Consider the following 57,671-nt stretch of genomic DNA (forward strand, 5'->3'; position numbering starts at 1 on the left):
TCTTTTGACAATTTGTTTTCAGCGGCTTCTTCATTTGACGTAGATATCAAAGAAACGGATACAGAGTATACTTTAGAAGCTGATATGCCTGGTTTGACTAAAGAAGATATTCAATTAGACTATCAAGATAACGTACTGTCTATCGGGTCTCATAGAGAAGAAGGCAAAGACGAAACGGATAAAGAAGGCAACTACATCCGAAGAGAGCGTTCTGTTCGCTCTTATAAACGGCAATTTATTTTAAGGAATGTAGATGAGTCAAACATTACTGCTAAATTTGATAACGGAGTTTTAACAGTTCAATTGCCTAAAAAAGAAATGAAACAAGAACCTGGTAAAAAAATCGAAATCCAATAAACTTCTAAACAAAAAAAACGACCTCTCTTAAACGTGAGGTCGTTTTTTTTCATCGTCGTCTGCAATAGTTGGTTTATCAATAGTATCTAAATCTTCCGTATGTTCAGTATCAATAAGCGGTTCGATGATTTTTTTGTTTTGACGTTCTTTTTTATGAAAATGCAGCACTTCTAATAAAGGAACTAAAATAGCCGCGATAAACCCTCCTGAGAATCCGTTATTATACAAATTCATTCCGGCGTGCAAATAGGTGACATTTGCAGACATTGCCATATGCAGGCCACCGGCTATTAATCCAGCAAGGGTTCCATAATGTCCACTTACAGGTGCTAAAGTAGTACCGAATAATGCGGTCAATAAGAAAGTCGTTGAGTACAGTTCGATAGGAGTAAAGAAACCAACGAAAAGAATACCTGCAAAGATAGGTAAAACATTTTTGATGTGTTTTCCAAAAGCCCCAAAACCGACTACTGTGAAAATTCCGCCAATAACGGGACCATTTAACTCTCCACCTACCGCTAGTGAGAAGCTTGTAGAGATAAGACCTAAGAGACCCATATTGATTAAAGATAATCCAAAACCGTATTTTTCTAAAAAATCAGGACCGCCAACCCCATCTTCATCTAAGAAAGTGCCGAAGTCTTTAAAGTTCATTCCATTAAAGTAATATCCCACGATAAACATAAACGAAAATAAACTATATAAAAAGATAGAAAAAGGAACGTTATTGCCCCTAGAAAGCAAATTAACTACATCCACACTAAAACCATAAGCTCTTAAAACAGCAATAAAAGCCATACCGATAATACCAGCTGTAAAACCAATATTATACAAGCTGAAGCCTTTGTGGAAACTAGCAAAGTGCCGCGACAAAGGAGGAAGAATAAATCCGACAAAAACACCTGCAAGAAAACCTAACAAAACTCCTATGAAAAAGGGGAGTCCGATATTAAAAGAAATTTCACTTACTAGAGGAGCAAGAGCAGTACCAAACAAAGCAGAAAGCAAATAATTTTTAAAAGGTGTGTGTGTTACTTTAGCGTATAGCATAACACCGAGGATGATCGGAATAGAATTATAGAGGTTTTTTCCGAATAGTGAAAATCCTGCAACAGTAAAAATAGCTGCCAGCAAAGGACCTGAGAGAGGTACTCGATTGGTTCGAATAATAAACAGGCTTTTTAAAACCATCAGCGAAGCATTGACTAGAGCAGCTCCAACATTCGCCAGCATAAAGTAATCGGTCACTAAATTTGCTGGAGAGATCAGTAGTTTAATACTCCCGTTCCAGATTTCCATAGGGGTATTAAACGTAAATGCAAATAAAAATAGCGAAAGCGAAAAGAACAAGGCAAACAGATATTTTGTTCGTTCAGTAACGATGCGCTTTTCATTTGTTCTATGGAACATCAAGGTCTTCATTTTAACTCAACACACTTTCTTAGAAGATTTTCTAAATAGAACAGGATTTCATCTGCAACATTCACAAAAAGTAAAGCAGGTACTTGCTTTTTTTAAAAGAATAACACGTCAAGTTTTTGACGGCAACAAGAAATTTAAGCCCATAGACAAAAATAAACTGAAAGTAATATGAAAACTTGTTGTATTGAGGTGATAGCGGTTTTAAAAAAGTGAACAAAATAGCAAAATACGTATAGAACAAATTGTATCTCTAAAAAAAGAGTAAACAAAATAGCCGAAAAGTACAAAGAATAAATCCTGAAAAAACAAAAAACACTATCTCATCCAAACTCTGGAGTTGAGATAGTGTTTCAAATAAACTTTATTGGTTTTGACTAGTCAGTAATTTCTTAGCAAGCTGTTTTCTTTCCCCAAGAGTTGTTTTTCTCTTGAATGAGTAGTAAGAATAAATTAAAGGAACCAATGCGCCTAACCAAGCTATTGGATTTGCAATGGTCACGCCTACGTAACCCAGAGATTCTACTAATAGTAAAGCAACCAAGACGCGAGCAAGTAATTCCATTATACCGGCTGCTGTTGGTGCAGTACTTTTTCCTAATCCTTGAAGAGTATATCTGTAAATGAACAACATAGCTAATAAGAAATAGAATGTTGCATTAGTATAGAAGTAAGTTTGTACTAAATCAATGATCGCAGGATCTGTTTCTCCAATATACATTTCAGCAATTGGGCGTCCTACAGTAACAAGGACGATTGCCATCACTACACTATAAGAAAGAACAATTTTTAATACTTTAGAAACACCTTCCCAAATACGGTCGAATTTACCAGCACCATAGTTTTGAGCTGTGTAAGTTGCCATAGTAACACCGAATGAAACTAAAGGCATAGTTGCGATTCCGTTGATCTTTTCAGCAGCTGTAGTAGCAGCCACTGCCGTAGCACCTAGGCTGTTCAAAGTGATTTGGATAGCAATTGCACCGATAGAAATAATCGAAACTTGGAATCCCATTGGCAGACCAAGGTTTAAATGTTCCATAATTTCTTTTTTGTCTACTTTCCAATCTTCTTTACGAATACGTAAAATAGGAACTTTTTTCCAAATGTAAACCAAGCACAGTAAACTAGCAATAATTTGAGAAATAATCGTTGCATAGCCGGCTCCTTCTACGCCAGTCCCCAAACCTAAAATGAATACATAATCTAATGCAACATTTAAAACAGACGCGATGGCTAAAAATAATAAAGGAGAGCGACTGTCGCCGATAGCACGTAAAATATTCGATAAAAGATTGAATAGAACGGTTGCGCCGATTCCAGCGAAAATAATCACCAAGTAAGCTTGAGCATCGTCTATTAAAGCAGCAGGAGTTTTCATAAATTCTAATATTTGTCTAGTAAATAGCGTCGCTGCAATCGTTAATACGATACTAATGACTGCACTGATGATTACGCTGGCAGCTAAATTTTTGCGAATGGCTTTGATATCTTGACGGCCGAAACGTTGCGCAGTGATAACAGAAAGACCTACTGTCAAACCTGTAGCCAAACCAATGATTAATGAACTGATGCTTCCTGTAGACCCAACTGCTGCAAATGCATCTACTCCAATCGTTCTGCTGACGATAAACGTATCTGCCATACTATAAAACTGTTGAAAAATATTTCCTAATAACATTGGCAAAGTAAAGAATAAAATTAATTTTGTCGGATTCCCTTTTGTCATATCTTGTCCCATAAAAAATATTGCCTCCTAAAATTTTCGTTGTCGTTTAATGAAACTATTTTTTTACAATATAAGTGCGTGGTTTTCTTAACACTTTTGCTAGTATAGTTTCATTTTCAGAAAATACAACCCATATTCCGCTTTTTTATTTTGACAAATTTGTTGACAAAAGATGGCTAAAAAGTGAATGCCGTTTTCATTGATTTAATAGGAAAGATAACTGGTGTAGCAGCTTTTTTGATTTCACAAAGTGTTCATTTTCATAAACCATCACTTTTAAAAAAGGTGCTTCAGGACGTTTTAAGCTTATTGTATTCAATCGAAAGATAGTTTACTGTTAAAGAGAAATTTATATAGAAGGAAGAAAAAAATGAGGATAGACAAATTATTAGCTGAAACGGGTTTTGGTTCACGAAGAACCGTAAAGCGGCTGATCAAAAGCAAACAAGTATCAGTCAACGGCGAAATTATACTAGAGGATCGAATAAATGTTGATCCTGAGATCCAAGAAGTTAGAGTTTCAGGAAAGAGAGTGTATTACCAGCCGCATGCCTACTATATGATGAATAAACCGGCCGGAGTAGTCAGTGCAGTAGAAGACAAGGAAAATAAAACAGTGATCGATCTGATTAAATCTTTTGATAAAGCAGTTGGATTGTATCCTGTTGGGCGATTAGATAAAGATACAGAAGGTCTATTGCTGTTAACGAATAATGGGAATTTAGGATACCAATTGCTTCTGCCGCATAAGCATGTCACAAAGACCTATGAAGTTCGGGTGAATGAGAGAGTCACTATCGAAGATCAAAAAGCGTTTGAAAAAGGAATCGTATTTCATGGCGGAATCACATGCAAACCTGCAAAGTTGACGATAGTGGAAGCAAATGATTTAGAAAGCAGAGTCATTGTTGAAATCAAAGAAGGAAAGTTTCATCAAGTAAAGAAAATGTTTTTAGCCTGCGGGAAAAAAGTTACTTATTTAAAACGGCTGACCATGGGACCTTTAAGTATAGATGAAAATTTACCTGTCGGATCTTATCGATCATTAACAAGAGAAGAGTTGGAAAAACTGACACCGTATTTTTAACGAATAGAAATCGAAATCAAAAGGCATACTGTTGGATTCAACAGTATGCCTTTTGATGATGTCTTCAAGATTTATAAATGATTTTAAGAAACAACGTTTTCTTGATCAGTATCTTCTATAGTAGAGACAAGTTGTTGCTCAGTAACTAAATAGCTTATGTTAAAGTTGTTTTTCCAGAGGACATAGTTAAAACTAAGGCTGTCTAGAAAACTGAACGTAGTGATTTCCTCCCACCATCTCTCCATTAATTGAGAAACTTCTGGAGAATGGTTTTTTCGAAATAAAACAGATGTATCTGATATGCCGCAACTTGAAGGATAATACTGATTTTGATAAGACTGCATTTGTAAGGTGATAGTTTCGATACGGTCTGTTTGGTGTTTTATAGCAGACACAGCCATATCGTAAGCAGAATACGCTTCAGTATGCTTCAAGGCATAAAGATTGAATGTATCCTTAAACAGCTCTTTTTCAATCCATTGATGCAAACTGTTTAAGACTGAATCAGTTGGATTTTCGATCCATATAGTATAGTCATACTCTGGCAACAAAAGATGAGGTAACAGCTTTACGTGAGTTATTTTTCTGTCAGCATCTAATCCGGTGTTAGGAAACGACCTCATTTGCCAAATGGAGGACTGGATTGCAGGATCTTCTGCAAAACATATGTAGTCGCATTGGGCAGCAAGAATAGAAGGCTGCTCATTAAAAATGGTCTGTTCAGTTGTAGCAGTGTAAATTGCAACCTTATTTTTCATTGCCATCCCTTCTTTCTGTATTAAATATATCATCTTTAATATACGGATAATAACATAACGGTCTTACTTTAAATAAAGAAATTGCTTACAATTCGATCAAGCTTTTCTTTTGCTAACTTTCTTTTTTCCCGCTACTCTTAAAATAGTAAAAAGAAAGAGAAAGGGGATTTTATTAGTGGAAAAACTTTCAGGAAAGTCAGCATTTATAACAGGCGGAACTTCAGGGATAGGAGAATTTACCGCTAAGGCATTTGCAACTAATGGAGCAAAAGTAGCTGTAGCTGGTCGTGATGAAGAAGATGGCAAACGCATCGTAGAAGAAATTCGACAAGCTGGAGGAGAAGCCATTTTTGTTCGACTAGATATTACAGATAGAGAATCGATCAGCAAGAGTGTACAACAAACAAAGGATTCTTTCGGAACCATTGACATCTTGTTTAATGGAGCTGGGATCCATGATTCTTACGATACAGTGTTGGATACAGACGAAGAAAGTTACGACTTGTTAATGGACATTAATGTTAAAGGTCCCTTTTTAATGACCAAAGAAGTTTTGCCGATGATGTTGGAAAAAGGAAAAGGAACCATCATCAATGTGGGCTCTCAAGCTACTTTTGTAGCAGGACCTGGCGGATCAGCTTATGTGACTTCTAAACATGCGCTCGAAGGATTCACGAAACAGTTGGCTTATGATTTCGGGAAAAAAGGAATCAAAGCGAACTTGATTGCACCAGGATTCATCGAAACCCCAATGACGGAAGGGATAGAAGATGAACGATTAAAAGACATTCCGGCACAACGAGCAGGAAAACCAGAAGAAGTAGCAGCCGTAGCTGTTTTTTTAGCTTCTGATGAATCGGATTACATCCAAGGGACTTCTATAAAAGTAGACGGAGGATGGACAGTCGGCCGATGACACTGTTCAAAAATTGTGTATTGATATAAAGGATAAAATTAGACAAAAGGAAACAGGTTTTGTACCTGTTTCCTTTTGTCTAGTTTGACTATTTATTTAACGGCTATAAAAGCGAATGTATCCATGGATTGGATAGAGCCCCTTTGATGATAGGTTTTTAAGGTGTTCAATTCTGAAGCAAGCAATGTTTTGAATTTTCCCGGTACAGAGTGAAGAGAATCAATGATTTCAGGTGCGTCAGAAATGGTCATATCTACTTCCCATCCGCCGTCTTGCAAGTGTTTGGAAGGAATAACAGCTTCTTCTGTTATTTTCCAACCAGCTTTCTCAGCGAGCATCAGACTGTCTTCAGGAGTGATCAATGTACGAATATTCGCTTCAGTTGTCTGACGAAAACTTTCATATTGGGCTTGCAGCAAAGCGGCTAAGAAGTGCGGGAGTTGATGACTTTCAGTCACACGTGTATCCCACTCCGCAAATACAAGGCGTTTTCCCCATTTATTCAGCTTGGTAAACATCTCTAGTAAAGTTTCCTGAGAGTTTACATACCAACTAGAATGTGACAATACGATCGTGTCAAACGAATTTTCTGGAAAATCTACTTCGGAAGCTAAAATATCCGTATCGAAACTAACAGTGATTTGCTTGCCGATTGGTGATTGTTGCAGTTTAGCTATCGCTTCGCCTAATGTCTCAGGTGCGCCGTAATCAGGACTGGCGATATCAACAGCGTGTACACTGCCAGTATTTCCTGTCAAGTAAGCTAATATAGCCGTTGTATCTCCTTGACCGCAGCCGATTTCCAATATGTTTTCTCCAGCGTGAATTCCCCAAAATTCCGCTAAATGAAGCCTGTGCTGTGTCTGGACAGCCTGTATTTCTGACAACTTTCCTGTTGGAGAAATGTAAGTGGCTAATTCTTCAATGGAGACTTTCTTCTTCAATGCTTATCCCTCTTTCTTTTGCAGCTTAGAATTTAGTTCATTATATCATTTTTTAAGCAAGATAAATACATAAAAAAAGACATTATATGTTAATCTAGTAAACAGAAGAAAGGTAAGTGAAAAGATTGAAGAAAAGTTTGGCAAAAATGAAATTATTTTTACAGTTGACAGCAGCGGTAAGTTTTTTAGGGGCATGCAGTGTAGAGAGTCATTCTCCTGAAACCATTGAAAGTCCAGCTGCTTATGAAGCCTCCCTTAATCAAGCGGAGGATAAAAAAATGACCGAGTCTGAGGAATTAGCGGTTCATTATATAGATGTTGGGCAAGCAAATGCGACGTTGTTTGAATTTGCAAGTGATGACGAAGAATATGCAATTCTTTATGATACGGGGGATTGGACAAGTACAGATGTAGTCGATTACTTAACAGACAAAGAGATACAAGAATTAGACCTCGTGATCGCGAGTCACCCAGATGCTGATCATATCGGGCAGTTGGATAAAGTATTGGAGCAGTTTGAGGTAGGGGAAGTATGGATGTCCGGAAATACGACTTCTTCAGATGTTTTTATTCGTTCACTTGAAGCTATTCAAAAATTTGAAGTAGGCTATTATGAACCAAGAGCGGGTGAGCAGTTCGATATTGGACCATTGAGTATGGAAATCCTTCATCCTAGTGTATTGACGAGTGATACAAATGCAGATTCTATATCGATGTTCGTTTCTTATGGGGAAGTGGACTTTTTATTTACGGGCGATGCAGGGAAAAAGCAAGAAATGGAAATGGTGAATTCGGGTATGAATTTAGATGCCGAAATTTTGGCTCTAGGCCATCATGGATCGGATACCTCCAGTGCACCGGCCTTTATTGATGCAGTCAGTCCTGAAGTAGCCATCTACAGTGCTGGAGCCGGTAATTCTTACGGACATCCTCAAACCAGTGTCGTGTCACTGATTCAAGAAAAAGGAATCGCATTATACGGAACAGATCAAAATGGTACGATCATCGTCAGAACAGATGGGGAAAGTTACCACATTGAGACGGTGAGGGATGAAAGTAAAATACAAAAAGACACTGAGAATTCATTGGCAGGGAAGATTGATCTCAATACAGCTTCTTATGAAGAACTGCTTGAAATTGCCCATATTGGACCAGAACGTGCAGAAGACATTATCTCATTGCGACCATTAGAAAAAATAGAGGATCTACAGAAAGTTAATGGGATTGGACCTTCTAGATTAGAAGACATCATCACTGAAGGCAAAGCTTATGTAGGAGGAAATTAAATGAAAGCTATTTTGGATCGTATAGAAGAGGGGAAAGCAGTTTTACTGATTCAAGATGTAGAGAAAGAATGGATCATCGACAAGAATCATTTGCCTCACGGGAGTAATGTAGGTGATTGGTTGACGATACAAATCACAGAAGGACGCATAAGTGATATGACGATTGATCAAGCATTGACACAAGAGAAGAAAAAGACAGCAGAAGATTTATTAACATCCATTCGCAAGCAGCCTAAAGGGAGCAAGTTTAAAAGAAAATAAAAATTGCTGTACGATAGAAGAGTTTAGCAATCTAAAATCAAATTAGATTAAATATATTGACGATAGGAATTTGAATGCAGGAAAGAAAATTCTCATTGAAATGACGTCAAACACATAGGTTGAGTTTTACTTTTGTGGTATCATTAAAAACAAAGAAAAAGTAATTTTTGGGGGCAAACAGAGTGAATAATATATATCCAGATGATAGTTTGGCATTGCATACAGACATGTATCAACTTAATATGATGAAATCATATTGGGAATTAGGTGATGCAGATAAGAATGCTGTGTTTGAAGTATACTTCCGTGAGCATCCTTTCGGAATTGGATACGCAGTTTTTGCTGGGTTGGAACGCGTTGTAAACTACGTTAAAAATCTATCTTTTACAGAATCTGATCTCGATTATTTAAGAGAGACTCAAGACTATCCGGAAGAGTTTTTAACGTACTTAAAAAACTTTAAGTTTACTGGGACGATTCGTTCAGCTATAGAAGGAGACTTAGTCTTCGCTAACGAACCTATTATGCAGATAGAAGGATCGCTTGCTGAATGTCAATTATTGGAGACAACGATTTTGAATGTCGTCAATTATCAAACATTGATTGCAACAAAAGCCTCCGAAATGAAAACAGTAGTGGGGAATGACCCATTGTTGGAATTCGGGACTCGCAGAGCTCAAGAAATGGATGCAGCCATTTGGGGAACACGAGCAGCTTTCATTGGCGGAGCAGATGCTACAAGTAATGTGCGTGCTTCTAAGATTTTTGGTATTCCAGCTAGTGGAACACATGCACATGCAATGGTTCAAGCCTATGATAGCGAGTATGAAGCTTTCATGGCTTATGCCAAAACACATAAAGATTGTGTCTTTTTAGTAGATACATTTGATACGTTAAAAACCGGCGTACCGAATGCGATTCGTGTTGCTGATGAAATGGGCGATAAAATCAACTTTTTAGGTGTTCGATTAGATAGTGGAGATATGGCCTATATTTCTAAACAAGTTCGAGCGCAATTGGATGAAGCAGGATACCCGGATGCTAAAATCTATGCTTCAAACAACTTGGATTCAAAAACGATTTTAAACTTAAAAATGCAAGGGGCCAAAATTGATGTTTGGGGTGTCGGTACTCGACTAATCACCGCCTTTGATCAGCCTGCTCTCGGAGCCGTTTATAAGCTAGTGTCTATAGAAGACAAAAACGGAAACATGAGAAACACTATCAAGTTAACGAGCAATGCTGCTAAAATGTCCACTCCAGGGAAAAAACAGGTGTGGCGTATCACCAGCAATGAAAAAGGGAAATCTGAGGGCGACTATGTAGCGTTATGGGATGAACGACCTGATTTGGAAGATGAATTGTTCATGTTCCATCCAATCCATACGTACATCAACAAAACGGTTGAAAACTTCACAGCAGTGCCTCTGTTAAAGGATATTTTTGCGGACGGAGAATTGGTGTATGAGTTGCCTCATTTGGAAAAAATCAAAGCACATGCCAAAGAGAGTTTGACAGCGTTATGGGATGAGTACAAGCGAATCTTAAACCCAGAAGCTTATCCTGTTGATTTGTCTCAAAAAGCTTACGACAACAAATTAGCGATTATTAAAGAGACCAGAAAGAAAATGAAAGCTTTAGAGAATAAGTAATTATTTATTTCAGACCTATCAGATTACCAACAAACACGTTTAGAAAGGGTGCAAGTCATGTCAGAATTAAGAGACGAAATCATATCAGAAATGAAAGTTCAACCTTCTATTGATCCTAAAGAGGAAGTTCGCAAACGAGTGGAATTTTTAAAGTCTTATCTAACAAAATATCCTTTTATCAAGACGTTCGTACTAGGAATCAGCGGAGGCCAAGACTCTACATTGGCTGGGAAAATCAGTCAACTAGCTATCACTGAAATGAGAGAAGAGACAAACGATGCAAGCTATCAATTTATTGCAGTACGCTTGCCATATGGAACACAAGCCGACGAACAAGATGCGCTGGATGCCATTGAATTTATGGAAGCCGACAAAACCGTTCGTTTTAATATCCAGCCTGCTACTGATGCAGTAGTAGAAGCACTAACAGATGAAGACATTCAAATCAGTGATTTTAACATCGGCAACGTCAAAGCTCGTCAACGAATGATCGCTCAGTATGCCATAGCTGGAAATTACAGCGGTGTTGTCGTAGGAACGGATCAATCTGCTGAGTCGGTGACAGGTTTCTATACAAAATATGGTGATGGCGGAACAGATATCAATCCATTATTCGGATTGAATAAGCGTCAAGGTAGAGCGATGCTGAAAGAATTAGGTTGTCCTGAGCATTTATACACGAAAGTCCCGACAGCTGATTTAGAAAATGACCGCCCGTCTCTTCCTGATGAAGCGGCATTAGGCGTTACTTATGAAGCTATAGATGATTACCTAGAAGGTAAAGAGGTTAAAGAAGAAGACGCAAAAACAATCGAAAGCTGGTTTGTGAAGACGCGTCATAAACGCCACATGCCGATAGATATATTTGATGATTTTTGGAAATAATAGAAAATAATGAAAAATAAGTTTCATAAGGGATCATACGATTCTTTTATGAAACTTATTTTTTACGATTAGTTGGTAAAAAGAGAGTTTCTAGCAGTTGCAATTTCGGTCTATACCATTTATAATAAAGAAGAAATTTTCAAATAAGGGAGACAAGAAAATGACCAATCAAGTACTTGTCAACGCAACTGTTTATACTGGCGAAACCAGGATTGATAACGGTTACGTTCGTTTTGATCAACAGATTTTAGAAGTTGGAAAGATGGAAGAGTTCGTAAAAGACTCACAAGAAGAAGTAATCGATATCGCTGGGAAAATAGTTGTTCCTGGTTTTATTGATGTACACAGTCATGGCGGTTATGGCATTGATAACATGGACGCAGATCCAGAGAGCATCAATGAAATGATCTCTAAGATGTATCAAGAAGGAATTACTTCTTATTTTCCTACAACAATGACTCAGTCATTTGAAAATATTGAAAAAGCTTTAAAAGGCATTGCTGAAGCTGCGGAAAAGAACCCGGTTATTCAAGGGATTCACGTAGAAGGGCCTTTTATATCGGCAGTATTCAAAGGGGCTCAACCAGAAGAATACATCAAAATTCCAGATGCAGAGACTATGAAAAAATGGGACGAGATCAGTGGAGGACGTGTTCGTTTAGTGACATATGCTCCTGAGACCAGCGATGCCAGCGAATTCGAAAAAACGTGCCAAGAGCATGATATTGTATTATCGGCTGGACATACAAATGCGACACGTGAACAAATGAAACAATCAAAAGCAAAACACATCACACATCTATATAATGCTCAAAGAGGTTTGCATCACCGTGAACCAGGTGTTACAGGTCATGCATTTTTAGATGAAGATACGTATGTAGAAGTCATTGCAGATGGATTTCACATTCATCCTGAAATGATCAAAATGGCTTATAAAATGAAAGGGCCGGACCGTATCGAAATCATTACAGATGCTATGAGAGCAAAAGGAATGCCAGACGGTGAAAGTGAGCTGGGCGGACAAAAAGTTATCGTAAAAGATAAACAAGCTCGATTAGAATCCGGTAGTTTAGCTGGAAGTGTATTGGAATTCCAAGATGCATTTAGAAATGTAATCGAGTTTACCGGATGCAGTATAGAAGATGCAGTAAAAATGAGTTCTGTTAATCAAGCTAGAGAATTTGGTTTGACACGAAAAGGCAGTATCAGCAGCGGAAAAGATGCTGACTTAGTGGTTTTAGATCCTGACTTTAACGTGGAAAAAACATTTAGTTATGGAAAAGAAGTATATAAAAAATAAAAATGGGGTTAATGATATGAACGTTTTTGTAATGAAAAATAAAAGAGAAGCTAGCCAAAAAGCATTTGAATTGATGAAACAAGAAATGGAAAATGGGGCTGACGTTTTTGGGTTGGCAACTGGAAGTACTCCAGAAGATTTGTATGAAATTATGACAGCAAGCGATACGGATTTTTCAGGTATCACATCTGTAAATTTGGACGAATATGTTGGTCTATCACCTGAAGATCCTCAAAGCTACCATTATTTTATGGAAAAGCACTTATTCTCTAAAAAACCATTCAAAGAGACTTATGTGCCGAATGGATTAGCAGAAGAGACAGAAGAAAGTGCACGTTACAACAAAATCATTGCAGATAATCCGATCGATTTACAAATTTTAGGAATCGGAACGAATGGACATATCGGATTCAATGAACCAGGAGCATCATTCGATTCTGAAACACGTAAAGTTGCATTAGTAGAGTCGACTATTGAATCAAATAAAGTTTATTTCGAGCATGAAGAAGATGTGCCAAGATACGCTTATTCTATGGGAATCAAATCTATTATGGCATCTAAAAAAATTATATTGATGGCATTTGGCGAACATAAAGCAGAAGCCATCAAAAATATGATCGAGGGACCAATTACTGAAGACGTACCAGCCAGTATTTTACAACGTCACCCGAATGTTACGGTTATTGTTGATGAAGAAGCTGGGTCGTTATTGAAACGTTAAGGGGTGAAGTAATGGCCAAAGAAAAACCGATTTATATTCAAATCCATAATAAGATTCGAAAAATGATCGAAGAAGGCAAATGGCAAGTCGGGGAACGAATTCCTTCAGAACGCGACTTGGCTAAAACCTTTGAAGTCAGCAGAATGACTTTGAGACAAGCTGTGCAGACACTTGTGGATGAAGGGATATTAGAACGACGAGTTGGATCAGGAACATATGTATCCAGTCAAAAAGTTCAAGAAAAAATGACCGGGATCCAAAGTTTTACAGAAACCATTTTGTCTCAAGGGAAAACGCCCACTAGTAAAACTGTTTCTTATCATGTCAAGCCGGCCAGTGTGAGCGAAGCTGAACATTTGAATTTACAGAATGAAACAGTCGTTTTGCGTATGGAGCGTGTACGCTTTGCAGATGATGTGCCTATTTGTTTTGAAGTGGCGACCATTCCTTATCATTTAGTTGAATCATTAGGGAAGAAAGAAATCACTTCTTCTTTATATAGAACATTGGCGGAGAAAAAAGATATCCATGTAGGCAGAGCAGAACAAACAATCTCGGCTATGTTGGCATCGGAAAGAACAGCGGAACACCTGAATATCAAACGTGGAGAAGCTATTCTGCGGTTGAAGCAAATTACGTACAGCAAAGACAACAGACCTTTTGAATATGTTCGTACTCAGTACGTAGCCGATCGATTCGAATTTTATCTAGAGAATTAGGTTGATTTAAACAGAATCATTATATATTGTTGTAAACAAAGAACCTCTGATGAGCCTAGGCTCGTCAGAGGTTCTTAAAGTTTTAAAACAAGCCTTAGTGTTAATAAAGTGTTTCTGATTCTTTAATTTGCTGATGGATAGATTGTTTTCTGGTTTCTAATTTAGTTTGAAGTTCTTCTACATTGAAACCAAGCTGTTCCAACATCTCAATGTTGCGTCCAATTTTAGATTTTGTATCCCAATCAGAAAATAAGTTGTCAAAGAAGATATCAAACGTTTTACTCATGCCGCTGAATTTTTCGTAACTCAATAAACGATCTAAGGATAAATCTTTTAGTTCCTTTGTATAACTTTCTAAGTGCTGTTCTAATTGATTCATTTTGGCTTCAGCTTTATCAATTTTGTCGTATTTCATCATATCTAAAATAAGGCTGTTGTTTGTAAACATGTCCCAAGTGGAATAAGAATCTGCAGAATCCAAATCATCTAATGCAAAATCAATTCCTGCCAAGACTTTTTCGCCTGCTGCTAGAGCTTCATCAATTTCAACTAACTCTTGTTTGAGTTCAGCTCGCTTGAATTCTTCTGTCTGACTTTTCTCACGGAAATCAGTATTTTGCTGATACAATTGTTCTTTGATTTGTCGGATACGTGCAGTAGTTTCTTGAATAGCGGTCTGGATTGAATCCAATTGTTCTCTTGCTTCCAGAAATAGAGCTAAAGATAGATCCAACTCACGTTTTGCAGTCAGTTGTTCTTGCTGCTCTTTATCAAGTTGCTGATTGTAATTTCCGACCAGTCGTTTCAAGAAGGTCGATAAAGATTCTTGCTGCAGTTTTTCGACATCTGCTTTTTCTTTTTCAAACCATGCTTGTGCTGCTTCGTATCGTTTTTCGTTTTCATCTAATCGTTGTAAAGCTGTTTTTTCTTTATGTACTAAAGACTTCATTTTTGCTTGCAATACTTCATACTCTTCCAACATGTAAATCTCTCCTAGTAACCTTATTTGATTGCATCCGCTTTATCATTATTATGACGGAAAAAAACAATTTTTCAACAACAAAAACAGCCTAGAAATGTCTAGGCTGTTTGAGAATATAAATAAGTGCTGAAAATAAATAGGGTATTAAGATAATTTGGTGAAATCTTCCACCCATGTCATGCCTAAAGCACCTTCACCTAAATGCGTCCCGATAACAGGACCAAAATAACTAAGATTAAAAGTAACTTCTGGGTATAAAGATTCTAAGCTTTTTTTCCAAATAAGGGCTTTTTCTTCTGCGTTTGCGTGTATGATGGTTGAGACAATCGGATAACCTTTTTTGATGTCTTCGCCCAACAGATCTTCGATACGTTTCAAAGCTTTTTTATGGGTACGGATTTTTTCAAACACAACGATTTGTTTTTCATCAAAATGCAAGATAGGTTTGATTTTCAATAAAGTGCCGATTGAAGCAGCTCCATTAGAAAGACGGCCGCCCCGCACTAAATTCTTTAAGTCGTCTACGACAAAATAAGCTTTAAGACTTTGCTGCATGCGATCAAAATGCTCAAATATCTCTTGTACAGTTGCTCCTTGCTGAACCAGACGAGCAGCTTCTAAGACAAAATAGCCTTGAGCAGTACAGCTTAGACCTGAATCATAAGGGTAGACTGCGATGTCTTCCATACGTTGTCCTAAACTTGCAACACTTTGGTAAGTTCCACTGATTTTACTGGACAAATGAATGCTGATAATTGCATCATAATCAGTTGATAATTCAGTAAACAACTCTTCAATATCTCCTAAAGTAGGTTGCGAACTAGTCGGCAACTTTTCACTTTGACGCATAAGATCAAAATAAGTTTCATTTGTCACATCTATTTCTTCTTTTAAGGCTTCTCCATTTACAATAACAGAAAGCGGAAGACGATAGATCTGATTATCATTATACTGTTCTGTTGTTAAATAAGCAGTACTATCGGTTACGACAGCTATTTTCACTAGGTTACCTCCTGGACTGATTTTCTCTTTTTATATAGGGAAATATCACTACACATTAGAAAATTATACCATAGAAAACTAATTTGAACGGATTATTTTAAGATGTTCACATTGTGTTAAACAAATCTAGTTTCTTAAACAGGATGTACTAATTCAAGCCACTAGATTGAAATCTGCTTGATTTGCCTTGTTTCCATAAAAAAAGACTTGTACACTGGAATGTAGAAAAGAAGTCAGAATGTCATGTAGAGAGGAAAAAACAATGCTGAAAAAATATCGGACAATTGAAAAAGATGGCCAATATGAATTGGACATTAAAAAATCTCGTTTTATTTGTCATGTAAAGAGAGTAGATAATGAAGATGAAGCTTTAGAATTTATTGCAGCAGTCAAAAAAGAGCATGGTAAAGCGAACCATAATTGCTCTGCTTACATGATCGGAGACCATGACGAGATTCAACGAGCCCATGATGATGGGGAGCCTAGCGGGACTGCAGGCGTTCCTATGTTGGAGGTATTGAAGAAAAAAGAGTTGAAAAACGTGGCGGTCGTTGTGACGCGTTATTTTGGCGGTGTAAAGCTTGGCGCAGGAGGATTAATACGTGCTTATGGGAATGCGGTCAGTAAAACAGTAGAAGAAATCGGATTGGTAGAAGGGAATCTTCAAATTGAGATCCAAGCTACAATAGAATACCCTTTGTTAGGGAAAGTAGAAAATCAGTTGCGAGGGTCAACTTATACAATAAAGGAGATTTTGTATACAGATAAAGTAACGGTCATTTGTTTAGTCAATGAAGAAGAAAAAGAGAACTTTTACGCGGATATGATTGAATGGGTCAGCGATCAAGTCGTCTTTCAAGAAGGACCTACGAGTTATTATGAATCAAAAATAAGTCTGTAATTGTTAAGAAACCGTTACAAAATTAAAACAATAGTATTAGAATGTTAGAAGTTGTGATAGAATGACCAAGACTTTAATATAACATTAAAAATCATTTACCCCAATAAAAAAGGTTTAAGAATATATTTGAAAAGGTGATCCTAAGTGACGAAAAAACAGATACCCTCTACAACGCGCTCTGATTATAGGAGGAACGGAAAAAAGAAAAAAACAAAGAGTCAAAAAATCATTCTCACGATTTTGATTCCTCTTATGGCTATATTGTTGGTTATAGCTGTATTTGCAGCGAAATTATTTGCAGAAGCTCAAACTGCAGTTGAAGATTCATATCATTCTATTGAACGTGAAAGTGAAGTCAACGTGAATCCAATAGAGGAAACTGTATCTGTACTGATCATGGGTGTCGATGATACTGAAAGCCGTAACCTAGGAAGCGCAAGAACAGACGCGCTGATCTACTTAACGATTGATCCAAACGAACATGAAATAAACATGGTCAGCATTCCTCGTGATACGTACACTGAGATCATGTATGATGGTCAAGTTCAAAAAAGGAATAAAATCAATTCGGCATATGAAGTAGGTCAGGAAAAAGCGGTTATTGAAACCGTTGAGAATTTACTGGATGTTCCAGTACACTACTATGCGACATTCAACTTTGATTCTTTTCTGGAGATCATTGACGCTTTAGGCGGTATTGAAATGGATGTGCCGGTTACTATCACAGAACAAAACTCTGATGGTAAAATGGGTCAGATCTATTTAGAAGAGGGATACCAAACATTGAACGGGGAACAAGCTCTTGCTTTAGCCCGTACAAGAAAAATCGACAACGATGTGAAGCGTGGAGAACGTCAACAATTGATCATTCAAGCCATCGTTAAAAAAGCTTTGAGTATTGGATCGATACCGAAATTATCGGATGCTATCGAAGCTGTTGGAAGCAATATGCGGACAGACTTGAGATTCAATGAAATGTTGAATATTGCTCAGTCTGGATTGGAAGGAAGTTACACCTTCAATTCTCATATCTTTGAATGGACTGATTTTAATCTTTACGGAGCCAGCATGGTGGAATTGTATCCAGACAGTGTTGACTACATCAGCCACAAATTGCGCGTAGCGTTAGATTTGGAAGCAGAAGATGAACGAGATCAAGAAGGATATGAATTCACTTCAAATCGGATTCCAGAATATGCTTATTAACAAGTTTTGTGGATAACAGGATAAAAAAAGAGCACGAATCAAAAGGGAAAACCTTTTGATTCGTGCTCTTTTAGTTAACAAAGATACATTTAGGTTTGGTTTAATCTTTACGATTCCATGAACGTGCAAACTTTCTGATTTGTTTTAACAAAGGCTGATTGGACTTCCCTGTCAAACCAATAAGTTCAACAAACAGTTCCAGACCGAATCCTAATCCTATAGTGAGGAAAACAGATCCCCATAAAGTTGATACTGGGTAAAGTAAAGCAATCAAAGAAAAAATAGCTGCTAAACAATAAATAGCAAAAACGGTTTGTTTGTGGGTAAATCCTAAAGACATGAGACGATGATGAATGTGCAGCTTATCTGCTGTAGCAATAGACTGTTTATTCAGTACTCTTCGAATCATTGCATAAATCGTATCTGTAATTGGAATACCCAACACTACAATAGGTATAATTAAAGTAATCAGAGTAGCATTTTTTAGACCTTGTAAAGACATAACCGAAATGATGAAGCCTAAAAACAATGCTCCAGTATCTCCTAAAAATATATGTGCTGGATTAAAGTTATAGGGTAAGAATCCGGCTATACTAGCCACAAATACAAATATCATAATCGGAACAGCCATGTTGCTCACCGTCAAAAAGAAATAACCGATGATCCCCATTGTTGTTAATGCGATCATAGAAACTCCACTGGCCAATCCGTCTAATCCATCAATTAAATTGACAGCATTGGTAATTGCTAATATCCAGAATAAGGTCACGAAGAAACTAAGTGATCCAAAATGCAGTTCGCCAAACAAAGGCAAAGTCATCATATTTAATTGGATATTGCCCATAAAATAAACAATGCTTGCGGCAACTGAAATTCCCAACATTTTCAATTTAGGACTCAATCCTTTTAAATCATCTATGATCCCAGTAATCAAAATGACGCAAGAACCCAGGAAAATCGGCCAAATTTCTTGATTCGGGATGGGGACAAGAAAGAATATGGTCAAGAAAAAAGAAATGAAAATAGCGATACCGCCCATAGTAGGTACAGCTCTCGTATTTACTCGACGTTCATTTGGATGATCAACCGCGCCAATAGCAAGAGACATTTTCTTTACTAGAGGTGTTGTCAGTACGGAGATCAATGCAGCTGCAATACAGGCTAAAATAACGTGAAACATATTATACATGTGAACGGGATCCTTCCTTATTGTTATCTTTGTTTCATAATCGGAATTTTTTCATTAAATTTACTGGAAGAACATCTACCCAGCAAACTAAAAATAGACAAGGATATTTATCTATTTGGTTAGTAATCGTGAGTGGAAGAATAACTTCTCGCAAAGGTGAAGCTTTGCTGTACTCATTATACAAATTTAATGCGGCAAAAACAAACACCAATATTGAACAGTCTTTTGAAAGAGTGGTTTAAAAAATCCTTTATTGTGTTTAGTCCATGAATCCGATAAACTTGATAAAAGTTGTTATTTAAGAAATGTAAAAATAAATTTCGCTACCCAATCCAGTATTATTAAGGGGAAATCCATATGCGTTCTATAGAGAGAAAAAATAAACACAAGAAAAGAAAGCGAATTTTACTGTTGATGACGATTGTAGGAGTGCTTCTTATTGCAAGTTACTTCGTCTATGCTTTTTTATCGGCCAACTCTTTCTTCAATGCCATTCAAGGGGACCCGATTTCTTCGCAGGAGGAAGAGATGGTTATTATTGAGAATAAAGAACCTTTTTCTATCCTATTGTTAGGTGTAGACGAACGACCTGGAGATATCGGCAGAGCAGATACAATCATCGTGGCGACTGTAAATCCGAATACTGAAGATGTAAAATTGTTGTCCATCCCTCGAGATACGTTAATTGAATTGCCCAAATCAGGAGAGGCAGACAAAATCAATGCCACCTATGCTTATGGTGGGATTTCCTACACGATTGAAACAGTGGAAAACTATTTAGATATACCAATCCAGTATTATGCCCAAATCAATTTCCAAGGATTAGTGGATCTGATTGATGTGATAGGCGGTATCGAAGTCGACTCTCCATTAGATTTTACAGTCCAAGATAGTGATGAGACTCAAAATGCGATCCATATTAATAAAGGATTGCAGCGTTTGAACGGAGAAGAAGCTCTAGGATATGCTCGGATGCGTAAACAAGATCCACGTGGAGATTGGGGACGACAAGAGCGGCAACGGCAAGTTATTCAAGCCATTGTTGATGAAACGATTTCGATTTCAAGTCTAACGAATTTTAATCGCATCTTTAATGCTATTGCACCTAATTTAAAAACCAATCTATCTGGTCGAGAAATATGGATTTTGGGCACTAATTATGCTTCTGCAGCACAAAATATAGAATCCCTTACTTTAAATGGGGAAGAAGCTTACATTTATTTCCCCAGCTACGGACAAGAAGTCTATGTATGGGAACCTTATGAAGAAACTGTGGCCGAATTGCAGCAAATTTTGAAAACACATTTAGAATTAGACTTGCAGTCTCTTGAATCAGAGATAGAAGAATAAAAATCATCCCAAAAAAACGAGACAGGACTTTTCTTGTCTCGTTTTTTGGTATAGATGAAAGTTTTAATTCAAAAGATTTCTGTTTCACATTGCGTATAGTACTTTTGAGGTGAAATGATGAATCTGGAAATGATGGGAAGAGAGTTGTTGTCGCAAGAACTGAATGGCATTACAGAGATGAACGAGTCTGTTGAAACAAGATCAGGATTCACACAAACTGAGAAGAAAATCAGCTGCACCCGTTGCGGCTCTTCCTTAGTGAAGGATAGGGTTTTTGCACCGTGTCTTTGTGGTGAAGGTTGTTTTTATTGTCTTAGTTGTTTACAAATGGGGAAAGTAAAGAAGTGCAGTACACTTTATTACCAGAAGGAAGAAAACTTATTTGCAGACATAAACGAGCCGGTATTGATGTGGAAAGGGACTTTGTCTCCTCAACAGCAAGAGGCTTCAGAAGAAATTCTTTCGACGATAAATCAAGGTGGAGAACGATTAGTTTGGGCAGTAGCTGGAGCGGGGAAAACCGAGATGTTGTTCCAAGGAATAGCACAAGCATTGAAAGACAAAAAGAGAGTTTGCTTAGCTTCGCCCAGAGTGGATGTTTGTTTGGAATTAGCCCCACGAATCCAGCACGCTTTCTCTCAAACCGAGTTGATTGTTTTACATGGCAGTATGGAAGAAACGTACCGCTATACTCAGCTTGTGATCGCGACAACACATCAACTCATGCGTTTTCGGGAAGCTTTTGATGTGCTGATCATTGATGAGATCGATGCTTTCCCTTTTCATTTAGACGACTCTTTGCAATTTGCAGCACAAAAAGCGCGCAAGAAAAACGGTTCATTGATCTATTTATCTGCCACTCCAAGTGCAGCTATGCGAAAGCTGGTTCAAACGCAGCAACTGCAAGCATCTATTTTGCCTGCACGATATCATGGTTATCCACTGCCTGTCCCGGCATTTATGTGGACAGGAGATTGGAAGAAAAAGATTCAAAACCAAAAAATGCAAGGTCGCTTTTTTAAAATAGTCCGAGAAATGTTGAAGGCCAATAGGAGATTTCTTATTTTTGTCCCCAATATTGATTTGATGCATGAATTGGCTACCTGCTTAAACCTACTCTATCCTTCAGCGGTATTCACCAGTGTGTATGCGGAAGATCCCGAAAGAAAAGAGAAAGTTTTGATGATGCGACAAGAGGAATTAGATTTTCTTTTGACTACGACTATTCTAGAAAGAGGCGTAACCTTTAGAGACATCGATGTTTTAGTATTAGGAGCTGAAGATAAAACCTTCACAGAAGCTGCATTGGTCCAAATTTCAGGCAGAGCAGGCAGACACAAAGATTACCCTACAGGAGAAGTAATCTTTTTCCACTATGGGCAGTCGCGAGAAATGAAACATGCAAGGAAACAAATTCTGCAAATGAATCGACTAGCTTATGAGAGAGGATTGATTCATCAATGAATACTTGTTTATGGTGCGGTGTTGAAGAAATGCCGGTCATTCGTTTAGCAGATTTAATAGGCTTGTCTAAAATATCCTCAAAGCCGCTTTGCAGGAAGTGTTCATTTCTTGTCAGCCTGTTAGACAATCAATCTACATGCATCGGTTGTGGAAGAGTGTGGGAAGGCAGTGAAATTTGTCCTGACTGTATTCGATGGAAAGAACATTATCCACAATACGATTTTCAAAACGAAGCAATTTATGAATACAATTCTTTTATGAAAGACTGGATAGAGGCGTATAAGTTCAAAGGGGATTATCGATTGGGAAAAGTGGTTGCTGAACCGTTAAAGAAAAAAATCACTCAAAAATTTGATCATTCATGGCTGACAGTTCCAATTCCCGTCAGTAAGAAAAGTATAGAGAATAGAGGGTTTAACCAAGTCGCTGGTCTCTTGTCTTTTGCAGAAGTGAACTATGTAGAGGTTTTACAGCATATTGGAACGGGCGAAAAACAGTCCAGTAAAAATAGAAGAGAACGAATGATCACTCCACAGCCTTTTGAAGTACGTAGAGAAATGTTGGATATGGTTGTGGATAAAAAAATTCTTTTGATAGATGATGTGTACACTACAGGAAGAACCTTATTTCATGCTGCAGAATGCTTATTATCAAAAGGAGCGGTCAGCGTCCGTACGTTGACGATTGCTCGGTGAACTGTCTTTTGGCAAAAGGTTGTGTCAACGAGAATGAAGAAAGAGTATGGTTGAAAAATTTGATTATTAAAACGCTATCTTTTATAATGACATTAAGCAATACATCATGTGAGTGGTCCATATGATGTTGCGGTATCTGATGATTAGAGGTGTTAATCAAACAGTAGTAACAGAACTACCTATTAAAGAACGAAAGAGTTCGCAAAAAAGGTTCTGCTATTTTAAAAACCTATTAACTACCAAAAGGTATCAGATTGAAAGGGGAGACTGTTTTATGATTAGATATAATGTCCGTGGAGAAAACATTGAGGTGACTGCTGCGATTCGCAGTTATGTAGAGAAAAAAGTAAGCAAGATTGAAAAATACTTTAATGATGTACCAGAGGCTACAGCTCACGTAAATTTAAAAACGTATTCTGATAAAACAGCAAAAGTGGAAGTGACTATCCCAGTACCGTACATTGTGTTACGCGCAGAAGAAACTTCTCCAGATCTATATGGAAGTATCGATCTAGTTGTGGATAAACTAGAAAGACAAATGCGTAAGTACAAAACGAAAACAAACCGCAAAGGACGCGCGCAACAAAATCAACCGATCGATCCGCTTGCAGGAACAGATTTTGAACAAGCAGCTGATGAAGAAGCCGATGATGAAATGTCCATTGTACGTACAAAACGCTTATCTTTAAAACCAATGAATAGTGAAGAAGCTGTATTACAAATGAACATGTTAGGGCATGACTTCTTTATTTTCGAGGATGCTGATACTAATGGAACAAGCATCGTTTACCGTAGAAATGACGGTCAATACGGATTGATTGAAACAGAGTAATCCAACTCTTTAAATATGCTAGAAACAATAGAGAACCTGAACAAAGAGATATTCTTTGTTCAGGTTCTCTATTGTTTCTTCAAAAAGGAATATTTTGTGGAGACTTTAAAGCACAGTCTTGCCTTTTAGCGAAAAAAGGTTTAATTTCTTTCTCTATATATGATAGAATTAGAAAGAATGTAAACTGAACAATAGGTGAAGTGTAACAAAAACACACATGTCATATGATATAGGCAAATAAATAGTGGATAGAATGACCATATAGGGGAGAAATATTGAATGGCAAATTTATTACGCAAGATCTTTGATACAGATAAAAAAGAATTAAAAGAATTAAATAAAATTGCACAAGAAATCGAACAATATGGAGATCGAATGTCAGCTTTAACAGACGAACAGTTACAAGCTAAAACTCCAGAGTTTCAAGAACGTTATAAAAATGGCGAAACATTAGACGATTTACTGCCAGAAGCTTTTGCGGTCGTCCGTGAAGCAGCAAAACGTGTCTTAGGATTATATCCATTCCATGTTCAATTAATGGGAGGAATCACTTTACACCGCGGGAATATCGCTGAGATGAAAACCGGTGAAGGTAAAACATTGACAGCTACTATGCCTGTTTATTTGAATGCATTAAGCGGCGAAGGTGTTCACGTTGTTACTGTCAACGAATACTTGGCAAGTCGTGATGCTGTTGAGATGGGTGAATTGTATGAATGGTTAGGGTTAACCGTTGGATTGAATACCAATGACAAATCATCAGCAGAAAAACGTGAAGCTTACAATTCAGATATTATGTACAGTACAAATAATGAGCTTGGATTTGATTATTTACGTGACAATATGGTCGTCTATAGAGAACAAATGGTACAACGTCCTTTGAACTTTGCAGTTGTCGATGAGGTCGACTCTATTTTGATTGATGAGGCAAGAACGCCGTTGATCATTTCAGGGCAAACACAAAAATCAAATACATTGTATACTCGTACCGACTTTTTTGTGAAAGGTTTGAAAGAAGACGAAGACTATACGATCGATGTTTCTTCAAAAACGATTGCCTTAACAGAAGAAGGAATGGAAAAAGCAGAAAAAACATTCCGAGTAGAAAACTTATACGATGTTGAAAACCAAGAATTGACGCATCATTTAGATCAAGCATTGCGTGCGAATTACATCATGCACCATGATATCGATTATGTGGTTCAAGAAGGTAAAGTGAAGATCGTTGACCAATTTACTGGACGTATTATGGAAGGCAGACGTTATTCTGATGGGCTTCACCAAGCTATCGAAGCTAAAGAAGGCGTAGAAATTCAAAAAGAATCTAAAACAATGGCCAACATTACGTTCCAAAACTACTTCCGTATGTACAAAAAGTTATCTGGTATGACAGGTACAGCTAAAACAGAAGAAGAGGAATTCCGTGAAATCTACAATATGAGTGTAGTAGCTATTCCAACCAACAAACCGTTAGGCCGTGATGACCGTCCAGATTTGCTTTACCCTTCATTAGAAAGCAAGTTCAAGAGTGTTGTAGAAGAAATCAAAGAACGTCACTCAAAAGGCCAACCCATATTGGTCGGTACAGTAGCAGTAGAAACATCTGAGTTGCTGTCAAAACTATTGAAACAAGAAAAAATACCTCACCAAGTATTGAATGCGAAAAATCACTTTAAAGAAGCTGAAATCATTACAAACGCTGGACAACAAGGTGCAGTTACGATCGCAACCAACATGGCTGGTCGTGGAACGGATATCAAGCTAGGTCATGGTGTTCGTGAATTGGGCGGGTTATGCGTTATTGGTACGGAACGTCATGAATCTCGTCGTATCGATAACCAATTGCGTGGACGTGCAGGTCGTCAAGGTGACCCTGGTGTCAGTCAATTTTACCTATCTCTAGAAGATGATTTGATGAGACGTTTTGGGTCCGAAAAAATCCAAGCCGTTTTACAACAATTGAAGCTGGATGAAGAATCAACCGTTATCCAAAGTAAAATGATTTCTCGCCAAGTAGAATCAGCTCAAAAACGTGTCGAAGGGAACAACTATGATACACGTAAAAACGTCTTGAAATATGATGATGTTATGCGTGAGCAACGTGAAGTCATCTATAAACAACGTTTGGAAGTCATGATGGAAACTGAATCTTTGAAAAAGGTTACTGTTCCAATGATCAAACGTACGATCAATCGTATCGTACAAGCCAATACACAAGGCGAACAAAAAGAGTGGGACTTGCAGAATATCATCGACTTTGCCGGATCAGCTTTAGTTCATCAAGACACTGTTACTGTAGCTGACTTAGAAGGCAAAACAGCTGATGAAATCGAAGATTACTTGTTGGAATTAGCTAAGAGTGTATATGCTGAAAAAGAAGCTCAATTGAATGGAACAGAACAAGTTCTTGAATTTGAAAAAGTAATTGTTTTACGTGTAGTAGATACTAAATGGACAGACCATATCGATACAATGGACCAGTTGCGTCAAGGTATCGGGTTGCGTGCATATGGTCAATCGAATCCTTTAGTAGAGTATCAAGCAGAAGCCTTCACTTTATTTGAAGAAATGATTGCGTCAATCGATTATGATGTCACTCGCTTCTTAATGAAATCTCAAATCCGTCAAAACTTGAAACGTGAACAAGTGTCAGCTGGAGCCGCTGCTCATGCTGATAATGCTAAAAAAGCAGCTGAGCAATCAAAACAAGAGATCAAACAAGCTGTTCGTGTAGATGGAAGTAAAGTAGGACGCAATGATCCATGTCCATGCGGAAGCGGAAAAAAATTCAAAAACTGTCACGGAAAAGAAGATTAAGAAAATTAGTCGTTAAGTAACAATAGACTATATTGAATAGTTAGACTTGAGGGGTTAGACAAAGAGATTTGGCTAAGCCCTCAGTCCATTTTTTAGGAGGAAAAATAATGGAACAAAGTGAAGTAAGAAATTTTTTAGAAGCAGTCGAAAAGAAGCTAGTCAACTTTAGGGGGTCTCTTTGACTTAGAAGGTATGGAGAGAGACATTGCTGAATACAATGAAATTATGTCTGAACCAGGTTTTTGGGAAAATACTGAAAAAGCGCAAGAAACGATCAATAAGGCGAACACGATCAAAGAAAAATACAATCAATTCAAAGCACTAGAGACAAAAAAAGAAGATTTGGAAATCATGTTGGAAATGCTGAGCGAGGAACACGATGAAGCGTTGGAAAAAGAACTGAGCGATACAGCTATCCAATATGAGAAAGAACTTGATGAGTTTGAACTTCAAATGTTGTTAAGTGACCCTTACGATAAAAACAATGCCCTTTTAGAAATCCATCCTGGAGCAGGAGGGACGGAATCACAAGACTGGGGAAGCATGTTGTATCGTATGTACACAAGATGGTCTGAAAAAAGAGGGTTTAAAGTAGAAATCGTGGATTATCAAGATGGCGATGAAGCTGGAATCAAAAGTGTGACTCTTTTAATCAAAGGGCATAATGCTTACGGCTATTTGAAAGCTGAAAAAGGCGTGCATCGATTAGTCCGTATTTCTCCTTTCGATTCTGCAGGCAGAAGACATACTTCGTTTGCATCCGTCGATGTAGTGCCGGAAATCAATGAAGATATTGACATTGAAATCAATTCTGATGACTTGAAAGTAGATACTTATCGCGCAAGCGGTGCTGGTGGACAACACATCAACAAAACAGACTCTGCTGTTCGAATCACTCATATTCCTACAGGCGTTGTTACAGCAAGTCAGGCTCAACGTTCTCAGTTGAAAAACAGAGAGCAAGCCATGAGTATGTTGAAAGCAAAACTGTACCAAATGCAAGTAGAAGAAAAAGAAAAAGAAATGGCTGCTATTCGAGGCGAACAAAAAGAAATTGGATGGGGCTCACAAATCCGTTCTTATGTTTTCCACCCTTATTCTATGGTTAAAGATCATCGTACAAACTATGAAACGGGGAACGTAAATGGAGTAATGGATGGAGATCTTGATCCTTTCATTCATGCTTATTTAAGCAATAGTCTAAAAAGCGACTAATCAAAAGCCTTGATTTAGGCGGCTTAAATCTTCGTTTAAAAACTGAATAGTGTGTTTAAAAATTTGCTCTTATAAAAGTGTCGAACTTCTGTCATATTTAGTCAATGGCAGAAGTTCTTTTTTTGTCATCTTTGTAATATTCAAAGGGATAAGTAAATAGATAATGAAACAGAATTAGGCGCTAAAGTTGGAGCAAAAGGGTTTAATCGTTAGTATAACAACAAAAGAGAACGTTTATTTAAAAAGTATCAATAATAGTAAAGGTCTTTCTGCAGCGTAATATCATGAAATATATTGAAATGTTTTTGTAAAGAGATTAAAACAGACATTAATGTCGTGAGTGATATAATGGGTTTTGTGCAAAGGGAAGTCTTTGCCTTTTTTATTCTGTTAACACCAGATAAAAAAATCTAAATTTAGATAGGTGATAAAACAATGATAGAGATGCTCAACGTTTCGAAAAAGTATCCTAATGGGATTACTGCCGTGAACGATTTAACTATTCGTATTGAGCAAGGTGAATTTGTTTATGTAGTCGGGCCAAGTGGTGCTGGAAAATCAACCTTTATTAAGATGATGTATAGAGAAGAATTACCTACAAAAGGAACTATCAAAGTAGGAGACTTCGATTTAGTGAAAATGAAGAATAAAGACATCCCTTATTTAAGAAGACATGTAGGAGTCGTTTTTCAAGATTTCAAATTGTTGCCAAAGCTTACTGTATATGAAAATATTGCTTACGCGATGGAAGTCGTTGAAAAAAATCCAAAAATAATCAAAAAACGTGTCTTAGAAGTTCTTGATTTAGTCAATTTAAAACACAAAGTCAAAATGTTCCCAAATGAATTATCCGGTGGTGAGCAGCAACGTATCGCTATTGCAAGAGCTATTGCCAATATGCCGCGTGTGTTGATCTGTGATGAGCCGACTGGTAACTTAGACCCTGAAACATCATGGGAAATCATGAATATTCTAGAAGAAATTTCTAATCGAGGAACAACTATTATTATGGCAACACACAACAGCCAAATTGTTAACCAAGTAAGACATAGAGTTCTTGCTATCGACAATGGCCGTATTGTCCGGGATCAACAGGAAGGAGAATATGGTTATGAAGCTTAGAACTATGGGAAGACACTTTAAAGAGGCTTTTAAAAGCTTAGTCCGAAACGGATGGATGTCAGTGGCAGCAGTCAGTGCTGTAGCTGTAACATTGCTTTTAGTAGGGAGCTTCGTTGCTTTATTGATGAACGTGAACAAATTAGCATCTGACGTAGAGAACGATGTAAGTGTTCGTGTTTACATCGATTTAGCTGCAAATGAAGAACAACAAACACAATTAGGTGAAGAGCTGGAAAAACTAGAAGCCGTTGAAACGGTCGAATATTCTAGCCGTGAAGATGAATTACAACAAGTTGTAGGAACGTATGGAGCAGAATTTGATTTATTCGAAGGCGACGATAACCCATTACATGATGTATATATCGTCAACACAACCACTCCTCAACAGACAAGTGCTGTTGCTAAACAAGCAGAAGAACTAGAATTTGTTTCTCAAGCCAACTATGGTGGAGCAGAAGCAGACAAGTTATTCAAAACGATGGAGAATGTGCGTAACGTCGGTGGGATAGTGATTATAGCGTTATTGTTAACGGCTGTATTCTTGATTTCGAATACGATTCGAATCACCATTTTCTCTAGACGTACCGAAATTGAAATCATGAAATTAGTAGGAGCAACAAACTGGTTCATTCGTTGGCCATTTGTTATCGAAGGAGCTTTGATCGGTCTTGTGGGAGCAATCATCCCAACAGCTATCATCAGCGGAGTTTATATTTACGGTTATGAAGTGATTTCAAATTACTTTGTGGGAACATACTTCTCATTATTACCTGTAAATCCATTCCTGTTCCAATTAGGTGCTGTCTTATTAGCAGTCGGATTTGTTATCGGATCAATCGGTTCTATCTTATCCATCAGAAAATTCTTACGTGTATAAAAACAAACAAGCATCTCAGCAAGTCAAATGTATTGAACAGTAGTCAAAAACTTATCGTAGACATTAGGGGGAAACATCGTGAACAAGAAATTAGTCCATTTTGCATTATTAGCTATGTTAGGAGTTTCAACAGCAATCTCGCCAATTACAGCTTATGCATCAGTTGATTCAGATATTGAAAGCACAACGAACAAATTAACAGAATTGCAAAAAGAAGAGCAATCTGCTCAAGCTTCTTTAGTGGAAATCGCTGAAACTATTAAAGACAATGAAGTTAAAGCTGAATCTTTAGTAGCTGAAATGACAGCAACGCAAAACCAATTGGAAGAACTGAAAACTAAAATTGCTGATTTAACTGAAGCAATTGAAGATCGCGAAGAAAAGCTGGCTATGCAAGCTCGTTCAGTTCAGACAAAAGGGAATACTGGAAACTTTGTAGAATTCTTACTAGAAGCTGACAACGTAGCAGATGCCTTAGCGCGTATGGATGTTGTAAGCAACTTGGTAAAAGCAAACAAAGATTTAGTTACTGCTCAAAATCAAGACAAAGAAGCAATAGCGAAAGCAGAAAAAACAACTGAAGAAAAACTTCAAGAACAAAATCTATTGGCTGCAGAGTTAGAGTCTGCTAAAGCTGATCTTGAAGCTAAAAAGCTTGAAAAAGAAGTAGTTGTAGCAACAATTGCAGCTGAAAAAACAGATGTACAAGAGCAAAAAGAATATTATTTGTCATTAAAAGAAGCTGCTGAAACAGAAGTAGCTACATTAACTTCTATTGATGCAGAAATTGCTTCTGCTGTAGAAAACGCTGGAGAAGAAACAGTTGTTGCATCAACTGAAAAAGCTTCTTCAGAAGCTTCTGCTAAACCAAAAGCTGAACAACCAACAAAAGTGACGACTGCTCCTGCAGGCGGAGTATGGGCAACTGTACAAAATGCTGCTTATGCAGTGTCAGGAACACCTTACTTGTATGGTGGTAATACAACTTCTGGTTTTGACTGTTCAGGTTTTACAACTTATGTATTCAAGAAAGCTGGTATCACTCTTCCTCGTACAGCGAGCGGACAATACGGAGCTTCTACAAAAGTTTCTCAATCTCAAGCACAACCTGGAGATTTAGTATTCTTTAGTCAATCTGGCGGAATTGATCACGTAGGTATTTATTTAGGAAACAATAAATTTATTGGTTCACAAAGTTCAACTGGAGTAGCAGTTGCTGAAATCAGTCAATCATACTGGGGCAAATACCTAGTAGGATTCGGACGCGTAAACTAATTATCGTTTCTAGAAAGAAACACCCCCTAATTAGTCAACGATGATAAGTAAAAGACTTCACTCTTTCTATTTAAGAAAGAGTGAAGTCTTTTTTTTTTATAAATAGTAAAATATATTTACACTGCCTTATGGTATAGTAGAAGTAAGAGACGCATGAAAATACTTAGTCTGTAAAAGCAACTGTAAATTTTTTGTAAATTGTATTGTCTTTGTAAAAATTAAGATTATCGTATGTTTGTTTGATAGAATAGATATTAGAGCTGGGGGAGAAGCAGAAATATGATCACAAATTTACTTAGTGCACTGTTATTATTTTTTATTCAACCTACTTTTTTAGTGGGAATTATTGTAGCAATACTATTGTCTGTACGCAGAAAGAAGCAAGAGCGAAAACTTTTTCGTGTGGCCATCAATAAAGACAGCCATGAAATAAAGGATTATTTTTTGAAAGGGCTCTTAGCTGGTTTGATTTCATCTATTCTTGTGGTGGCAGCAGGGATCCCGATTACGATTGAAGCAGTGATCATCTATCAACTACTCGTGTTACTAGCCTTCATTATTGGAGGGCACTTTATATATCCAATATTTACCATACCTTTGACTGCTTTTATTCTATGGGGAGCTAATAAAATCGGATTATGGGAGCAGTTGCCAAATCCTGCCAAAAACTGGTATGAAGGTTTTGCCCAGAATGAGTGGATAAATAGTTCATTGATTCAAAATCTATTGATCATAACGTTGATCCTACTATTTCTGACAGTTGTTCAATTGATGAAACAAAAAGAAAAAAACTATTCGCCAAAAATGATAGAAACTAAAAGAGGGAAAAAAATTGCAGCATACCAGTTGACGCCATTTTGGGTTATTCCGTTAGTGTTGATTATTCCGGGTGAGGCATTTACGAATTTGTTTGAATGGTGGCCTGTTTTTTCTATCGGCGAGTCAAGCTATTCTTTCTTGATTTTACCAATACTAAGCGGGTTCAAATACACTGTGCGATCTCATGTGCCAAGAGAAGCTACTGTTAAGTTAGCTAAAGATTTATTGGCCGTTGCAATCTTTAGTGCACTCTGTCTTGCAGGAGCTTATTGGATACCGCTGTTAACGTATATTGGAACAGCGATTGTATTTTTAGGCGGTATAGCAGTATACATTCGTCATACCTTAAGAGAAAAAAATGGGCGTCAATTGTATGCACCCGCTAATGAAGGCTTAAAAGTAATCGGCATAAGACCTGATACCCCTGCTGAAAAAATGGAATTGCAAATCGGGGAAACTGTTGTGATGTGTAATGAAATGCCTATAGAAACGGAAGAGGACTTTCATGAGGCTCTTTCTAAAAACAGTGTTTACTGCCGGTTAAAAGTGAAAGATATTAAAGGCGAACCGCGTTTGACAGAAACAGCGTTATATGCGGACGATCCTCATGGTTTAGGGATTGTATTTTTACCTTGACAAATAAAAAGAAAAAGATTAACGGAGGCATAAGATGAAAAAAGTACTCATTGTAGATGATGAACCTTCAATTATCACTTTGCTAGCTTTTAATTTGGAAAAAGAAGGGTATTCAGTTAAAACCGCTTCGGATGGGTTAGAAGGATATGAATTAGCGGCTACGAACCAATATGATTTTATTATTTTAGACTTAATGCTTCCTTCTATGGATGGAATGGATATTTGTAAAAAATTGCGTCAAGAAAAAGTAAATACACCTATCCTGATGTTGACAGCTAAAGACGATGAGTTGGAAAAAATTATTGGGCTTGAATTAGGTGCTGATGATTATATGACAAAGCCTTTCAGTCCTCGTGAAGTATTGGCAAGAATGAAAGCTATTATGCGTCGAATCGGCGAACCAACGGATACTGCCGAAAGTGATCACGCAAATGAAGCAGCAGATGAAGAAGAAAAAGTACAAGTAGGAGAAATCGTCATTTACCCTCATCAGTACGAAGTTTTAGTTCGTGGTGATTCGATTGAATTGACTCCTAAAGAGTTTGAGCTGTTGTTGTATATGACGAAAAGACTAAATCGTATATTGAGCAGAGAGCAGTTGCTGAATGCGATATGGAACTTTGATTACGCGGGGGAAACGCGTATTGTTGACGTCCATATTAGTCACTTGAGAGAAAAAATTGAAGTAGATACCAAGAATCCTGAATACATCAGAACCGTACGAGGTTTTGGATACAAATTTGAGGCGCCTAAAGTATGAAGCAACTCCATTTAAGAATTCTCAGTACCTTTGTGATTATCTTTGTTTTATTCAGCTTGGTATTTGGGTTCTTTTTGAACAATTTATTAAGTGAACACTCAAGAGACAGGCAAAGGGATGCATTGATTGAACAAGCGCGTTTAATGAGTTTCTTTTTGTCAGAAAACATGGAGGCTGATGCAAATACTTCAGAAATCATGGAGCAGGTAAATAACTTATCCATTCAATTAGACGAACGGATAACCATCATTGGAGTGGATGGAGAGGTTGCATTCGATTCTGAGACCAATGCTGAAGAACTTGAAAACCATGCTTACAGAGAAGAAGTAAAAGCCGTTCTAAACGGGGAAGCGTATGGTATAGGATCGAGAGTAAGCAGCAGTACGGGCGTAGAAGAGTATTATGTAGCTATACCATTACTTGATCCGTCTGGAGAAATGAGCGGTGTTCTACGCTTATCTCAGCCCGTCGATACGATTACGCAATTGTATAAAGAAATCAATCAATCACTGATCATTTTTATTTTGATCGCTGTTTTGGTAGCTTCCTTTATTACCTATTTAACGACTAAACGTATTGTGCGACCGATAGAAGAAGTAATGGATGTCACGAAAGAATTGTCCGAAAAGCACTATAATGCTCGCTATTCCGGACAAGGATTCGGTGAGATTTCTAAATTAGGCTCAACAGTCAATGAGTTAGCGGAAAGCTTAGAAAATCAAATGCTGCAAATCAAACAAAATGATGAACGATTGTATGAGCTGATCAATCACTTGGTCATTGGAGTAATGTTGTTGGATAATCAACGCAATATCCAAATGGTCAACCCTGCAATGAGTCGGATTTTAGGAGAAGATACCTCTCAGTTGTTAGGAAGTTCTTATGTGGAAGCTATTAAGAGTTATGGGCTAAGTCATATCATTGAACGAGCCTATAGAAGAAAAAAAGCTCAAAACAATGAAATTTACTTCTACTATCCGGAAGACAAGATTGTAGATGCCAATATTGTACCGATCAACGGAAAAAACCCTGGTGAATTAAACGTTATCGTCTTACTTTACGATATTACTGAAATCAGGAGATTAGAGAAAGTCCGAACGGATTTCGTTGCAAATGCTTCTCATGAATTGAGAACGCCTGTAACTGCTTTAAAAGGTTTTGCAGAAACGTTATTGGATGGAGCCAAAGAAGATAAAGAAATACTGGAACAATTTTTAGAAATCATGTTAAAAGAAAGCATTCGATTAGATTCTATTGTAAATGACATTTTGGAGTTGTCTCGAGTGGAACAAAAACAAGTTCCATTGAAATCAGAAGATGTGAGAGTGAAAGATGCAGTAGAATCAACATTCAAATTAGTAAGGCAAAAAGCTGAAAGCAAACATATGGAGCTCATCGTTATAGAAGAAGACGAGATGACGATTCAAACGGATCTTAACCGATTGAAACAAGTTCTGGCTAATTTGATCAATAATGCGATCGTCTACACGCAAGAAAATGGTAAAGTCACAGTCAAGATTTATAGAGAACATGAATTTGCAGTTATTGAAGTAAAAGATAATGGGATTGGTATTCCTGAGGACGAGCAAGACCGGATCTTCGAGCGTTTCTACCGAGTGGATAAAGCAAGAAGCCGCAACTCAGGTGGAACAGGGTTAGGATTGTCTATTGTAAAATATTTAGTCGAAAATTTACACGGGACGATTTCAGTATCCAGCAAATTAGGGTTGGGAACAACTTTTACTGTGAAATTGCCTTCACAGTTAATTTAAAGAATGAAAAATGTATCAACAACATCTTTTTACCTATAGGTAGTTATTCCTATAGGTGAAAGGGTGTTTTTTTGTTTATGAGCGAATAGTTGACTGTAAAGGACAAGTTGGAGGATAAAAGTATACAGACATCATCTGGAAGAAATGACGATAGCAATGTCTTGTTTAATATTTTAGGACGTTCATATACTAAGCATTTACCTTAAATTAATAAAATTTACATAGCTTAGACGAAAGATTACATAAAGTCGATTAAAAATTAATATTCAGAGTTTAACATAGGGTTTGTGGACGAGCGGATGTGGTCCAAAAAAACCAAACAAAAGGATGGGGAAAAATGGATTTCAAAAAAATATCTAAGTACATGTTAACAACTGGAGCAGCATTATTATTAGCGGCTTGTGGCGGCGGAGAATCAGGAGCTGAGAATCAAGACGGAGAAACAGCAAGTGGAGGCAGTTTTGATACATCGCAAACAATCAACGTCATCACTCGTGAAGACGGTTCAGGTACAAGAGGCGCATTTACAGAAATCACCGGTGTTTTAGTAGAAGATGGAGAGACTGAGTCAGACAACACTTATGCTGGAGCGACTATTCAAAACAGTACTAACGGGGTAATGACCACTGTATCAGGCGACCCTACATCTATTGGGTATATTTCATTGGGTTCTCTTAATGACACTGTAAAAGCATTGAATATTGGTGGAATCGAACCATCTACTGAAACTGTTCAAGATGGATCCTATGAAATTGCGCGACCATTCAATATTGCATATAAAGATGAATTGAGTGAAGTAGCTCAAGACTTCTGGACATTTGTCATGAGTGCTGAGGGACAAGAATTGGTTGTTGGAGAAGGATATGTGGAAGCTGTAACAGATGCGCCTGCATACGAAGCAGCTGAAGGACTTTCTGGAAATGTCAGTGTGGTAGGATCTACTTCTGTAACACCGGTCATGGAAGTACTTGCTGAAGAATACTCGAACTTGAATCCAGATGTAACAATCGACATCACTTCAAATGGGTCATCTGCTGGTATGACAGCTGCAATGGATGGATCAGCTGATATTGGTATGGCTTCTCGTGAATTGAAGGAAGAAGAATTAGCTGAACTAACCTCTGAGCCGCTTGCAATCGATGGAATCGTAGTAATCGTTCATCCAGACAACACAGTTGAAGATTTGACTATGGAGCAAGTAAGACAGATTTATACAGGAGAAGTGACAACTTGGGCAGATGTCGCTGAATAATTGAAACATCGCATAACAAACAGCACATAATTTTACAGTCAATGCTACAAGCCCGCCTTAGCAATGTGAAGCGGGCTTGTAATTAGTTATACGGGGTAAAATAAATCAGGTAAAATTTTACAATTATCCATAAGTATAGTTGGTGAAACTATGTTTATGAATGATTTACTCTATTACACAAAGGAGAAAATCTTATGAAAGCAAAAAAAGTAGAAGGATTTATGCAAGGTGTGTTTTTAATTTCTGCCTTGCTGTCGGTCTTGTCTATTATTCTTATTATCATTTTTATGTTTGCGGGCGGCGTCCCTTTTATGTTGGAATACGGAATAGCAGACTTTTTGTTTGGAGATCGCTGGTCACCTTCTAATACACCGGCATCATTTGGTATTTTGCCGATGATCTTAGGATCTATCTTTGTCACTCTTGGAGCCATTGTCATAGGAGTTCCGATTGGGATATTGACAGCAGTTTTTATGGCGGAGTTTTGCCCGCCAAAATTGCACAGATGGTTAAAACCAGCAGTGAATTTGATGGCAGCTATCCCTTCAATTGTCTATGGCTTTTTCGCTTTACAATTGATCGTTCCCATTATGAGGAATTTTTCTGGAGGAACGGGAATGAATATGCTGACAGCTATGATTTTATTAGGCGTCATGATTTTACCAACGGTTATCGGTCTTTCGGAATCCAGCTTGCGTTCAGTACCTAGATCGTATTACACCGGAAGCATGGCACTAGGTGCGACGCATGAGCGTACTGTTATGAAAGTCATCATGCCGGCTGCAAAATCGGGGATTATTTCTTCTATTATATTAGGAGTAGGACGAGCAATAGGAGAGACGATGGCGGTCGTTTTGATTGCTGGAAACCAACCGATCATTCCTCAAAGCATCACTAGTGGAGTACGTACCTTGACAACTAATATTGTCTTAGAAATGGCCTATGCTGCAGGTGAGCATAGAGAAGCTTTGATTGCTACAGGTGTCGTACTTTTCGTGTTTATTTTGATCATAAACGGTGTGTTTATGTTCATCAAACGAAAGGAGTCTAGAGCATGAGCAGTAAACTGATCAGAGGGCTTGTTTATTTGTCAGCAGCATTAACCTTTACTTCATTAGTGTTCATTTTGCTGTACATTTTCGCAAATGGGCTTCCTCACTTGAATTCGGATATTCTTTCGTGGAACTTTACAACGGATAACCAATCATTGATTCCATCACTGATTACGACATTTATTGTATTAGGGTTGACGTTATTGATTGCAACTCCTATTGGCGTGTTTACAGGTTTTTATCTAGTAGAATATGCTAAAAAAGGAAATAAAGTCGTGGGAATCATAAGAATGGCGACAGATACGTTAGCTGCTATTCCTTCTATTGTTTATGGATTATTCGGAATGCTGTTCTTTGTTACTTTTTTAGGGTTCCAATACAGTGTAGCAGCAGGGGTTCTGACTTCCGTGATCATGGTTTTACCATTGATTATTCGGTCGACAGAAGAAGCCTTGATGGCGGTTAACGATTCGCTGCGTGAAGCTAGTTTTGGTTTAGGAGCAGGAAAATTAAGAACGATATTTAAAGTCGTTTTGCCAGTTGCTATGCCTGGGATACTCTCAGGAGTGATTTTAGCAAGCGGCAGAATCATCGGAGAGACTGCTGCTTTGATGTACACATTAGGAACTTCTTCTAATTTGCCTAGTGGGCTGTTCTCATCAGGAAGAACATTAGCTTTACACATGTACGTTTTATCTAATGAAGGAATACATGTCAATCAATCTTTTGCTACAGGTGTAGTGTTGATCATATTTGTGCTGGTAGTCAACGGACTATCGACATTTCTTAGCAATAAGCTCGCAAAGGGGACGAAATAATGAGTAAAATCAGTATAAAAGATATGGATCTATGGTATGGAGATTTTCAAGCGTTGCACGGAGTAAGTCTGGAGATTCCAAAAAACCAAATTACAGCATTTATTGGACCGTCAGGATGCGGAAAATCGACATTGATCAAGAGTTTGAATCGAATGAACGATTTAGTAGAAGGTTGTCGTATAGAAGGCGACATTATGCTGGATGGAAAAGATATTTACAAAAGTACTATGAATGTAAACTCATTGCGTAAAAATGTTGGCATGGTGTTTCAACAACCCAATCCTTTTCCAATGAGCATTTACAATAATATTGCGTATGGTCCAAGGACACATGGGATTACGGATAAAAAACAACTAGATGAAATTGTAGAAAAAAGCTTACGCGGAGCAGCGATATGGGAAGAAGTTAAAGACGACTTGAATAAAAACGCATTGTCTATTTCTGGTGGTCAGCAACAACGAATTTGTATTGCAAGAGCGTTAGCTGTTCAACCAGAAGTCCTTTTAATGGATGAACCTACAAGTGCTTTGGACCCGATTTCGACAGCTAAAATTGAAGAATTGGTCACAGAGCTGAAAGAGAAGTATACTATAGTTATGGTTACCCATAATATGCAGCAAGCTTCTCGTGTTTCTGACCAGACGGCATTCTTTTTTAATGGTCGAATCATTGAGTCTGGAGACACTAGAGACATGTTTACCAATCCCACAAAAAAACAAACGGAAGATTACATTTCTGGTCGCTTTGGGTAAGCGATAAAAATGAGCGAACGGTATACGGTAGAAAGTCTCATTTAAAAATGTGGGCAATAATGGTAAAATGGAGTTTAAGGAATTAAGAGAAAATATGAAACAGAAAGAGGTTCTTCAATGAGACAAAATTTTGAAGAGGAATTAAATGATTTACATGTGCATTTTTCAGAAATGGGAATGATGGTTAGTGAGGCAGTTTATAAATCTGTAAAAGCTTTTATCAATCACGACAAAGAATTAGCTCATAATGTGATCGAAAACGATGTGGCGATCAATAACCGGGAAGCAGAGTTGGAAAAAAAATGTTTTGAATTGATCGCTTTACAACAACCAGTAACCAGCGATCTAAGAAAAATCATTACAGTTATGAAGGCTTGTGCTGATTTAGAACGTATGGGAGATCATGCGGTAAGTATCTCTAAATCAACGATTCGAGTAAAAGGCAATAAACGCGATCCAAAAATAGAAGCGGAAATCGCAGACCTTTCTGAAATCGTTAAGAAGAGAGTAGAAGAAGTGTTGGAAGCTTACCTGCAGTATGATGTAACTAAAGCTAGAGAGATCGCACTAAAGGATAATCAAATTGATGAGGCTGCACATTCAATCACAGAAAAAGCAATTGAAGATATGAAACGCAGTTCTGACTTGGTCATTGGGGCTGCCGACTATATTTTAGTGGCATCTTACCTGGAAAGAATCGGAGATTATGTAACAAATATATGCGAATGGATCGTTTACCATGAAACAGGTAAAGTAGTGGAGTTGAATACTAAAAATAAGGATATCTAAGAATTCTATGAAAAAGAAGTGTTAGTTATCTAAATATTGGCAAAAAGTACCAAATTTTTCACTATTTAAATGAATCGTTATAAGGCAAAACGAAAAACGTTGAAACTAATAGAGTTTCAACGTTTTTTTGTCGAACAGATACCAGATGAAAAGGTTTACAGTTAATCGTCTTTACATAAAATTTACAATAATGCTGTATAAGATTTACAAAGTATCGGTATTATGGTTTTGAGTTAAATTTATGTATAATATTTACATAGTCAGTTTGTAAATAACTGTCATCTCATAGGAGGTACATGATGAAATTTAAAAAGTTCCGAGCACTTTTAGTGGTCATGGCTAGTTTAGTATTAACAGCCTGTGGTGAAGTAGTGGATGAAGAGTCTATAACAGCAGTTGGTTCATCAGCTTTACAACCTTTAGTAGAAGCAGCCGGAGAACAATACAGTGCAGAAAATTTAGGGAAATTTATTAATGTTCAAGGTGGAGGAAGCGGTACTGGTTTAAGCCAAATTGCTGCTGGAGCAGTAGATATAGGAAACTCCGATATTTTTGCCGAGGAAAGTGATGGAATCGATGCGTCTAAATTAGTCGATCACCGCGTCGCGGTAGTTGGAATCACACCGATCGTTACACCCGGTACTGGAGTGACAAACGTTACTCTTGAAGAATTACAAGGTATTTTTACTGGTGAAATCACCAATTGGAAAGAATTGGGCGGTAAAGATCTGCCGATTACAGTGTTGAACCGTTCTTCAGGAAGTGGGACAAGAGCTACTTTTGAAAAATGGGTCCTTGAAGAAGGAATGAAAAGTGTCGTATCACAAGAACAAGAATCCAGTGGAACAGTTCGTCAAATCGTTGCAAATACGCCTGGAACAATCAGTTATGTAGCATTTTCATATGTCAATGATGATGTAGAAACATTGTCTATTAATGGTATCGAGCCTACTAATGAGAATGTAAACAGCAATGATTGGATCATTTGGTCTTATGAACATATGTATACGAATGGAGAACCTACTGGATTGACAAAAGATTTTATGGATTACATGTTATCTGACGAAATCCAAGACAACTTAATAGGAGCTTTAGGATATATTCCAATCAAAAATATGGAAGTTGAAAGAGATGCAGAAGGCAATACGTCTCCTGTGGAAAATCCAGAATAGAAGATTTATAAAGCTGTAAGTTTATGAAAGAGACGACTGTCTATCTAGACAGCGTCTTTCATTGTGCATAAGGTCAATGAGTACAAGGAGGTTTTCTTTTGGAAGAGACACAAAGCAAGTTTATGCAAAAATCAAGTAAGCGCAAAATTGAACAGTTTGGAAGAACCATTAGTTTTATTTGTATTGCGTTTATTGTATTAATCGTATTGTCTATTTTGTATTTTGTTATCAGCAAGGGAGTTTCAACATTTACAACCGATGGGGTATCAGTTATTGATTTCTTATTCGGAGATATTTGGAGACCAGGTGAGGTAGGAGAAAACGGGGAGCCGTTGGTCGGAGCTTTGCCAATGATTTTAGGGTCTTTCTTTGTTACTTTATTATCTGCGTTATTAGCTACTCCATTTTCTATTGCAGCGGCAATTTATATGGTGGAAATCTCTCCTAAAGCAGGGAAGAAAATTCTACAACCGGTTATCGAATTGTTAGTTGGTATTCCGTCTGTTGTATACGGGTTTATTGGACTTACAGTTGTTGTACCGTTTATTCGAAGTATATTTGGCGGTACGGGATTCGGTATCTTATCTGCTACAATCGTTTTATTTGTTATGATATTGCCAACTGTTACGAGTATGGCTGTAGATGCTTTAAAATCCGTTCCGCGTCATTATCGTGAAGCGTCATTGGCAATGGGAGGAACACGCTGGCAAACGATTTATAAAGTTGTTTTGCGTGCTGCTACCCCCGGTTTATTGACAGCCGTAGTATTTGGGATGGCACGTGCTTTTGGAGAAGCTTTAGCGGTTCAAATGGTTATCGGGAATGCTGCAATGGTTCCTACTGATTTGATCACTCCTGCTTCAACATTAACGAGTATTTTAACAATGAGTATGGGGAACACAGTTATGGGAACCCTTGAAAATAATGTACTATGGTCACTAGCAACGATTCTTTTAGTGATGGCATTGTTCTTTAATATCCTAACACGTTGGATCGGTAAGAAAGGAGCAATGAAATAATGAATTCAAAAAAAGCAGACAAAATTGCAGTAGGCGTTATTTACGTTATGTCAGCAGTTATTGTATTAATTCTAGCTAGTTTATTGCTCTTTATTTTATGGCGCGGACTGCCTCAGATTTCATGGGAATTCTTAACAGCTCCTGCTAAATCTTTCCAAGTTGGTGGGGGTGTTGGGATCCAACTCTTCAACTCATTTTATTTGTTGATATTGACCATGCTGATTAGTACACCTTTAGCTTTAGGTGCGGCTATTTACTTATCAGAATACGCTAAACAAAACTGGCTGACAGATTTTGTACGTACAGCTATTGAAGTTTTAAGTTCTTTACCTTCCGTAGTAGTCGGATTATTCGGTTTCTTGATTTTCGTTATTCAATGGGACTTTGGATTCTCTATCCTTTCTGGTGCCTTGGCTTTAACGATTTTCAACTTGCCTTTATTAACCAGAACTATTGAAGATTCTTTACAGGCCATCCCAGCAACTCAAAGAGAAGCAGGACTGGCACTAGGATTATCTCGTTGGGAAACAGTTACAAGAGTTATTCTTCCAGCTGCATTACCAGGGATTATCACGGGTATGATTTTAGCAGCAGGGCGTATTTTTGGTGAAGCCGCAGCTCTTATCTATACAGCAGGGCAAAGTGCGCCGGCTCTAGATTTTACAAACTGGAACCCTCAATCGATTACAAGTCCATTGAATATTTTCCGACCAGCAGAAACATTAGCGGTTCATATTTGGAAAATTAACAGCGAGGGTGTAATGCCGGACGGAGAACAAGTATCTGCCGGAGCATCAGCTGTATTGATTCTTGCCGTAATGCTATTTAACCTAGGATCACGCTACCTAGGAAGAAAACTACAGAAAAAAGCCACATCAGAATAACAGCATGTGGAGCGACCCCGGGAGAAATTGAGCACTAACGAAGTCTAAACGCAAGCAACCCAGCGCAGCGGTTGTGCGGATTGGACAGCGTTAGGCGGAGATTTCTGGGGAGCGCAACTGACCTAAAACAGCATGTGGGAGCCGCTATCCTGACTCGACAGGAAAATCTATTCTCTTTTTAGAGGATGTTCTTTGCTGAGAGACTTCCAGCTTCAGCTGGTTCAGTCGAACAGTATAAGACTGAGCAGAAGCGAAGAGTTAATCCTTGAAACATATGTAGTCATTGATACAGCTCGATCAAACTAAGTGGCTAATCAGCTTGCAGCTGGAATGGAGTTTCCTATGTAAGGAAATTCATTTTTACCCACTAGGAATAAAGGAGGACTTTTATAATGAAAAGTCAATCAACTCAAAATACGAACATCATTACTTTAAAAGATAAATCAACAGTAGCTTTAGAGACAAATGATTTACATGTGTACTATGGAGATAATGAGGCTATCAAAGGAGTTTCATTGGAATTCGAAAAAAATAAGATCACTTCTTTGATTGGACCAAGTGGATGTGGGAAATCAACGTATTTAAGATCTTTGAATCGTATGAATGATGAGATTGAAATAGCTAAAGTAACTGGTGAAATCTTGTATAAAGGCGTAGATGTGAATGCATCAAATATCGATGTATTCGAAATGAGAAAAAACATCGGTATGGTATTTCAACGCCCTAATCCTTTCAGTAAATCCATTTATGACAATATCGCGTTTGCTTTGAAAAGACATGGTTTAAAAGATAAAAATGAATTAGATGAAATTGTTGAAACAAGTTTGAAACAAGCAGCTTTGTGGGACCAAGTAAAAGACAACTTGCATAAGAGTGCATTAGCTCTATCTGGTGGACAACAACAGCGTTTATGTATTGCACGCGCAATAGCCTTGAAACCAGATATTTTATTGTTAGATGAACCTGCTAGTGCTTTAGACCCAATCTCCACAGCTCAAGTAGAAGAGACGTTGTTGGAGTTAAAAGAAAACTATTCAATTATTATCGTAACTCACAATATGCAGCAAGCATCACGTATCAGTGACTACACGGCCTTTTTCTATTTAGGAAATGTGTTGGAATATGATGATACAAGAAAAGTATTTACACGTCCTAAAATTCAAAAAACTGAAGATTATGTTTCAGGTAACTTTGGTTAAGAAGGGAGTAGTAATTGACAGTGAATGAAAAAATTATTGAAACAAATGATGTGCATTTGTACTATGGCAAAAATGAAGCATTAAAAGGCATTACACTTGATTTTAATCCGCATGAAATTACAGCCCTTATCGGACCAAGTGGATGTGGAAAGTCAACGTATTTAAGAACACTGAATCGTATGAATGATTTGATTGAAAATGTAACCATCACAGGTCAAGTGAAATTTCGAGGTAATGATATCTATAGTCCGAAAACGGATAAAGTGGAATTAAGAAAAAAAGTTGGAATGGTATTTCAACAACCTAATCCCTTCCCGTTTTCTGTGTTCGATAATGTAGCTTATGGACTTCGAATCGGCGGTATGAAAGACAAAGAAAAAATCCAACACATCGTTGAAGACAGTCTGAAAAAAGCAGCCGTATGGGACGATGTGAAAGACAAACTGCACAATAGTGCTTTAGCTTTATCTGGTGGACAACAACAACGTGTCTGTATTGCACGTGTATTAGCTGTAGAACCGGAAGTTATTTTGCTGGATGAACCTACAAGTGCTCTGGACCCGGTGTCAAGTGGTAAAATCGAGAACATGTTGCTGGAACTGAAAAACGATTATACTATGATCATGGTAACGCACAATATGCAGCAAGCTTCACGTATTTCAGACAATACAGCTTTCTTTTTACAGGGTGACTTGATTGAACACGGAAAAACAAGACAAATTTTTACTACTCCAAGACAACAAGAAACAGAAGATTATATTTCAGGTCGTTTTGGTTAAGATGTTTTAGAGAGATAGACTCGGTCTATCTCTCTTTTTTTGCCATTGAACTGAATTGCCGTAAAAAAAGATTGGAAAATATCCATTAGTAGAGATGAAAACAGTCTTAACTATACCAATACAAAAGGTTATTGATTGTTTTAGTCATAAAAAGGAACAATCATTGGATTTTTCTAACAATTCAGTGCATAATAATAAGTAACATATAAATGCTCTTATAACAGATAAAAAGACTATATAAATGAAGGTGATTTGAGATGAGAAAAGTATTTGAAGAAGAATTAAACGATCTGCATGTCCATTTTTTTCAAATGGGAAAAGCTGTACATGAATCAATTGAGAAATCAATAGAAGCCTTTATAAAACATGATAAAGCTCTTGCACAAGAAGTGATTGATAATGATATTCATATCAATCGACTTGAAGTTGCGTTAGAGCAAGACTGTATTGAATTAATTGCATTGCAGCAACCTGTAACTACAGATCTAAGAAAAATTATTACAGTTATGAAAGCTACATCTGATTTAGAACGAATGGCAGACCACGCGGTGAGTATTTCAAAATCAACGATTCGAGTCAAAGGAAATAAAAGAGAATACGACATTGAAAAAGGAATTTACGAAATGTCTGAAAAAGTTCTTTATATCGTTCGTAAAGTTTTGGATGCTTATGTGATTTTTGATGCTGATGAAGCCAGAAGATTGGCAGCTCTTGATAAAGAAGTCGACATGATGGGCAAAGAACTATATGCAAAATGTATTAAGTTTATGAAAAATGACCCTGAAATCGTACTTGGAGCGACAGATTACCTTCGCGTAACAACTTATTTAGAACGAATAGGAGACTATTCAACAAATATCAGCGAATGGATCGTGTACTTGGAAACAGGAAAAGTAGTAGAATTAAATACGCAAAATCATTTAAAAGATATTTAATATTAGCAGAAAAATAGACCGGAATTGAGATTATGATCTCAGTTCCGGTCTATTTTGTTTACACCACCTTATTCATATGATAATATAATCATATGAATAAATGTACATATGATAAACGGATTCAACAAGGAGGATAATGATGGAGCAAAGCAAAACTTCAACTTTAAACAGTGAAACGATAAAAAAAGTCAGCGAGATATTTAAGGTATTGAGTGATCCTACTCGAATAACGATATTATCCTTACTAGATGGGAAAGAATTGAACGTAGGAACTATTGCAGAACAATTGCAAATGGAACAATCTGCTGTGTCCCATCAATTAAGATTATTAAAAGTAGCTCGTTTAATAAAAGCCAGAAGAGAAGGCAAAAATATGTATTACAGTCAAATGGACGAGCATGTTTATAAAGTATTGCAACAAGTGATTGAGCACGCTCAAGAATGACAGAGAGGAACAACGGAGCAGGAGGGGATTGAAATGGAGAAATACAAACTTCAGGGAATGCACTGTGCAAATTGTGCTAAAAAAATGGAAGCAAAACTGCAAGCATTACCTCAAGGAGAAAAAATCCATATAAGCTTTAGGGACAGTGTATTGTATGTACCTGAAACGGTGGATATAAAAGCTGTAAAAAAAGTAGTGGGATTTGACAAAGTTTTACTGGATTCTTTTTCAGAATCCGATCATCATAATGTGCACCACCAGGATGAAAAACATAGTCACGGACACCATCATCACCATCATGCGTTGAACGATGGAAAAGAAGCCTCAAAGAATATGCAATTGGTTTTTGGCTTGAATTTGCTGTTTTCTATTGCAGAATTCATTTTTGGAGCATTGTTTAATAGTGCGGCCATTTTATCAGATGCTGTTCATGACTTGGGAGATTCTTTATCTATTGGTTTAGCCTGGATATTTCAGAAAATCTCTACAAAAGAAGCCAATGCTAAATACAGTTTTGGGCATCGACGTTTTTCTTTGCTCGGGGCTTTAACGACGTCGGTCGTACTGATTATAGGATCTATTCTAGTCATCCTTCACAGTGTTCCTTTATTGTTTGATCCGCAACCAGTCAATTCGAAAGGGATGTTCTGGCTCGCAATTGTTGCCATTGCAATCAATGGGTTTGCTACTTGGTTGATGAGCAAAGGCTCTTCAGCAAATGAAAAAGTATTGAGCTTGCATATGTTGGAAGATGTTCTAGGATGGTTAGGAGTATTGATTGTTGGGGTCGTATTGAATTACCGAGATTGGTATATTTTAGATCCGTTACTTTCTATTGCTATCGCAACTTTCATTTTAAGTCGCACACTGCCCAATTTCTTAGAATCTGCCAATGTATTTTTAGAGTCTGTGCCAAAAGATGTCGACATCAAGTGGCTGAATGAAGAAATCCGCAAATTGCCTTATGTCCATGCAGTATCTCATTTGCATATCTGGTCAATTGATGGCCAAGAGAATGCCTTTGCTGTAACAGTGTATGCTTCTACAACAAATACAGAGGATTTTGACACTATTCGCGAACAGATCCGATTGCTGGTGAAAGAATACAATGTTACGCACTCTACCATCGAAGTAGTAGCAGACATGGAAGAATTGGTTCAATAAAGGGGAAATAACCGAGTTGTTCTTATCTTAGATCTCTTGTATTCTTTGCAAAGGGCAAAGAAGTATGCTAGTATAGAAAAAATTTACTGTTTTCTTGAAAGGGTGGTATAGATGGGGATGCATCAATACATTAAAAGTTTAAGTGACTTAGAAAATATTATTCGTTTATCAGGGAAGTTTAAATTTGAAGAGCATTCGGTTGCTGCTCACTCTTTTAAAGTGACACAAATTGCGCAATTTTTAGGAACTGTGGAAGAACAAGCTGGAAACAAAGTGGATTGGCGTTCGTTATACGAAAAAGCGTTGAATCATGATTATACAGAACTATTCATCGGAGACATTAAAACGCCAGTGAAATATGCAGATCCAGCTTTGAGAGATAAATTAGCCAAAGTAGAAGAGAAAATGGCGAAAAACTTTATTGAGACAGTCATTCCTGAAGAATTTCAAGCAGCCTATGTCAACCGAATGAAAGAAGGCAAAGACGAATCTTTAGAAGGGCAGATTTTATCTGTCGCGGATAAAATCGATTTGTTGTATGAATCATTCGGAGAGATTCAAAAAGGGAACCCAGAACCTGTATTTGATGAAATCTATGAAGAATCTCTCAGCACGATCGTACAATTTAAACACTTAACCTGTGTTCAATATTTGATCAAAGAGATACTTCCAGATTTATTAAGCGGTGATTACATGAATCAAGCGCAAATACAAGTCATCTCTCAACGGATCATTAATGAAATGGAAGAAAAAATCGACTAAAGTGAACAAACGTTCGATAATTGAAAAGACTTGTGGTAAAATAAGCAAGAATAGGATACATAAAATTGTCCTATTCTTTTATTTCGCGATAAAATGAAAACTATACAACAGTAAACATTAAATATAAAGGATGTAGTTAAATGCCAAATGATAAAATTGTTGTCCGCGGTGCACGTTCTCATAACTTGAAAAATGTTGATCTTACTATTCCTCGTGATAAACTGATTGTTCTGACTGGTCTTTCCGGTTCTGGAAAAAGTTCGTTAGCTTTTGATACCTTGTATGCAGAAGGTCAAAGACGTTACGTTGAAAGTTTATCTTCTTACGCACGACAATTCTTAGGTCAGATGGACAAACCTGATGTTGACAGTATAGACGGGTTGAGTCCAGCTATTTCCATTGATCAAAAGACAACCAGCAACAACCCGCGTTCTACAGTGGGAACTGTTACTGAAATCAATGACTATTTGCGTTTGCTTTATGCTCGAGTAGGTCATCCGATTTGTCCGAATGACGGGACAGAAATCACACGTCAATCGATTGAACAAATGGTCGATCGAATTATGGAATACCCAGAAAAAACAAAATTGCAGATTCTAGCGCCGGTCATTTATGGCAAAAGAGGGCAGCACAAAAAAGTTTTCGACAAGATCAAAAGTGAAGGTTATGTTCGCGTCAGAGTCGATAAAGAAATGTACGATATTTCGGATGATATTGAATTAGAAAAAAACAAAAAACACGATATTGATGTCATCATCGATAGAATCGTGATTAAAGATAGCAACCGTTCACGCTTATTTGAATCCTTAGAAGCCGCACTAACTCTGGCAGATGGATATGCTATTGCTGATATTATCGGACAAGAAGAGGTTCTGTTCAGCGAACATTATGCTTGTCCTTACTGCGGTTTTACCGTTGGAGACCTTGAACCGCGTCTATTTTCGTTTAATGCTCCTTTTGGGGCTTGTGGAGAATGCGACGGTTTAGGAGCTAAGTTAGAAGTAGATATTGACTTGGTTGTTCCGGATCCTTCTTTAACCTTAAATGAAGGGGCTATGCTGCCTTGGAAAGCAATCAGTTTCAACTACTATCCAGAGTTGCTAAAACAAGCTTGCAAGCACTTTAAGATCGACATGGACACACCTTTTGAACAATTATCTGCTGAAGATCAAGATTTAGTATTAAACGGCTCTAAGGGTGAGCTGTTCCGTTTTAAATACAAGAGCGATTTTGGCGGTGTTAGAGATACTAAAATGCCTTTCGAAGGGGTATTGACCAATATCAAACGTCGTTACAACGAAACAAGCAGCGACTACACACGCGAGCAAATGCGCCAGTACATGACAGAATTGCCATGTCCGGTGTGTGATGGAAAACGATTGAACGCACAAGCTTTGTCTGTAAAAATCCAAGGGAAAAATATCGGTGAAGTATGTGAGTATCCTATTCATCATACAGTAGAGTTCTTCGATCAATTGGAGTTGGGAGAACAAGAAACAGCTATTGCAGAACCAATCTTGAAAGAACTGCATGATCGATTGACATTCCTAAAAGATGTAGGGCTGAATTATTTGACTCTTGCTCGTACAGCAGGAACTCTTTCAGGTGGAGAAGCACAGCGGATTCGTCTAGCGACTCAAATCGGCTCTAACTTGTCAGGTGTTCTGTATATCTTGGATGAGCCTTCTATTGGTTTGCATCAAAGAGACAATGATCGATTAATTGGATCACTGAAAAAAATGCGAGATCTAGGAAATACGCTGATTGTAGTAGAACACGATGAAGATACGATGCGTGCAGCTGACTATCTAGTAGATATCGGTCCAGGCGCCGGCAGCAGAGGTGGAGAAATCATTGCTACGGGGACACCCGAAGAGGTAGAAAAGAATCCGAATTCCTTAACAGGTGCTTATTTATCCGGTAAAAAGTTTATTCCGGTACCTGCTGAGAGACGTTTGGAAGACAATGGAGCGATTCGAATTACAGGCGCGGAAGAAAATAACTTGAAAAATGTCACTGTCGACTTTCCGCTTGGTCGTTTTGTAGCCGTTACAGGGGTTTCAGGATCTGGTAAAAGTTCTCTAGTGAACGGTATTTTGAAACGCGCACTGAAAAGAGAAGTGAATCGAGCCAAAAAGAAACCTGGTAAGTACAAAAAAATGACAGGTCATGAATCGATTGAAAAAATCGTCAGCATTGACCAAAGTCCTATCGGCCGTACGCCAAGAAGTAATCCAGCAACTTATACAAGTGTATTTGATGATATCCGAGACTTATTTGCGATGACAAATGAAGCAAAAATAAGAGGATACAAAAAAGGCCGTTTTAGCTTTAATGTTAAAGGCGGACGCTGTGAAGCCTGTAAAGGTGATGGAATCTTGAAGATCGAGATGCACTTCTTGCCAGATGTATATGTTCCTTGCGAAGTTTGTCATGGGGCTCGTTACAACTCTGAAACCTTGGAAGTGAAATACAAAGGTAAAAACATTTCAGATGTATTGAATATGACAATCGATGAGGCAGTTGGCTTTTTTGATGCTATCCCTAAAATTTATCGCAAATTGCAAACTATTGTGGATGTTGGATTAGGATATGTCACATTAGGACAATCAGCTACTACTTTATCTGGTGGGGAAGCACAACGGATGAAACTGGCTAGTGAATTGCATAAACGTTCTAACGGCAATAACTTCTATATTTTAGATGAACCTACTACAGGATTGCATACAGATGATATCGCACGATTGTTAGAAGTTTTGAATCGTTTAGTAGAAACTGGGAATACCGTGTTAGTTATCGAGCATAACTTAGATGTCATCAAGACGGCCGACTATGTTATTGATTTAGGTCCAGAAGGTGGAGAAGGCGGCGGTACCATCGTAGCCACTGGAACACCGGAAGAAGTTGCAGATGTAAAAGGCAGCTACACTGGAAAATATTTGAAAAAGATTTTACAAAAGGCAAGCAACACAAAATAATCTAAGAGACAAACAGGAGGCTTTTTATTCCTGTTTGTTTTTTCTGTCGTCTCTTTATGGTAAAATGATGAGGAAAGATAAATTCTTTGATAAGACTATATAAAGTCTTTAAAATCGTTCTTAAGTCCTATGACATTCTTTCCTTACTATTGCATAATAAGTGTATAGCAAAGAACTTGAATCATTTAACAAATAGAAACAACACATTCAGGTAGTCTGGTAAAGCATAAGGAGGAAAATGAACATGAAAGAAAGAGAAAGAATTCTTGAACTCGTTAAAAATGACATTATCTCAACTGAAGAAGCGCTGATGCTTTTGGAAAACATGGCTAAAAAAGAAGAAAAAGCGGCTATTAAAAAAGACGAGACTTCCGCAACTGAGACAGTAACTGAAACAGAGACTTTTACAGAGCCTGAGCCAGCTATTGAACCTGATTCTGTTGATACAGAAGAAGCGTACAAAACTGGTGAGGACAGATTAGAAGAAGAAAAAGAAAAAGATCGTGAACGACTTGAAACGATTTTGGAAGAATTAGCGAATAAAGCTTCTGCTTATTCTGTACAATTAGATCAACTAAACAGCAGTATCAATGAGGTCAAACGCCGTAAAGATGTGCTGGAAGAAAAACTGATGGTTCTTCAAACAATGGAAGATCTAGAAGAGTTGGCTCCTGAAAAAGAAGCCGAAATGGATGCTCTTGAAGCCAACATTGATGAATTGGAAGCTGAACTGGATGAGTTGACAGAAGAACGTTCAGATTTAGAAGAGCGCATGAAAAATGTGAAGAAAAAACAATGGAAGACTCAAACAAAACAAGTTTCTGAAAAGTTTGAAATTCCGGATGAATGGAAAGACACTGCTCAAAAAACATTTGTAGATGTAAATGAAAAAGTCACTGAGGTAGGAAGTCAATTTGGGAAGTTCCTCAAAGAAAGTTTATCGCAAGTTGTAGACAATATGGAGTGGAAAGATGTGAATGTCCGCGTTCCAGGATTAGTTTCTACAAAATTAAAACATGAATTCTACTACCCTGAAACGACAGCAACTATCTTAAATGTAAAAATTGCTAATGGAGATGTTCACTTTAAAACTTGGGACAGCCAAGACATCAAAATTGAAGCAGACATCAAGTTATACGGAAAACAAGAAGCGGAAGTTGAGCCGTTAGAAGCATTCAACAAACGCAGCACGATCAATTTGACGGATGAGTCATTGACGTTCCATGTACCGAATAAGAGTGTTCGTACGGATATCGTGGTTTATCTTCCAAATAGAGCCTACGATCACACAGCACTTAAATTATTAAACGGCAACGTGAAATTTGAAACATTTGAAGGTAAAGATGTGTATGTGAAGTCTACAAACGGGTCATTAACGTTTGAAAAACTAATAGCAACTATGTTAGAGGCTGAAGGAGTCAATGGATCTGTTAATGTTCTAGACAGCCAAATACGAGATTTGTTAGTCCGCAGTGTAAATGGAAACATCGTGGTACGCGGAAACTACAAGAGCAGCAATTTATCAACCGTTAACGGAACTGTGAAAGCTACTTTGACAGGAAGCGATATCGTCCGTATGGAAGCTACTTCAGTCAACGGCACAGTTAAATTATCTTTACCAAAAACAAGCAGCATTGAAGGCGAAGCAAAAACAAACTTTGGTTCCATCCAAAACCGTATGAGCGATGTGGAAATCTTGAGAGAAAAGAAAGATCACACCAATCGTATGATGAGTTTTAGAAGAGTGACCGCCCAAGCGCCTGTTTACTTGAAAGTAGGAACGACTACTGGTAATGTAATGCTCAAAGATGGAGAACAATAAAGAGTTATCAGAATAAATAAGTCAGTTTTAAAGGAGTGAAAAATGTGAAAAAGTTGTATAAATCAAAAGACGATCGCATGGTATCTGGAGTTATTGGTGGTATTGCTGAATATTTCGGTATTGACTCTACATTATTACGATTGATCTACGTAGTGGTTTTATTTATCGGAATAGGATCACCAGTATTGTTGTATATCCTCTTATCTGTATTGATTCCAGAACCAAAGAACAACGGTCCTGAAAGAACACATGCAGATTATAACGGATACTACAAACCGAAAGCACCAAAAAAGAAACCGCGTAAAGAAGCTGAGAAAGTCGAAGATGATGACTGGAGTGACTTCTAGTGAAGTTTTGGCAAAGAATCATTGTTAATGCGTTAGCTTTTCTAGCTTTGTCAGGCTTTTTTCGCACCAGCTTTTATGTAGAAAGTGTATGGATCGCATTAGGAGCCAGCTTGGTATTAGCTTTATTGAATATGACTGTAAAGCCGATCTTGTTCCTGCTGTCCTTACCGATTACTATTTTAAGCTTGGGGTTCTTTAGTATTGTGATAAATGCTGCGATGTTGAGTTTGACTTCTGCTATTGTCGGCAGTGGATTTTACTTTTCATCGTTTTGGATGACAATGCTAGTCGCATTGATTCTGTCTATGATAAATACTTTTTTCAATAACCGAACAACGGTCAAGATTTATAGAGATTAGTTTGATGACAGTTTTCAAACAACAGAACTTTATCCCGGAACTAGACTGAAATGGTCTAATTCCGGGATTTTTTTAGCTGAAAAACAATTAAAGGGTTTTCTAAGAAGAAAAAGACCTATTCCTAGAAAATACGGACAAATCAATATTTCTTTTTAAGGATTGTAAGGGTTTTTTAGTGAATACCTTTCATGGTGCACTGGAAAATGTTAGAATAGCAGTATCTTAATAAAAAAACAATCTTATAAAATGATAGAAAAATTGAAAGTTGGTGTTGTAGAAAATGACTAGAACTGTGACAGTTAGTGAAATGATAAAAGCAGTACCTTTAGAAGTGCTTTCAGGGCATGACTACTTAGACAGAGAAATAAAAACGAGCGACTTATCACGTCCAGCTTTGGAATTAACAGGGTATTTTAGTTATTACCCATATGATCGTATTCAATTATTTGGACGAACAGAAATTTCCTTCATGGAAAAAATGACCGATGACGAAAGAATGATCGTTATGCGACGCATCTGTCACGAAGAAACACCAGCTTTATTGATTTCCAGAGGCCTGCAACCGCCTAAAGAGTTTCTTCAGGCAGCTGCTGAAGCGCGTATACCGCTATTAAAATCTGAGAATCCAACAACCAGATTGACCAGTAATGTGACCAACTACTTAGAAGGACGCTTGGCGACTCGTTTGTCCGTTCACGGCGTATTGGTTGATATTTACGGGATGGGAGTTTTGATTACAGGAGACAGTGGAATTGGAAAGAGCGAGACAGCTTTAGAACTGATTCAAAGAGGACACCGTTTGGTAGCTGATGATCGTGTAGACTTGTATATGTTGGATGAACATCGTATCGTTGGGGAACCGCCTGAAGTTTTGGCTCACTTAATCGAAATTCGAGGAGTCGGAATCATAGATGTCATCAATTTATTTGGTGTCGGTTCAATCCGTACAAGCAAAACAGTTAATCTAGTAGTAGACCTTAAGATGTGGGATAAAGAAGTTCAATTCGATCGTTTAGGAAGCGCTGCTGAAAGCAATCGCTACTTTAATGTCGATATCCCTAAAATTTCTATTCCTGTCCGTACAGGGCGAAATTTAGCCATTATCATTGAAGTAGCAGCTAAGAACTTTAGAGCAAAACAAATGGGTTATGACGCCATTGAAACGTTGAATAAGAACCTTGAGCAATTGATCAAAAAGAATTCTACTGCTGAGAATGAAGACGAATAAAATGCATAACAAATGAAGACGCACAGGCATTATTCTCTGAGAGGCTATCAGAGAATAATGGCCTGATTTTTGCGAGTCTACATATTTAGAATAGAAATGGAGAATTGATTATGACCGATGTGTATAAGCCGTTGGATCCTATAGCTCTTAAATTAGGACCTTTAGAGATTCACTGGTATGGAGTAATTATTGCCTTGGGAATCTTTGTTGCTATCTTTCTCAGCATGAAAGAAGCTGAAAAAAGAGGAATCGATGAAGATACCATTATCGATATGGCGCTTTGGACAATTCCAATAGCTTTTGTAGGGGCCAGATTATACTATGTAATCTTTGAACTAGGGTATTATTTAGAGAATCCTTCTCAGATCATTGCTATTTGGAATGGTGGAATAGCTATTTATGGCGGGTTGATAGCTGGAGGTCTGACCGTTTATTGGTTTACCAAAAAAAGGAACATCTCTCTTTGGCTGATGCTGGATATCCTAGCTCCGCATGTATTGCTGGCGCAAGCGATTGGACGCTGGGGGAACTTTATCAATCAAGAAGCTCACGGGAGCGAAGTGACTAGAGGATTCTTAGAAAACTTGATGTTGCCAGAATTTATTATCAATCAAATGGAAATCAACGGGCTATACTATCACCCAACATTTTTATATGAATCATTGTGGAGTCTGATAGGGTTTGTTGTCATCATCCTATTACGCAATCGCGAACACTTGCTGCTGCAAGGCGAAGTAGCTTTAAGTTATGCTATGTGGTATTCATTTGGACGTTTCTTCATAGAAGGTTTGCGTACAGATAGCTTGTACATTCCTGGAACACCGATCCGAGTTTCTCAATTATTGAGTGCGATCATTTTCATTGGGGCACTGATCATTTGGATTTACCGTCGAAGAGATTACCCTAAGAAACCTTACTATACCGATGGAATCAAGGTACAAAAAAAGAAATAACAGAATTGGACTGAATAAAATGAGTATTGAAACAGTATTATTTGATTTTGATGGAACATTAGCGGATTCTAACGCTTTGATCAACCAGTCGCATTTGAGTGTGTTGGAAGAATATTTCCCTGGAGAATATACTTTGGAAAGCGTGCGAAAGTTTAATGGACCTTCTCTTCAAACGACCTATCAATTGTTGGATCCTGAAAAAAGTGAAGAAATGATTGCGAAATATAGAGACTATAATGCGGTATATCATGACCAAATGATTCGTCTTTTTGAAGGTGTAGAAGAAAACCTGCGTTTATTAAAAGAAAAAGGCATCCGGTTAGCGGTTGTTTCTACCAAGCGCAACGACGTTCTGGAAAAAGGGATTCGTCATTTAAATTTAGAGGGACTCTTTGAAGTCGTGATAGGGGCAGAGGATTACACTCATTTTAAACCAAATCCAGAACCGATCTACACAGCCATGGCGCGATTAAATTGCCAACACAGCACGACTATAATGGTAGGAGACAATGGACACGATATCCTTGCAGCTAAAAATGCCGGGATACTTTCCGTATTTGTTGGATGGTCTGAAAAGACTCCTGAAGAAATTGCTCCATTTGAACCAGGTGTTACGGTACCAACTATGGCTGCCTTAACAGACTTTATTTTAGACAAAGAGACTTTAGTTGTTGAAGAAAGAAGAGGGTAAGAATGGATAATAAACAAATCATTACAGTCTTAGGAGCCGGCTCGTGGGGGACAGCATTGTCCATGGTATTGGCTGATAATGACCATGAAGTACGTATATGGAGCCATAAACAAGCGCAAGTAGATGAGATCAACGATCTGCATGTGAACAGCCACTATTTGCCTGGAAAACAGCTGCCAAAAGAATTGACAGCTTTTAGCGACCTAAAAGCTGCTTTAGAAAATACGGATGCCATTTTATTTGTCATTCCCACCAAAGCTATCAGACAAGTATCCGCTGATATCGTTCCATTTATTCATGGGAAACCAGTGATCATCCATGCTAGTAAAGGGCTGGAACAAGGAACACATAAGCGCATCTCGGAGATTTTAATAGAAGAGATACCGGAAGAAAAAAGAAATGGCGTAGTGGCTTTATCTGGACCAAGCCATGCCGAAGAAGTAGCGGTGAAAGATTTAACAACGATTACTTCAGCTTGTCACCAAACTGAGAGTGCAGAATACGTCCAAAGTATTTTTATGAATGACTATTTTAGAGTCTATACTAATCAAGACATTGTTGGAGTGGAGCTCGGAGGAGCATTAAAAAACATCATCGCAGTAGGTGCAGGTGCATTAGTAGGACTGGGTTATGGAGACAACGCGAAAGCGGCTTTGATGACTAGAGGTTTGGCAGAAATCACTCGTTTAGGAGTTTCATTTGGCGCGGATCCTTTAACGTTTTTAGGATTAAGCGGAGTGGGCGATTTGATTGTAACGTGTACGAGTATTCATTCGAGAAATTGGCGAGCAGGAAAAATGCTTGGTGAAGGAAAGAGCTTAGATGAGATTGTAGAAAATATGGGAATGATCATTGAAGGACTTTCTACAACAAAAGCGGCTTATGAATTAGCTGTTCAAAAAAATGTAGAGCTTCCAATCACGACAGCTATCTATGAGGTATTGTATAATAATGCTGACGTGAAAGAAGTCATTACAGAGTTGATGAATCGCGTTGGTAAAAATGAGATAGAATAATGAAATAGAGGAGGAAGAAAGATGACAAAAGTCAGAAAAGCAATTATCCCAGCAGCAGGATTAGGTACAAGATTCTTACCGGCAACGAAGGCAATGGCGAAAGAAATGTTGCCTATTGTAGACAAACCGACAATTCAGTTTATCGTTGAAGAAGCGATCAATTCAGGAATTGAAGATATCCTAATCATTACGGGTAAAAGCAAACGGCCGATTGAAGATCATTTCGATTCCAATATTGAATTAGAACAGAATTTACGCGAAAAAGAAAAATTTGAGTTATTGGAACTTGTCGAAGAGACTATTGGAT

Annotated in this window: 54 protein-coding genes (2 of these 54 only partly in view); 47 read left to right on the plus strand and 7 right to left on the minus strand. The window is 37.7% G+C overall.

Going from position 1 to position 57,671, the window contains the following annotated elements; all coding sequences use genetic code 11:
* Positions 1-357: the 3' portion of an Hsp20/alpha crystallin family protein gene (locus tag BM137_RS07410; protein WP_092480530.1), read on the plus strand. It extends 63 nt beyond the left edge of the window; only the last 357 of its 420 coding nucleotides appear in the window; the start codon falls outside the window, past its left edge; its stop codon occupies positions 355-357.
* 27 nt (positions 358-384) lie between these two features.
* On the opposite strand, the gene BM137_RS07415 is transcribed toward BM137_RS07410, so the two are convergent.
* Positions 385-1,767 carry a DUF1576 domain-containing protein gene (locus tag BM137_RS07415; protein ID WP_244887669.1) on the minus strand — a complete coding sequence of 461 codons (1,383 nt, stop codon included), beginning with the start codon at positions 1,765-1,767 and terminating at the stop codon, positions 385-387.
* 373 nt (positions 1,768-2,140) lie between these two features.
* On the minus strand, positions 2,141-3,517 hold the full coding sequence (locus BM137_RS07420; protein ID WP_092480532.1) for an MATE family efflux transporter: 1,377 nt from the start codon (positions 3,515-3,517) through the stop codon (positions 2,141-2,143).
* Between the two features lie 358 nt (positions 3,518-3,875).
* Here BM137_RS07420 and BM137_RS07425 point away from each other — a divergent pair, with 358 nt between their 5' ends.
* A complete protein-coding gene (locus BM137_RS07425) occupies positions 3,876-4,592 on the plus strand; it encodes a pseudouridine synthase (RefSeq protein WP_092480533.1) in 717 nt (238 codons plus the stop codon).
* An 83-nt stretch (positions 4,593-4,675) separates the two neighbouring features.
* Here BM137_RS07425 and BM137_RS07430 read toward each other — a convergent pair whose 3' ends face one another.
* Positions 4,676-5,350, minus strand: coding sequence for a glycosyltransferase domain-containing protein (locus BM137_RS07430; protein ID WP_177192529.1), 675 nt, complete (start codon positions 5,348-5,350; stop codon positions 4,676-4,678).
* A 175-nt stretch (positions 5,351-5,525) separates the two neighbouring features.
* Here BM137_RS07430 and BM137_RS07435 point away from each other — a divergent pair, with 175 nt between their 5' ends.
* Positions 5,526-6,266: an SDR family NAD(P)-dependent oxidoreductase gene (locus BM137_RS07435; protein WP_092480535.1), complete on the plus strand. Its 741-nt coding sequence runs from the start codon at positions 5,526-5,528 to the stop codon at positions 6,264-6,266.
* Positions 6,267-6,358: 92 nt separating this feature from the next.
* On the opposite strand, the gene BM137_RS07440 is transcribed toward BM137_RS07435, so the two are convergent.
* Positions 6,359-7,210: a class I SAM-dependent methyltransferase gene (locus BM137_RS07440; protein ID WP_218147500.1), complete on the minus strand. Its 852-nt coding sequence runs from the start codon at positions 7,208-7,210 to the stop codon at positions 6,359-6,361.
* A 116-nt stretch (positions 7,211-7,326) separates the two neighbouring features.
* Between BM137_RS07440 and BM137_RS07445 the strand changes: the two genes are divergently transcribed.
* The 7 genes from BM137_RS07445 (at position 7,327) to BM137_RS07475 (ending at position 14,034) form a co-directional block, all read left to right on the plus strand.
* Complete coding sequence (locus tag BM137_RS07445) at positions 7,327-8,496, plus strand: MBL fold metallo-hydrolase (protein ID WP_218147501.1); 1,170 nt, start codon at positions 7,327-7,329, stop codon at positions 8,494-8,496.
* The gene (locus BM137_RS07450) at positions 8,497-8,757 is read left to right on the plus strand and encodes a DUF3006 domain-containing protein (RefSeq protein ID WP_092480536.1); all 261 of its coding nucleotides are present in this window, start codon (positions 8,497-8,499) and stop codon (positions 8,755-8,757) included.
* A 182-nt stretch (positions 8,758-8,939) separates the two neighbouring features.
* Positions 8,940-10,409, plus strand: a complete 1,470-nt coding sequence (locus tag BM137_RS07455) for a nicotinate phosphoribosyltransferase (RefSeq protein WP_092480537.1) — start codon at positions 8,940-8,942, stop codon at positions 10,407-10,409.
* Between the two features lie 57 nt (positions 10,410-10,466).
* Positions 10,467-11,294 (plus strand): ammonia-dependent NAD(+) synthetase, encoded by an 828-nt coding sequence (nadE, locus tag BM137_RS07460; protein WP_092480538.1) that lies wholly within the window; start codon positions 10,467-10,469, stop codon positions 11,292-11,294.
* 160 nt (positions 11,295-11,454) lie between these two features.
* Entirely contained in the window at positions 11,455-12,594 is a 1,140-nt protein-coding gene (nagA, locus tag BM137_RS07465) for an N-acetylglucosamine-6-phosphate deacetylase (RefSeq protein WP_092480539.1), read from the plus strand.
* A 16-nt stretch (positions 12,595-12,610) separates the two neighbouring features.
* Positions 12,611-13,315: a glucosamine-6-phosphate deaminase gene (locus tag BM137_RS07470; protein WP_092480686.1), complete on the plus strand. Its 705-nt coding sequence runs from the start codon at positions 12,611-12,613 to the stop codon at positions 13,313-13,315.
* A gap of 11 nt (positions 13,316-13,326) precedes the next feature.
* Complete coding sequence (locus BM137_RS07475) at positions 13,327-14,034, plus strand: GntR family transcriptional regulator (RefSeq protein WP_092480540.1); 708 nt, start codon at positions 13,327-13,329, stop codon at positions 14,032-14,034.
* A gap of 100 nt (positions 14,035-14,134) precedes the next feature.
* Here BM137_RS07475 and BM137_RS07480 read toward each other — a convergent pair whose 3' ends face one another.
* Both BM137_RS07480 and BM137_RS07485 read right to left on the minus strand, forming a co-directional pair.
* Positions 14,135-15,016: a hypothetical protein gene (locus BM137_RS07480; protein ID WP_092480541.1), complete on the minus strand. Its 882-nt coding sequence runs from the start codon at positions 15,014-15,016 to the stop codon at positions 14,135-14,137.
* 144 nt (positions 15,017-15,160) lie between these two features.
* Complete coding sequence (locus BM137_RS07485) at positions 15,161-16,018, minus strand: DegV family protein (protein WP_092480542.1); 858 nt, start codon at positions 16,016-16,018, stop codon at positions 15,161-15,163.
* 262 nt (positions 16,019-16,280) lie between these two features.
* Here BM137_RS07485 and BM137_RS07490 point away from each other — a divergent pair, with 262 nt between their 5' ends.
* Together BM137_RS07490 and BM137_RS07495 are read left to right on the plus strand one after the other, a co-directional pair.
* Positions 16,281-16,919: a YigZ family protein gene (locus BM137_RS07490; RefSeq protein ID WP_092480543.1), complete on the plus strand. Its 639-nt coding sequence runs from the start codon at positions 16,281-16,283 to the stop codon at positions 16,917-16,919.
* Positions 16,920-17,063: 144 nt separating this feature from the next.
* Entirely contained in the window at positions 17,064-18,125 is a 1,062-nt protein-coding gene (locus BM137_RS07495; RefSeq protein ID WP_092480544.1) for an LCP family protein, read from the plus strand.
* Positions 18,126-18,225: 100 nt separating this feature from the next.
* On the opposite strand, the gene BM137_RS07500 is transcribed toward BM137_RS07495, so the two are convergent.
* A complete protein-coding gene (locus BM137_RS07500; RefSeq protein ID WP_278046316.1) occupies positions 18,226-19,305 on the minus strand; it encodes a glycosyltransferase family 4 protein in 1,080 nt (359 codons plus the stop codon).
* 366 nt (positions 19,306-19,671) lie between these two features.
* On the opposite strand from BM137_RS07500, the gene BM137_RS07505 reads away from it, so the two are divergent.
* From BM137_RS07505 to galU, 35 genes are all read left to right on the plus strand, one after another.
* Positions 19,672-20,664, plus strand: a complete 993-nt coding sequence (locus BM137_RS07505) for an LCP family glycopolymer transferase (RefSeq protein WP_092480546.1) — start codon at positions 19,672-19,674, stop codon at positions 20,662-20,664.
* Between the two features lie 117 nt (positions 20,665-20,781).
* The gene (locus BM137_RS07510; RefSeq protein WP_092480547.1) at positions 20,782-22,128 is read left to right on the plus strand and encodes an ATP-dependent helicase ComFA; all 1,347 of its coding nucleotides are present in this window, start codon (positions 20,782-20,784) and stop codon (positions 22,126-22,128) included.
* Positions 22,125-22,823, plus strand: coding sequence for a ComF family protein (locus BM137_RS07515; RefSeq protein WP_092480548.1), 699 nt, complete (start codon positions 22,125-22,127; stop codon positions 22,821-22,823). Before BM137_RS07510 ends, BM137_RS07515 begins: the two co-directional genes overlap by 4 nt.
* A 274-nt stretch (positions 22,824-23,097) precedes the next feature.
* Complete coding sequence (hpf, locus tag BM137_RS07520; protein WP_092480549.1) at positions 23,098-23,655, plus strand: ribosome hibernation-promoting factor, HPF/YfiA family; 558 nt, start codon at positions 23,098-23,100, stop codon at positions 23,653-23,655.
* Positions 23,656-23,934: 279 nt separating this feature from the next.
* Entirely contained in the window at positions 23,935-26,472 is a 2,538-nt protein-coding gene (secA, locus tag BM137_RS07525) for a preprotein translocase subunit SecA (RefSeq protein WP_092480550.1), read from the plus strand.
* A 107-nt stretch (positions 26,473-26,579) separates the two neighbouring features.
* Positions 26,580-27,687, plus strand: a protein-coding gene (gene prfB, locus BM137_RS07530; protein ID WP_143084247.1) for a peptide chain release factor 2 whose coding sequence is annotated in 2 segments (ribosomal slippage) — positions 26,580-26,651 and positions 26,653-27,687 — 1,107 coding nt in all. Because the reading frame shifts where the segments join, the coding sequence is not laid out codon by codon here.
* A gap of 435 nt (positions 27,688-28,122) precedes the next feature.
* A complete protein-coding gene (gene ftsE / locus BM137_RS07535; RefSeq protein ID WP_092480552.1) occupies positions 28,123-28,809 on the plus strand; it encodes a cell division ATP-binding protein FtsE in 687 nt (228 codons plus the stop codon).
* Positions 28,799-29,686, plus strand: coding sequence for a permease-like cell division protein FtsX (ftsX, locus tag BM137_RS07540; protein ID WP_092480553.1), 888 nt, complete (start codon positions 28,799-28,801; stop codon positions 29,684-29,686). Before ftsE ends, ftsX begins: the two co-directional genes overlap by 11 nt.
* A 78-nt stretch (positions 29,687-29,764) precedes the next feature.
* Positions 29,765-30,961, plus strand: coding sequence for a C40 family peptidase (locus BM137_RS07545; RefSeq protein ID WP_092480554.1), 1,197 nt, complete (start codon positions 29,765-29,767; stop codon positions 30,959-30,961).
* 279 nt (positions 30,962-31,240) lie between these two features.
* Positions 31,241-32,416, plus strand: a complete 1,176-nt coding sequence (locus tag BM137_RS07550; protein WP_092480555.1) for a hypothetical protein — start codon at positions 31,241-31,243, stop codon at positions 32,414-32,416.
* A 34-nt stretch (positions 32,417-32,450) separates the two neighbouring features.
* Positions 32,451-33,176: a response regulator transcription factor gene (locus BM137_RS07555; protein ID WP_092480556.1), complete on the plus strand. Its 726-nt coding sequence runs from the start codon at positions 32,451-32,453 to the stop codon at positions 33,174-33,176.
* A complete protein-coding gene (gene pnpS / locus BM137_RS07560; protein WP_092480557.1) occupies positions 33,173-34,948 on the plus strand; it encodes a two-component system histidine kinase PnpS in 1,776 nt (591 codons plus the stop codon). The genes BM137_RS07555 and pnpS overlap by 4 nt, the downstream gene beginning before the upstream one ends.
* 337 nt (positions 34,949-35,285) lie before the next feature.
* Positions 35,286-36,200: a substrate-binding domain-containing protein gene (locus BM137_RS07565; protein WP_092480687.1), complete on the plus strand. Its 915-nt coding sequence runs from the start codon at positions 35,286-35,288 to the stop codon at positions 36,198-36,200.
* 194 nt (positions 36,201-36,394) lie between these two features.
* Positions 36,395-37,258: a phosphate ABC transporter permease subunit PstC gene (gene pstC / locus BM137_RS07570; RefSeq protein ID WP_092480558.1), complete on the plus strand. Its 864-nt coding sequence runs from the start codon at positions 36,395-36,397 to the stop codon at positions 37,256-37,258.
* On the plus strand, positions 37,255-38,070 hold the full coding sequence (gene pstA / locus BM137_RS07575) for a phosphate ABC transporter permease PstA (protein ID WP_092480559.1): 816 nt from the start codon (positions 37,255-37,257) through the stop codon (positions 38,068-38,070). Before pstC (BM137_RS07570) ends, pstA (BM137_RS07575) begins: the two co-directional genes overlap by 4 nt.
* The gene (gene pstB / locus BM137_RS07580) at positions 38,070-38,822 is read left to right on the plus strand and encodes a phosphate ABC transporter ATP-binding protein PstB (protein WP_092480560.1); all 753 of its coding nucleotides are present in this window, start codon (positions 38,070-38,072) and stop codon (positions 38,820-38,822) included. The genes pstA (BM137_RS07575) and pstB (BM137_RS07580) overlap by 1 nt, the downstream gene beginning before the upstream one ends.
* Before the next feature lie 117 nt (positions 38,823-38,939).
* The gene (gene phoU, locus BM137_RS07585) at positions 38,940-39,611 is read left to right on the plus strand and encodes a phosphate signaling complex protein PhoU (RefSeq protein ID WP_092480561.1); all 672 of its coding nucleotides are present in this window, start codon (positions 38,940-38,942) and stop codon (positions 39,609-39,611) included.
* 296 nt (positions 39,612-39,907) lie between these two features.
* On the plus strand, positions 39,908-40,783 hold the full coding sequence (locus BM137_RS07590) for a phosphate ABC transporter substrate-binding protein PstS family protein (RefSeq protein ID WP_177192531.1): 876 nt from the start codon (positions 39,908-39,910) through the stop codon (positions 40,781-40,783).
* Between the two features lie 122 nt (positions 40,784-40,905).
* Complete coding sequence (gene pstC, locus BM137_RS07595; protein WP_394810887.1) at positions 40,906-41,802, plus strand: phosphate ABC transporter permease subunit PstC; 897 nt, start codon at positions 40,906-40,908, stop codon at positions 41,800-41,802.
* Positions 41,802-42,686: a phosphate ABC transporter permease PstA gene (gene pstA, locus BM137_RS07600; protein WP_092480564.1), complete on the plus strand. Its 885-nt coding sequence runs from the start codon at positions 41,802-41,804 to the stop codon at positions 42,684-42,686. The genes pstC (BM137_RS07595) and pstA (BM137_RS07600) overlap by 1 nt, the downstream gene beginning before the upstream one ends.
* A gap of 392 nt (positions 42,687-43,078) precedes the next feature.
* Positions 43,079-43,885, plus strand: coding sequence for a phosphate ABC transporter ATP-binding protein PstB (gene pstB / locus BM137_RS07605; protein ID WP_092480565.1), 807 nt, complete (start codon positions 43,079-43,081; stop codon positions 43,883-43,885).
* A gap of 20 nt (positions 43,886-43,905) precedes the next feature.
* Entirely contained in the window at positions 43,906-44,664 is a 759-nt protein-coding gene (pstB, locus tag BM137_RS07610) for a phosphate ABC transporter ATP-binding protein PstB (RefSeq protein WP_092480688.1), read from the plus strand.
* A 257-nt stretch (positions 44,665-44,921) separates the two neighbouring features.
* A complete protein-coding gene (phoU, locus tag BM137_RS07615) occupies positions 44,922-45,599 on the plus strand; it encodes a phosphate signaling complex protein PhoU (protein WP_092480566.1) in 678 nt (225 codons plus the stop codon).
* 139 nt (positions 45,600-45,738) lie between these two features.
* The gene (locus BM137_RS07620) at positions 45,739-46,044 is read left to right on the plus strand and encodes an ArsR/SmtB family transcription factor (protein ID WP_092480567.1); all 306 of its coding nucleotides are present in this window, start codon (positions 45,739-45,741) and stop codon (positions 46,042-46,044) included.
* A gap of 33 nt (positions 46,045-46,077) precedes the next feature.
* Positions 46,078-47,208, plus strand: a complete 1,131-nt coding sequence (locus BM137_RS07625) for a cation diffusion facilitator family transporter (protein WP_244887670.1) — start codon at positions 46,078-46,080, stop codon at positions 47,206-47,208.
* Between the two features lie 111 nt (positions 47,209-47,319).
* Positions 47,320-47,970, plus strand: coding sequence for an HD domain-containing protein (locus BM137_RS07630; protein ID WP_092480568.1), 651 nt, complete (start codon positions 47,320-47,322; stop codon positions 47,968-47,970).
* Positions 47,971-48,110: 140 nt separating this feature from the next.
* Entirely contained in the window at positions 48,111-50,948 is a 2,838-nt protein-coding gene (gene uvrA, locus BM137_RS07635; RefSeq protein WP_092480569.1) for an excinuclease ABC subunit UvrA, read from the plus strand.
* Between the two features lie 244 nt (positions 50,949-51,192).
* Positions 51,193-52,770, plus strand: coding sequence for a daptomycin-sensing surface protein LiaX (gene liaX, locus BM137_RS07640; RefSeq protein ID WP_092480570.1), 1,578 nt, complete (start codon positions 51,193-51,195; stop codon positions 52,768-52,770).
* A 44-nt stretch (positions 52,771-52,814) separates the two neighbouring features.
* Positions 52,815-53,117 (plus strand): PspC domain-containing protein, encoded by a 303-nt coding sequence (locus BM137_RS07645; protein WP_092480571.1) that lies wholly within the window; start codon positions 52,815-52,817, stop codon positions 53,115-53,117.
* Positions 53,117-53,476 (plus strand): phage holin family protein, encoded by a 360-nt coding sequence (locus BM137_RS07650; RefSeq protein WP_092480572.1) that lies wholly within the window; start codon positions 53,117-53,119, stop codon positions 53,474-53,476. Before BM137_RS07645 ends, BM137_RS07650 begins: the two co-directional genes overlap by 1 nt.
* A gap of 280 nt (positions 53,477-53,756) precedes the next feature.
* A complete protein-coding gene (gene hprK, locus BM137_RS07655) occupies positions 53,757-54,704 on the plus strand; it encodes an HPr(Ser) kinase/phosphatase (RefSeq protein WP_092480573.1) in 948 nt (315 codons plus the stop codon).
* A 110-nt stretch (positions 54,705-54,814) separates the two neighbouring features.
* Positions 54,815-55,657: a prolipoprotein diacylglyceryl transferase gene (gene lgt, locus BM137_RS07660; protein ID WP_092480574.1), complete on the plus strand. Its 843-nt coding sequence runs from the start codon at positions 54,815-54,817 to the stop codon at positions 55,655-55,657.
* 19 nt (positions 55,658-55,676) lie between these two features.
* Complete coding sequence (gene ppaX, locus BM137_RS07665) at positions 55,677-56,348, plus strand: pyrophosphatase PpaX (RefSeq protein WP_092480690.1); 672 nt, start codon at positions 55,677-55,679, stop codon at positions 56,346-56,348.
* A gap of 2 nt (positions 56,349-56,350) precedes the next feature.
* Positions 56,351-57,364: an NAD(P)H-dependent glycerol-3-phosphate dehydrogenase gene (locus BM137_RS07670; protein ID WP_092480575.1), complete on the plus strand. Its 1,014-nt coding sequence runs from the start codon at positions 56,351-56,353 to the stop codon at positions 57,362-57,364.
* Positions 57,365-57,385: 21 nt separating this feature from the next.
* On the plus strand, positions 57,386-57,671 hold the 5' portion of the coding sequence (gene galU, locus BM137_RS07675) for a UTP--glucose-1-phosphate uridylyltransferase GalU (RefSeq protein ID WP_092480576.1). The gene runs 671 nt beyond the window's last position; only the first 286 of its 957 coding nucleotides appear in the window; it begins with the start codon at positions 57,386-57,388; its stop codon lies off the right edge, out of view.

Origin of the sequence: Desemzia incerta (genome assembly GCF_900115825.1) — a bacterium.
Classification (GTDB): Bacteria; Bacillota; Bacilli; order Lactobacillales; family Carnobacteriaceae; genus Desemzia; species Desemzia incerta.

Excerpts from the sequence above, each read along its gene's own strand:
- BM137_RS07415 (WP_244887669.1), bottom strand. The coding sequence starts at position 1,767 with ATGTTCCATAGAACAAATGAAAAGCGCATCGTTACTGAACGAACAAAA.
- BM137_RS07420 (WP_092480532.1), bottom strand. The coding sequence starts at position 3,517 with ATGGGACAAGATATGACAAAAGGGAATCCGACAAAATTAATTTTATTC.
- BM137_RS07425 (WP_092480533.1), top strand. The coding sequence starts at position 3,876 with ATGAGGATAGACAAATTATTAGCTGAAACGGGTTTTGGTTCACGAAGA.
- BM137_RS07430 (WP_177192529.1), bottom strand. The coding sequence starts at position 5,350 with ATGAAAAATAAGGTTGCAATTTACACTGCTACAACTGAACAGACCATT.
- BM137_RS07450 (WP_092480536.1), top strand. The coding sequence starts at position 8,497 with ATGAAAGCTATTTTGGATCGTATAGAAGAGGGGAAAGCAGTTTTACTG.
- nadE (WP_092480538.1), top strand. The coding sequence starts at position 10,467 with ATGTCAGAATTAAGAGACGAAATCATATCAGAAATGAAAGTTCAACCT.
- nagA (WP_092480539.1), top strand. The coding sequence starts at position 11,455 with ATGACCAATCAAGTACTTGTCAACGCAACTGTTTATACTGGCGAAACC.
- BM137_RS07470 (WP_092480686.1), top strand. The coding sequence starts at position 12,611 with ATGAACGTTTTTGTAATGAAAAATAAAAGAGAAGCTAGCCAAAAAGCA.
- BM137_RS07475 (WP_092480540.1), top strand. The coding sequence starts at position 13,327 with ATGGCCAAAGAAAAACCGATTTATATTCAAATCCATAATAAGATTCGA.
- BM137_RS07480 (WP_092480541.1), bottom strand. The coding sequence starts at position 15,016 with ATGTTGGAAGAGTATGAAGTATTGCAAGCAAAAATGAAGTCTTTAGTA.
- BM137_RS07490 (WP_092480543.1), top strand. The coding sequence starts at position 16,281 with ATGCTGAAAAAATATCGGACAATTGAAAAAGATGGCCAATATGAATTG.
- BM137_RS07500 (WP_278046316.1), bottom strand. The coding sequence starts at position 19,305 with ATGTTTCACGTTATTTTAGCCTGTATTGCAGCTGCATTGATCTCCGTA.
- BM137_RS07505 (WP_092480546.1), top strand. The coding sequence starts at position 19,672 with ATGCGTTCTATAGAGAGAAAAAATAAACACAAGAAAAGAAAGCGAATT.
- BM137_RS07510 (WP_092480547.1), top strand. The coding sequence starts at position 20,782 with ATGAATCTGGAAATGATGGGAAGAGAGTTGTTGTCGCAAGAACTGAAT.
- BM137_RS07515 (WP_092480548.1), top strand. The coding sequence starts at position 22,125 with ATGAATACTTGTTTATGGTGCGGTGTTGAAGAAATGCCGGTCATTCGT.
- hpf (WP_092480549.1), top strand. The coding sequence starts at position 23,098 with ATGATTAGATATAATGTCCGTGGAGAAAACATTGAGGTGACTGCTGCG.
- secA (WP_092480550.1), top strand. The coding sequence starts at position 23,935 with ATGGCAAATTTATTACGCAAGATCTTTGATACAGATAAAAAAGAATTA.
- ftsE (WP_092480552.1), top strand. The coding sequence starts at position 28,123 with ATGATAGAGATGCTCAACGTTTCGAAAAAGTATCCTAATGGGATTACT.
- ftsX (WP_092480553.1), top strand. The coding sequence starts at position 28,799 with ATGAAGCTTAGAACTATGGGAAGACACTTTAAAGAGGCTTTTAAAAGC.
- BM137_RS07550 (WP_092480555.1), top strand. The coding sequence starts at position 31,241 with ATGATCACAAATTTACTTAGTGCACTGTTATTATTTTTTATTCAACCT.
- BM137_RS07555 (WP_092480556.1), top strand. The coding sequence starts at position 32,451 with ATGAAAAAAGTACTCATTGTAGATGATGAACCTTCAATTATCACTTTG.
- pnpS (WP_092480557.1), top strand. The coding sequence starts at position 33,173 with ATGAAGCAACTCCATTTAAGAATTCTCAGTACCTTTGTGATTATCTTT.
- BM137_RS07565 (WP_092480687.1), top strand. The coding sequence starts at position 35,286 with ATGGATTTCAAAAAAATATCTAAGTACATGTTAACAACTGGAGCAGCA.
- pstC (WP_092480558.1), top strand. The coding sequence starts at position 36,395 with ATGAAAGCAAAAAAAGTAGAAGGATTTATGCAAGGTGTGTTTTTAATT.
- pstA (WP_092480559.1), top strand. The coding sequence starts at position 37,255 with ATGAGCAGTAAACTGATCAGAGGGCTTGTTTATTTGTCAGCAGCATTA.
- pstB (WP_092480560.1), top strand. The coding sequence starts at position 38,070 with ATGAGTAAAATCAGTATAAAAGATATGGATCTATGGTATGGAGATTTT.
- phoU (WP_092480561.1), top strand. The coding sequence starts at position 38,940 with ATGAGACAAAATTTTGAAGAGGAATTAAATGATTTACATGTGCATTTT.
- BM137_RS07590 (WP_177192531.1), top strand. The coding sequence starts at position 39,908 with ATGATGAAATTTAAAAAGTTCCGAGCACTTTTAGTGGTCATGGCTAGT.
- pstC (WP_394810887.1), top strand. The coding sequence starts at position 40,906 with ATGCAAAAATCAAGTAAGCGCAAAATTGAACAGTTTGGAAGAACCATT.
- pstA (WP_092480564.1), top strand. The coding sequence starts at position 41,802 with ATGAATTCAAAAAAAGCAGACAAAATTGCAGTAGGCGTTATTTACGTT.
- pstB (WP_092480565.1), top strand. The coding sequence starts at position 43,079 with ATGAAAAGTCAATCAACTCAAAATACGAACATCATTACTTTAAAAGAT.
- phoU (WP_092480566.1), top strand. The coding sequence starts at position 44,922 with ATGAGAAAAGTATTTGAAGAAGAATTAAACGATCTGCATGTCCATTTT.
- BM137_RS07620 (WP_092480567.1), top strand. The coding sequence starts at position 45,739 with ATGGAGCAAAGCAAAACTTCAACTTTAAACAGTGAAACGATAAAAAAA.
- BM137_RS07625 (WP_244887670.1), top strand. The coding sequence starts at position 46,078 with ATGGAGAAATACAAACTTCAGGGAATGCACTGTGCAAATTGTGCTAAA.
- BM137_RS07630 (WP_092480568.1), top strand. The coding sequence starts at position 47,320 with ATGGGGATGCATCAATACATTAAAAGTTTAAGTGACTTAGAAAATATT.
- uvrA (WP_092480569.1), top strand. The coding sequence starts at position 48,111 with ATGCCAAATGATAAAATTGTTGTCCGCGGTGCACGTTCTCATAACTTG.
- liaX (WP_092480570.1), top strand. The coding sequence starts at position 51,193 with ATGAAAGAAAGAGAAAGAATTCTTGAACTCGTTAAAAATGACATTATC.
- hprK (WP_092480573.1), top strand. The coding sequence starts at position 53,757 with ATGACTAGAACTGTGACAGTTAGTGAAATGATAAAAGCAGTACCTTTA.
- lgt (WP_092480574.1), top strand. The coding sequence starts at position 54,815 with ATGACCGATGTGTATAAGCCGTTGGATCCTATAGCTCTTAAATTAGGA.
- ppaX (WP_092480690.1), top strand. The coding sequence starts at position 55,677 with ATGAGTATTGAAACAGTATTATTTGATTTTGATGGAACATTAGCGGAT.
- BM137_RS07670 (WP_092480575.1), top strand. The coding sequence starts at position 56,351 with ATGGATAATAAACAAATCATTACAGTCTTAGGAGCCGGCTCGTGGGGG.